We start from the raw sequence: 46,740 nt of genomic DNA, 5'->3' as shown, positions 1-46,740 counted from the left end.
CATCTACTCAATCACGAGCGAATGACAGAAAATGGCTATTCCACACGGAAATCCGAATAGCCGATCATCCAGCCAAGCCAAGTCTTCTAGGCAAGTTCGTGGCACGGCAATCGGCTTGAGCGTCGCCTCAGACGGCGGGCTCGGCCGGTCACTTTTGGCAACCGGGATGACAGGATGCTCATGGGGAAAGTCAGCGTTCCGTCAGCATCGAGTCCCCGGCGACCACTAGCGCGCATGCCTATCCGGCTCGCAAACCGGGACCGATGTGTGCGGTATCGCGTAGCGCACTTCCCAATAGGCTCAATTTCAACTGAAAGCAGCTATCTGGATCGTGTAATCCATAAAAGTTCGCGAGGTGCAAGGGTAGATCATCACATCGAATAGTAGAAAGGACTGTGCCACGATGGCGAACCAATCATTCGAAGTTACCGAGTCTGTGAGCCAACTCATTGACACATGGGAAAACATTGTCCTCGACTATGGAGCGGGCGACATATCTGACCGCAATTCGCTCGCGTTCCGGTGGGCAGACAGCAAATTCGCGTTCTTCAACTGTATCACACTGGTAGAGCAGCTCTCGAACGACGACGAGCTGAGCAAATGTTTCAGCACCGCCGCCCGCTATATGCAGGCAAGATCGGAACAAGGGTTCCTGTGGCTTTTCGAAGAGATGCTAGACGCCAAACTACGAAGCCGAATTCACGACGCAGCGAACGCCTCCGGACTGGACATCGCACTTACCGGCTACGGAATGGCTCTGAACGAAATCCCTTCGACCGAACCGAGCCACCCCGAGTTGACCTTTGCTCGTGTCAGTAGCGAGGAAGAACTCCTTCATTACGCCGATATCAATTCGCTTGCCTACGGTATGCCAATCGAGTCTGGACGAGATGGGTTCCGTGATTCGGATTTGTGGCGCAATGGAGCTTTTGCATACCTCGGCATGTGTGATGGTGAACCTGTCTCAGCAGCCGCGACCATCAACACAAACGGTCGCCTGTTTTTGGCCCTGGTAGCTACAAAACCCCAAATGCAGCGTAGAGGGTTCGGAGAAGCAACTGTACGCAAGGCGCTTTTCGAGGGTTCGAAAGCAACTGGCATAAAGCGGTCGGTTCTACACGCAACAGAGGCAGGTCGTCCTGTTTACGAGCGCATCGGTTATCACCAGACATCAACTATCCGATTCATGACGTTGAAATCATGATCTGACGGACACGTCTCAAGGTCCACATGACAACGAATCTGGCGGTCGTGGAAGCGCGCCGCCAGATTCTGTTTCGATTTATACCCGCCTGTTGGCGGAGCCGCGCTCTCCGAGATCTGTTCACGCCCTACTCGCGTCGGACGAGTGGGATCGCAACCTATATTGCAAGCATGTTGGCCCCCGCTCCGCCCGCTCATTTGCTTTTGCGCAGCAGCCTTTCGACCCAGGCCTGTCTAGCAGCGATACATGCTCGTGCGATGGCCGTTTCGGGCGCGATGTCGTAAAAGCCGTGAAATGCGCCACTCCATACGTGGAGTTCACACTCACCGCCGCCTCTGATGATCCGCGTCGCATAATCGATACACTCGTCACGGAAAACCTCGCATTGCCCCACGTCAATATAGGTTGGCGGTAGATTGGCCAGCTGTTGCGCTCGGGTTGGCGCGACATACTGCGAAACACGATCGCTCCCGTAATCACTGCCGAGAAGAGCCCGCCACCCTGTGCGGTTGCTCGTGCTATCCCACACCCCCACGCCGTCCAATGACATGGCCGACAGGCTCGAATTGGTGTCGTCGATCATCGGACATTGCAGAAGTTGTCCGAGCAGCGTCACTCCTCGAAGATCTCGCGCCATCAGTGCCACTCCGGCAGCCAACCCCCCACCCGCGCTGCCGCCGAATATGATTATTCGTTTGGGATCGATGTTTAGACTGACCGCGTTCGCGACCAGCCACATTAGCCCCGCGTAGCAATCGCTTACAGGAATCTCTCCCTGATACTCGGGCGCGAGCCTGTACTCGGGAGTGACGCAGACCACACCCAATTTCTCAACCCAATCTAACAGGACGCCGGCTCCTGCGAAGCGACTGCCCATAACCATCCCGCCGCCATGCAGGAAATAAATACAAGGGGATGGATGCGGTTTATCGCCGTTTGAAAGCACCGAGATGCACATGCGCGAGCCATCCTGCAACTGCGCGAAATGGTCATTGCATGAAACTTGCCTGTCACCAATGAACACGTCACGCGAGATATTCGAAAGACCCCGAAAATGGGGCAAGTCCTTCAAAGTCATTCCGAGCGGAACGTATCCTTTGAGACTCGGCAGTACAGCTTGTAGTTCGGGATCAAACTGAACGACGTTGGGCATTTTTGGCTTGCTCCATAAAAAGCACGATGTCGTGCTATTATATTGAAATCCAAATAAACGCAAATGCTTAAAGAATACGCTTTTTAAACGCACCACAGTCGCTTGGACTGCAACTGCCAGGCCGGAACGCCTGATCGGCTCTTGGCGCTCAGAGAGCCACCAACAGCCACGAGCGCACGAGACCGGTGTACTTATCGCGTCGAGGCGGTGATGATGGGATGCTACTATGGCGTCGCCATGCTGAGAGGACGTATGCCGCTGCTCGCCGGTCAGTACGACAGCTCTAATATGCGAACACTTCGACGAACACATTCCAGCGCTCGTCGAACAACGCCAAAGAGTCGATGTCCTGGCTCGGAGCGAGCCGGACCCGATTGTTCGCGCCCTCTAACAGATCGATCAATATCTGCAAGGGCGTAGAGGAATCAGAACCACGCAGATATCCGCCGGTCTGCGCGCTGTACACAGCATCTGCGAGCGGCTGGAGAGCGGAAGCCGACCAGAGGGCCAACTGCTCTCGCACTCCGGCGGAAAGCGCCGCCTCCGCCATGATAGACAAATATAATCCGGCGTACTGTCGCGCCGATCCGATCTCGAAGTACGTCCTCGCCTTTTCACGTAGAGCTGCGAGCGGATCAGCTTCTCCCTCACCCGCGGTTGTCAATCGTCGTCTAAAGGCCTCGGTATCCCGAGCGATGACGGCATCCAACAGCGCCTTTTTGTTAGGGTAACGACGGTATATGGTATGCTTCGATACCGCTAGGATGTCCGCGATCTCGTCAATGGTTGCCTTTGCGATGCCGAGGCGCGCGAAAGCATCACGCGCACCGTCCAGCACAATCTGATCGATTGTTTCTGCCTGCTTTTTTGGAGGTCTTCCAACCGCAGTACGATACTTTGTCGTTTTCACTATTATTGTACACCCACCTCGTCATCGTCTGCCCCAACCGCATCCGTAGACACTCTTGGATACAAAGAGACATGAACGTGCCTCAATAATGGATCGCGCGCACCTTACCAAGCCCTCGGCGCTCGGCAATTGTTTGACTATTTCGAGGAACGCGTGCTCTATCGCAGAGACAAAAGCTTACAAAATTCTACATTTTTCTGCTTCATCCATCTGATATCGTTCGAATATCCTCCATGCCAATGAGTTGTCCAGAATTCTTTGGCCAGCTCGTTTATCTCGCTTGAAGGATCGAATATGGATAAGCTCACGACCTCATTCGGCGCACCTGTCGCCGACGACAATAACACAATCACAACTGGCCCCCGCGGCCCGGCTCTTCTCCAGGACGTCTGGCTTCTTGAAAAGCTCGCGCACTTCGACCGCGAAGTCATTCCCGAACGCCGAATGCACGCAAAGGGAGCCGGTGCCTTCGGTTCATTTACTGTAACCAACGATATCTCGAAATTCACTCGTGCCAAGATCTTTTCGGCGGTCGGCAAGAAGACGGATTTGCTGGTCAGATTCTCCACTGTCGCCGGAGAGAGAGGAGCCGCCGACGCGGAACGTGATATTCGCGGGTTCGCCATAAAATTCTATACCGACGAAGGAAATTGGGACCTAGTCGGCAACAATACACCCGTGTTCTTCATCCGCGATCCACTCAAGTTTCCAGATCTGAACCATGCCGTAAAGCGCGACCCCCGGACCGGGATGCGCAGCGCCGAGAATAATTGGGACTACTGGACAAATCTGCCGGAAGCTCTGCATCAGGTAACGATCGTGATGAGCGATCGCGGGATCCCCAAGACGTGGCGGCACATGCATGGCTTCGGGAGCCACACGTACAGCTTTATCAACAATGCCAATGAGCGGTTCTGGGTGAAGTTCCATTTCCGGACCCAGCAGGGCATTGAGACACTCACCGATGAAGAAGCTACAGCGTTGATCGGCACCGATCGCGAAAGCAGCCAGCGCGACCTTTTTGTAAACATTGAGAATGGCAACTATCCACGCTGGACATTGTCTGTCCAGATAATGCCCGAGAAGGACGCCAACACCTATCATTTGAACCCATTTGACATAACGAAGGTATGGCCGAAGCGGGATTACCCGCTCATTGAAGTTGGGGTCATGGAACTCAATCGAAACCCCGAGAATTTCTTCGCGGAGATTGAGCAGGCAGCGTTCGCACCAAGCTCGATAGTTCCCGGCATCGGCTTTTCTCCAGACCGCTTGTTGCAGGGACGCCTGTTTTCATACGGCGACACGCAGCGGTACCGTCTAGGCGTCAATCATTCACAGATTCCGGTCAACGCACCGAAATGCCCGTTCCATAGCTACCACCGCGACGGTGCGATGCGTGTTGATGGCAATGGCGGGCGGAGACTCTCCTACGAACCCAATAGCTACGGGGAATGGGCCTCCCAGCCGGACTTTTCCGAGCCGCCGCTGCAGATTGAAGGGGCAATGGCTAGATGGAACCACCGGACTGACGACGACTACTACTCACAACCAGGTGACCTATTCCGGTTGATGTCGGCAGCACAGCAAAACGTGTTGTTCGAAAACACTGCGCGTGCGATCTACGGCGCGTCGGAGGCGACTATCCAACGCCACATCAAGAACTGCACCAGAGCAGACCCCGCGTATGGTGCCGGCGTGGCAAGCGCGATCGAACAGGTGCACCGGGCCAAAGACGACAAGACCGCTACACCGCGGTAGAGACCTCGGGCGAATTTCCTGCGCAACGGCGTTGCGCAGGAAAGGATCGCCGCCTTTCAAATTTTCATAGGGAAACCTGTTTTCAAAGCCAGCCGCATCGTTGAAAGTAAATCCAGATTGTCTGGTTAGCGTCAGAGTCGGCAGAACAATGCCTCGGTAGCTTATGCCTGCCGAGGCGGACGACCGCGGCTATTGCTCTCGGCCGATCGTGACATGCGGTCGTTCGTCCGCCTTGGCTCGCGTCAGCGACCGGGACTGATGGCCCGGCCGATGGTGACATCGGCCAAGCGGGGCGCTGGAGTTTGGAGCTTCTTAAAGGATCCTAGCCAAAGGGCGTTCCACACGAAAAAACGAGTAGCCCGATAGCCCGTCGCCGGCGATGTCTTCACGACTGACCGGTTGCATTCTCGAGCCAACTGAAATCCGCATCATCGGCGTCGGTCGATCGCGATACGTCTTCCCAGGCCGCCGCTAAGTCCGCGCGTTTCTGTTCGGCGGCCTTAAGTACAAACATTACATCCGATCCTAGAAGTAGATGAGCAGGGAGGGCATCGTGGGTGGGCAGAGAGACAATCGCCTTCGCCACCTTTTCAACGTCGCCCATTTCGTTGCCAGTGATTTGTTTGAGGGCCAGCAGAAACGCACCAGCTGCTTGGGTGTAGTCGGGCGTTGGCTCAGGGATATCGGAGAGGGCAACGTTTCCGAAGTTCGTTCTCATACTTCCCGGTTCTACCGAAATTACTTTGACACCGAATGGCGCGACTTCCTGAGCGAGCGCCTCAGTAAAATTTCCTACCGCCGCCTTCGCGGCGCAGTAGGCGGTCTGGCTGGGCATCCCCATCCGCCCGCCACCGGACGACACGTTGATTATCGTCCCATCTCTTTGCGAGCGCATTTCGGGGAGGACCACCCGAATGAGGTTTGCGACGCTTGTGAAATTTGTTTCTACGACGCGATCAAATTGTTCGGCACTCAGCTGTTCGAAGGCAGCAGTCTTCGTGTATCCAGCGTTGTTAATCAGAACATCGATTTTACCGAAGCGATCAAGGGCCGACCGAACCGCAGAGGCTATATTGGATCTATCCGTTACATCGAGGGGGACAAGATCGAGTGCGTTTCCGAAAGTCGCACGTAGCGCCTCAAGCGAAGAGATATCTCTGGCGGTCGCGACAGCATTGTCGCCTTGTCTCAGTACAGTCTCGACCAAAGCCCTTCCGAGCCCACCACTGCTCCCGGTTATAAACCACGTCTTCGTCACAATCTTCTTCATACTTGAGGCAGCCCAACGTCCGATGATGAAGCGGGCGCTCCGCAGGAACGCCCGCCTACTGGCTCAAGGAATAAGAAGGAGCTTTCCGGTTGTCTTTCGGCTTCCCATGTCGGCATGTGCCCGAGCGGCATCGGACAATGGGTACTCTGCGCCGACCTGCACCTTAATCTTTCCAGAGGTAACCCACTCGAAGAGCTGGCGAGAATGGAGTCGCAGCAACTCAGGCGAATATACGTGGTCGAAGAAGACTGCATAGCCAAGTTTGATGCTCTTAGGCAGAGACATGATGTCAAGTGGACCCGGGCCGCCCAAGACAGGCCCATACCAGCAGAACGTTCCGCCCCGTCGCAAAGAATCGAGGGACCCTTGGAATGTCGTTGGACCAGACCCGTCGAAGACCACGTGCACGCCTTTGCCTTCCGAAAGTCGCACCGCCTCTTCCGAGAAATTCCCTTCCGTGTCGACAATCACGTGGTCGGCACCAGCTTCCTTGGCAGCCGCGACTTTATCCTGAGACGAGACACGACCAATCGCGTGGCCTCCGCGCATTTTGACGATCTGGGTCAAAATCTGGCCGACACCGCCCGCGGCAGCGTGGATCAGAGCGTAGTCGCCTGGCTGAACAGGATAGAAGTCCGTTCCAAAGTGACTAGCGGTCAGCCCTTGCATCATGAGTGAGGCCGCTGTGCGATCATCGATTTCGTCAGGAACAGCTACAAGGGAATCCGCAGGCAGAACTACGTACTCTGCGTAGCTTCCCGGACCGTACACCCAAGCAACACGGTCACCCTCGGAAAACTCCTTTACTCCCTCCCCTACCGCAGCAACCTTGCCGGCACCTTCGACGCCAAGCGTTTTCGGGTTGGGCATCTCCGACCATGCCAAACCCTGCCGGACGCCGATATCCATGAAGTTGACGCCAGCAGCGGATATCTTTACGAGCACCATTCCAGGCCCCGGCTGTTCGATCGGTCGGTTAACATACTCAAGAGCCTCGGGTCCGCCGACTTCATTCATTACAACTGCTTTCACGTTAGTCTCCTTTAGACTTTATTTGAACGATCATTCCAGAATTGCCCAAAAAAATTAGATCAACGCCTTTATCGTAAGCCGGCCTAGTGCTCGGAGTTCTGCGTCACTCGCACCGCCGCGAGCAGCAACTCGGATCGAAGCAATGCTAGCAAGGATGAAGCCGGCAATCAGCGCAGGCTCCTCCTCAGCGAAGGATTCACTTTCTTCTTTGGCTTGTGCGATTTTTGCTTCGATTTGACTATGCAAGATCCGGCCATTTCGCTGGTGCATCTTGTTGAGTTGGGTGTTTGACTCTCCAAACTCGCAAATCGAACTGACCCCAAGGCATGGCTTTCGCGCCTCGTTGACAACGCGTTCAATAAGCGCGCGAATCCCATCGATAGCCTTGTTGCCTCGGCGCAACGCGGTCAAATGAGCAATCAGCTCGCCATCCGCGTAACGCTGAAGCGCCTCACAATATAGCTTCCACTTGTCGCCAAAGGTGTCATAGAGACTTTGGCGACCAATTTTCATTGCGCCAGTCAGCATTGAAGTGGAGGTTCCAGAATAGCCGTTTTGGCCGAAGACGCTGATAGCGACTTCCAGAACGTGCTCCCTATCGAATTCCTTCACTCTTGCCATAGAGGTGAAATAGGGCATCTGGATCGATCAGTCAAGAACGGCTTTGGATATTTTGTTATCCGGCCTCTTTCCTGTCGGCGACTTTCTTGAAACCTCCGACTCTTTAGCTCTGTCGACAGATTGCGACGTCCGCCGAGGCACTGCTATTCAATGTCCATCGGATGTACGCCCTTGGGGGGAGCGATGGGCTTGGACAATGACCGTTCAGGCTTCACGTCAACGAGTGGAGTGCCGTCGATGCAGTCCAAGCCACGTACCACGATCTTGTTGTCGGAAACACTCACGACTGTCACAATCGAGGTCCCGATTGGATTTGGTCTGAGCGGCGACCGTATGGAAAATGCGCCGTGCACTTCACCGTTGTTTGCCGGACTTTGCAAAACGATATCGCGACGAGATTCGTGCAACCAGTACAAAATCTCCAGCGAGGAATAGTTCTCAATCCCGGCTAGAGCCTTCGCCCACGGCTCGAAGACCTCAATAGTGCATTGCGGACCGCTCCTGTCGCCCTCTCGAGGAGTGTCTTCGCGGCGCTGCCACGGAGTATGAATTTTTCCGATAAAGTGCAACTCCGCGTCTCCGCTAGGAGGGAGGGGGACGGCGACTTCATTTTGGCGTGTAGCTTCCCGCACCATTTTGGATTCCTTTGAAAGCTGATGGATTTAACTTTGATTGTCCGGAACGCCGCGCCTCCAGCGACGGCGTTCCGGACTACCCTGGCGCAACCGAAGTGCGCCTCAATATCGAAACTCGGCCTCTGCGTCGCCGGGTTGCATGGTATATTTCAAAAGATCCTGCTGAAGGATATCGGCCGCCCGTTCACCTACCACGACGCACGGAGCCATCGTGTTTCCGGTTGGGATGCGGGGGAAAATTGAGCCGTCCGCGACTGTCAGATTGTCGATCCCGTAGACTTTCAATCGGCTGTCCACGACAGACATTTCGTCGCGACCCATCTTGGCAGTGCAGGTCTGGTGCCAGAAAGGAACGCCACTGAGCTTTACGAACTCGTCCAGGTCACCGGCGTATTTTCGTCCCGGAAGTACCTGCCGCTCATTCAGATTTCGTAGGGACGGTTGGTCACCAATCTCTCTGCAAAGCTCGACAATCTGTTTTGCCAATCGAATGTCATCAGCATGGCTGAGTGTATTCAATCGAAGCAAAACATTCGAGGATGGGTCGGCCTGCCGTAGCTTGACCTGTCCCCTGCTCTTGGGACGAGCGAGGCCCGCTACAAGTGACCAAGCGTTTTGCGAAATTTCGTTTGTCTGCGCGAGTTCCGGGCTGCAAATCGGAAATTCACCCTGACACATGATGACGTCAGGCGACGCGCCTTCGGAACCGAGGCTGGCGTAAAGTGTCGCCTCGCTTCCATTACCCCGAGCAGGCATATCGGACTTGAGCTGAAAGACGCTGGGAAAGCAGATGTGGTCTTGAAGGTTTTCGCCAACGCCCGGCAGATGACTGACAACATCGATCCCCAGTCGCCGTAGCTCATCGCTGTTTCCTATGCCCGACTGAAGCAGTATTCGAGGCGTGTTGATCGCCCCATTGCAAAGCACCACGTGCTGGGATGCTCGGAACCGCTGCAATTTGCCTTCCACGAGAACATCGACCCCAATGGCTCGGCCATTGTGCACCACTACACGGTGAACGTCGGCCCTCGTAAGAAGCGTGAGGTTCTCGCGGTTTTGCACCGGACGAAGATACGAGTCGTAGATTGTCATTCTCGACTTGCCGTCGGCGCGAACATCTGAAATCGCGGCACCATTTCGTTCTCGCATCATCAATCCGTTCGGATTAGCGAATGTCGGAATGCCCACGCAACTTGCGGCCTCCACAAGTGCAGGTGCCACCGGGTGCGGATCATCTGGCTGAAACACCTTTACGGGTCCACTGTTTCCACGCTCAGTGTCGGCCTTCCCCCTGTAGTCTTCTATCCGCTGATAGACCTTGAGAATGCTTTCATAGTTCCATGATGGATCACCGGACTCCTCGGCGTAATGGTCCCAGTCATCCTTATGTCCTCTGGCCCAAATCATTGCATTGATGCTGGAGCTGCCGCCCACAACCCGCCCCATGGACATCAGAAGGCTTCGGCCACCGAGACCAGGCTCTCCTTCGGCGTGAAACTTCCAATCGTGGTCACCTGCGAGGTTCTCCGGCCATCTTACCGCTTCGGTGATTGTGGACGTGTACTCCGCCCCCCCGCTTTCGAGGAGTAGGACGTTGATGTCGCGGTTTTCCGTCAAGCGGCGGGCAATGACCGATCCAGACGTTCCCGCCCCGCAAATGATCACATCGAATTCGGTCGAGCGCGCTATCGACGCAGCGTTCATCTTCCTGCTCCTGATTTTATAGCCGTTACTTGTTCTGCCCGAATGAAAAAATCGCGGGCCGTAAGTGTTATCTGCGCTCACTGTGACGTGTCGGTTTCTCGTGCCGCGTGTTCGACTACATTTGAAAGGCACAAACCGAACATTCTCGATTGCGTCGCCGCCCCTGGTCTTAGGCCAGCGTCCATGATGCCAATCGATTTGAGTGTGATCGAACCGCCCACCACAACGCCGCGTCTCCCAGAGGCACTCGAAGCGTTGGATTTTGATCTTCGACAAGCGCCATCAAAGTATCAATCGTCGACCGAGGATCCCCAATAGGCTCCCCTTTCAACGATATCGCAAGGCGGGCACGGGCTTGGCTGTACGCGTCGCTCGGCTGCGAATGCCTCATTGAGGCATTGGATGCAAAATCCGTGGCATATATACCGGGCTCCATTATCGATACCTTGATCCCCAAGTCCTTGACCTCATGATGGAGCGATTCGAACATCCCTTCGATTGCCCATTTCGACGAATTGTAGACTCCAAGCGTGGGCTGCCCGATAAGGCCACCTATGCTCGACACCGCAATTATGTGGCCGCTCGACTGAGCACGCATCAGGGGAAGCACGGATTGCGTCACCCACAATGCTCCGAAGACATTTGTATCGAAAAGCTCCCTCGCTTCGGCCTCGTCTACCTCCTCCAATGCACCGGTGAGGCAATAGCCCGCGTTATTAACGAGGACATCAATCCGGCCAAAGCGTTGGCGTGCCTGCTCCACCGCAGCTATTGCGTCCGATCGGAGACTGACGTTCAGCTTTACGATCAGCATCTGATCGCCGAAACGATTCTTGAGATCAGCGACACTATGCGGGTCCCGCACGGCGGTGACGACGTTGTCGCCGCGTTCCAACGCGGCCTCTGCCCACACGCGCCCAAAGCCGCGCGACGCACCTGTAATAAACCACACTTTCTGGGATCTCATCTTAGTCCTCCTAGCGACACTGCGAGAGCTAACATCGAGAATTGGTCTCTTCAATTTTGATCGGGTTACAGCTGAAACCAGTCGGTTGCTGTGCAAAGGCTCGGGACACAGCTCAAACGAGCGCGGCCTTCACACCGCACCGTCAAAGGCAAATTGCTTCTGAAATCTAAAATTCGGCGTCTGAAACATCCCGCCGACTCGGCACCCTTAACCTTGTTCTCGTGGAACGGCTCTGCCGTGTATCGAAAAAGGAGCGTTGCTATGCAGGACATGAGTGGAAAAGTGGTACTGGTAACAGGCGCTGGACGCGGGCAAGGGAGAAGTCACGCTATCCGCTTTGCCGAAGCGGGCGCGTCGATAATCGCCTTTGATATCTGCCGCCGCATCGAGGGCATAGACTATGACATGGCTTCGAGCGAGGACCTCGAAGAAACCGCAGAACTAGTAAGGGCGGCAGGCGCGGCTATTCAGACAGCGCACGTAGATATACGCCGCTTCGACGCAATGGCCTCTGCTTTAGACAAGTCTGTCGCAAAGCTAGGAGGCTTGGACGTTGTTGTCGCTAACGCCGGCGTCCTTTCAATGGAACGCGCGTCCGAAATCACGCAAAGCACATGGGACACGATAATCGATGTCAATCTCACGGGCACACAGAAGACCATACGAGCCTCTCTTCCCCATTTAGTTCGACGCGGTGGCGGTTCGATCGTTGCCATAGCTTCTGTTGCGGGACTAACAGGTTTGCCTTTCCTGGACGCCTACGTTGCCTCTAAGCACGGCATTGTCGGGCTGGTCCGCACGTTGGCTATAGAGCTTGCGGAACTAAACATCAGAGTAAATGCAGTGTGTCCAACCGGGGTCGCAGATACCGGGATGCAGCTAGGTCTTCGCGAAGATATTCTTGCGGCAGCAGGCGAAAAGCTACAATTCACGTACAAGAACGCATTCAAGAACGATCTTATCGACAAAGCGGATGTGAGCGCGGCCGTATTGTACCTCGCATCGAATGCGGCGCGGTCTATTACGGGCACCGCTCTAGCCGTTGACGCGGGCCTGCTGGCCCTCTGACACCGAAAGAGTGACCTCCCGGTTTAATGCGCGACATCGAGCACGCGAACGCGCCGCTCGATAAATCATGTGGCAACGGCCTGCTTCATGGCCGAGATACGAGGTAAACATGACCAGATCACAGCCGTCTCCCTCACACGCCGACAAACACCCACTCGTTGATGCCGCCTCTCGCTTAAGCAAGGATCTGCTAGAGTTGGGTCCGGAACTCGACATTTTAAGGCGACTTCCCGAACCCACACTCACGGCACTGAGGTCCGAGGGGCTCTTGCAAGCTCTGTTGCCCAAGAGTTTGGGTGGATATCAATGCGACTTAGAGACATTTTTCGACATCGTCCTTGCGATTGGGAAAACCGACGGCTCGGTGGCGTGGACCTATACGGTACTGTGCTGCGCGAGCTGGATGGTCTCCGCATTTTTCACGGACGACGTAGCTGATGAGGTTTTCAATAGTGGCAATCCGCTTTGTTGCGCTGTCATGGCACCAATCAGCATTGACGCCACGAAAGTGGACGGCGGCATCCTGATCAAAAACGCCAGATGGACATTCAACAGCGGAATTCACCATGCCGGCTGGGACGTAGTGGGTATCGCCACAACCAGCGCAGAATCTTCGGCAAGGGAAATGCATATAGCGCTTATTCCGACCGAAGATCTGGAGATCATAGACGACTGGCATACGGTGGGTCTCCGAGCTACCGGAAGCTGTTCGGTGGTTGCGAGCAACGTGTTCGTACCGGACAAAAGGATAGCGGCACACTCGAAAATTCTAACAGCAGATTATCCGGAGTCCTCGTTCACCGCTCCGCTGTACTCCCTTCCGGTCGTTCCTACCGTTATGATACAGATGGTGCTACCGTCTATTGCGATCGCTCGCGGAGCCGTCGAGGCGTTCCACGATCTCTCGGCCAGCCGCGGTATTCCGTCGACACTCTACAGGAGACAGAATGAGGCTGCCGTCACGCACATGCAGCTCGCCGAAGCTTCTGCCAAAATCGATGCCGCAGAAACGATTATTAGAACGGCGATGAGAGAGTTGGGACAAGCCGCAAGAGCGGGCGACGCAACCCCCACCTTACAGCGCGCTCGAATGTGGCGCGACGTAGGATTTGTCGCGAAGCTTGCCTGGGAAGCCACCGATCTCCTCGCTAGCGCGTCGGGCGGAAGCTTCGTACGCGAAACTCATCGTATGAACCGCTATTGGCGAGATGCTAAAGTGGCAACTTCTCATGCTGCGTTGTGCACGGCAACGACGTTCGAGACATACGGACGTCTGTGGTACGGCCTAACGTCCAACAGCCCTCTTTTTCCGAGTGATTGACGATCCTGTTTATGCCAAGCGAATTTGGCGTGCTGTAGCTTAGCCTGTTCCTATATTGCAGGAGAGTTGATTTGAATGCGGTGCTGCCGACAAAAGCGGCACCGCGCGATAGCAAAAAGGAGCTAAACCGCAGGACCCTGCTCATCCAAAAGCACAGCTGCTGCAGCGAGAGCAGACGCATCGCCTTTGAGATTGAGGTAACCTATGATCGAATTCAAACTCGGGTCACAGAGAGACGCCGGCATCAGTACGCCGGTCGAATTCATTTCGTCGCGGTCGACGTTGCCGTCGCCGTCATGATCCATTCGCTCGTTCATATCGACCGTCGGCTTGCCTTGGTCATCCATTTTTAGGCCGGGCATAAGCACTTCGTTGAACGATTTAAACTCATCGGAGTCGAGTTTGTTGTCCCCGTTGCGGTCGCATTTTGTGAATGCGTTGTTGAGCATTTGTGACAATGGGGTGGAATCTACCTTAGTGGTCATACGTCATCCTATCAACGTGCCATGATTTCACTGAATGCGAAGTTGCCATTGTATTCTTGAGCAAAGCTTGCGGTGCGGTGTGTGCGTTCGTCTCTGAAACGCAGACGTGCATCTTTCGCATAAAGGCTCGCCGTCTCGAATGCCAAGGGCCCGCGGAGCGTCAGCTTGTTGCGGACTGCGGCAAACCAAGCAAGTGAAATCGGAGCGTAACGCGAGAAGTTCGCAATATCGTGTTCAACGGAGACGCTGGTGAAAGCGCTGCAACGACGGCACCGCTATCTAATCTCCCGACCGCAAGCAAAATGAACGGGCATCATTGCAGACACGCATAATCACTCGACAACAATGCCGTCGCGCTATGCTGTGACTGCTCCGAAATCAGGATCGGCCACCCCGCAGATACTGCACTTGCCAACTTGATGACGGAATGCCCCGCAAGTTTGCGCACCCGAAAAACCGAGGATCAAGATGAAACAGACCGGCACCCCTCCATCCCTCCTTGCGAACGGAACTCCAAGCCCTACAGCGCAATGGGTGGCGACATTACGCGCGGTGCACGGTATACTCGACGAGCCAACTTTGCTCACCGATCCGCTTTCGTTGAGGTTACTTGGGCCTGAGGAAGAGCGAGCGGTACGCGATAATCCGTTTCAGTACAACGATCCGTTTACACGCTTCCTGAGAGCGAAGGTCGTCGTCCGGACGAAGTTGGCCTTGGACAGTCACATCCGAGCAATAGCTGCCGGGATAGAGCAGCACGTGCTATTGGGCGCGGGCCTGGATACCTTCGCCTATGGGCAGGCATTTTCGGTAGAAAAGTTGCGTATCTTCGAAGTAGACCACCCAGCCACGCAAGACTGGAAGAAGCAACGGCTTTCCCACGCCGGGATCCAGGTCCCAGAAAATGTGACATTTCTTCCTTGCGATTTCGAGACCGAAGAGCTTCCGCGCGTCTTGGCGGCGGCAGGCTTCGACAAAGGCAAGCGAACCTGTATTTCATGGTTGGGCGTCACACCCTACCTCTCAAACGATTCAATATCCTCGGTTCTCAACTTCGTCGCTAATCTCCCGCGCGGCAGTTCAATTACGTTCGATTTCCACACCTCGGCGACTAATCCGCTGGAGCGGGCGCTTCTCGAGATTGGCGCGGACCGCGTCGGTGCCAGGGGAGAATATTTTAAGTCGAGCTTCGACTCTGATGCGTTGCTCGCAACCCTTCAGCACGCAGGCTTTAGTGCGGTCGAGTTGTGGGACCCGCCGAAATTGAACTCCATGTATCTCGCAAACCGGAGAGACGGGCTTTGTACAATTGCGAGCATCGCAAGCGCTTCGGTTTAACGATCGCACGTTACGGACGGACTATTACCGAGAGTAATGGCCGTGCCATCGCAGCGAAGGTAGTTTCTGAGGCGGCGATCTCGAGACATTGTGCGGAATGAGTGATCCCAGGCATATCAGCATGAACTGCCCCCACTTTCGACCGGACACTCAGCATAAGCAGGAAGGCTCAAGCACAGGCTTGAGGATATGTGTGGACGCCTCCGGGTGCGCAAGAAGAATCTTTGTTTGACGGCGTCGAAGTTTGGTGCGGACATGTGTTCGGCTTCTTTTGCGGCGAAGCACCGCCGCCAGCCAGTATGGATTACGCAAGCTCGATCCACTTCAGGCTTACGTGCTGTCAGCACTTATCCTCAATCTGGTTCTCCGAGCCCCGTTCAAACTCTTCGGCCATGCAATCCTTAGACCTTCATTGCTGCGCGGGAATTCGTCAGGCTGGCTGCATGTAAGACCCTCCGTGCTTTAGAATTGCCCAGGCGACGCGAGCCATCTTGTTCGCTAGCGCTACGATCGCGAGCATCGGTGGCTTTCTGTGGAGGATGCTGGCAAGCCAAGCGCTTGGCTTGATCTTCCCACGCCTTACCCAAGAAACGACGGCACTGGCCCCCATGATCAGCAGACGTCTGAGCGTCCGTTCGCCCATCTTGGATATTCGTCCAACCGCTGCTTTCCTCCGGTGGATCGCTCGAGCGGGGTTAAGCCAACCCATGCCGCGAAGTCACGTCCCTTCCGGAAAGTCGCCGGATCGGGAGCCAGGGCCGCGATTGCTGCCGCTGTCACAGGTCCGATCCCTGGCACAGAAGTCAATCGACGCGCATCAAGGTCGTCACGCGCCCGCTTTTGGATTTCCCTGTCGAACTCTGTTAGCTGGGCTTCACACGATGAGAGATGCTGCCATAGTGAACGCAGGATGCCTTGAGCTGCGGGCGGCAGATTATCATCACTCTCGATAACCTCCTGCATCTTTGCAGAAGCGGCGGCACCCTGAGGGAAGATGTAACCAAATTCCGCCAAATGGCTTCGTATCGCATTCAGAAGCTGGGTCTTCTGGCGTACCACCAGATCTCGTGCGCGAAAGACAATACTCGCGGCCTGCGATGCCTCACTCTTCACATGAACGAAGCGCATGTCCGGCCGCTGCGCCGCCTCCGCGATGGCCTCGGCGTCAGCAGCATCGTTCTTCTGCCTCTTCACAAACGGCTTGACGTAATCCGGAGGTATCAGAAGCACTTCATGCCCCAACTCTTGCAGCTGCCGCCCCCAATAATGCGCGGTGCCGCAAGCCTCCATCGCTACCCGGCAGTGGGGAAGTGACATCAGCAGCGTGATGAGTTGTGCTCGCCGGACCTGTCGGCGGAAAACGACATGTCCGTCTGCAGCTACGGCATGCAGTTGGAAAACATGCTTGGCGACATCCAAGCCGATGAGAACGATCTGGGTCATTGGGTCAACCTCCTGGTGCTGGACATCCTCGATACTGCCACAAGGTGGCGAAGGAGGCGTCCACTCCATCAGGCTTATGTCTAACGAGTGTCGACATGTTGATCTGATGATCGGTGACGTCCGGCGTCGACGCTGGACAACGGAACGCAAACTGCAGATCATCGAGGAAAGCTATGCCGCCGGGGAGAGCGTTTCCTCTGCGGCGCGGCGACATGGAGTTGCGCCAAATCTTCTGTATCGCTGGCGTCGGCTCCTGAGCGAGGGAGGTGCGGTGGCTGTGGATTCCGATGAACCCGTGATCGGCACTTCCGAAGTGAAGAAGCTGGAAGATCGCGTGCGCGAGCTTGAGCGCATCCTCGGGCGTAAGACGTTGGAGAACGAGATTCTCCGCGAAGCTCTTTCCAAAGCCCACTCAAAAAAACCGATATCGCGGCCGATCTTGTTGCCGAAGGACGGTTCCCGATGAAGACCGTGGCGGACGTCCTGGGCGTATCACGTTCCAATCTCGCCGAGCGTCTCAAAGGTAAGTCCAAGCCGCGTGGGCCCTATCTCAAAGCGGACGACGCAGAGCTGCTGCCTGCTATTCGTAGGCTCGTGGATGCTCGGCCGACCTACGGCTATCGGCGGATCGCTGCCCTTCTCAACAGGCAGCGGCGAGCCGCCGATCTGCCACCTGTCAATCGCAAGCGGGTTCACCGCATCATGGCCAATCATGCCATGATCCTTGAGAAACATACGGCGGTGCGGATAGGCCGTGTCCACGACGGCAAGGTTATGGTGATGCGGTCTAACCTTCGCTGGTGCTCGGACGGCCTTGAGTTCACCTGCTGGAATGGCGAGGTGGTCCGTCTCGCGTTCATCATCGATGCTTTCGACCCGGAAATCATCTCATGGGCAGCTGTCGCCAATGCCGGAATATCCGGCTCCGACATCAGAGACATGATGTTGGAGGCTGTCGAGAAGCGCTTCGGCACAACCCGCGCCCCGCATGCCATCGAACATCTGTCTGATAACGGCAGTGCATACACCGCGAGGGAGACCAGGCTGTTTGCCCAAGCCCTCAACCTGATCCCATGCTTCACGCCCGTTGCCAGCCCTCAGTCCAACGGCATGTCGGAGGCTTTCGTCAAAACCCTGAAGCGGGACTATATACGCATCTCACCCATTCCGGACGCCGAAACAGCTCTCCGGAAGATCGACGGATGGATCGAAGACTATAATGAAAGCCATCCACACTCAGCGCTGAAAATGGCCTCCCCAAGGGCGTTCATCAAAGCATTGTCTCAATAGCTGATCTGTCCGGCGAAATGGGGGGCACTCCACAGCATCTGTCGCGTCTCCGTGGTTAGGCGGCGTGACTGAGATCAATAGCAAAGTTGAAACAGGGGCGTGGCTTGGATTCGCCTTGCAACCATTTAACGAGCGCCTGCCATATCGTCGGAGACCGGATTGGCGCTTTGAAATGCTGACGCTGACGCAAAGAAGCGGCACCGATCCGGACCTCGTTCCAGCCATGCGAATATTGCGATCGTAACCTTTTTCGTCGAGTCTTGCATTCGGGATCGAATTTGGACAGGCCAAGATCATCGCCTCTCGCGAATGAAAGGTGAGTAACATGGATCCCATTGAGGTACTGCTCAATAAGGTTACCTGCAATCCGAACGATGTCGCGTACTATTTCGAGGAAGACCATTGGTCCTATCTGAGATTGATGAGCGACGTGGACGCGGCCGCAAACTTCTTGGCGGCGATGGGCGTTCGAAGCGGAGATCGGGTAGCTTTACATCTTCCCAACTCTCCTCAGCTTATTTCAGGCTTGCTCGGTTGCTTTCGTATCGGAGCGATAGCACTGCCCCTCAACAACAGGTTCAAAGCGCGAGAAGTGTCAGTTGTGCTGGAGCGCGCGCGACCAAGCTACTATATCGGAAGTTCGGCATTCGAATTCGAGATCGCCAAAATCAGCACCGACATTCTGCCTCTCGACCGGCGGCTGTTGCTCGACCGCCTGGACGGTACCTATGAGTGGCCGGGAGCGCCTACGGCTGAATACGGTTCGCCTGCTTCGTTGTTATATCCCGATTGCCCCGCTTTGCTTCTTCCGACATCAGGGACTACCGGAGATCCAAAGATCGTAATCCACACGGCATCGACCCTTTCGGCGATCATCGCTCGATACGAAGGTCTTGGCTTGCTTTCGGACGACGTGATGTTGAACGCAAGTCCGATGGTTCATGCTGGTGGTCTTTTCAATTTTCTTGCAAGCCTTGCTCGCTCAGGTCCGATGGTAATGATCCGAAATTTCGAGCCACACAGTTTTCTCGATGCTTTGGAAGCACAGCGGTGCACTTGGTTCAAGGGGCTCCCCTTTATGTTCGACCAGTTGATTACTGCACAAGCGGATAGGCCGCGGGATACATCGTCATTGCGTTGCGCAGTCAGTTCAGGCGATGTATGCACCACGCGGACACAGCGAGAATTTGAAAGCGCATTCGGATGCCGAATGTTTACGGCATGGGCGTCTACAGAGGCCGCAACAAGCCTGAGTATCAGCTTTGCAAAAAGGTCCTCGTTCGTAATTCCCGACACCAGTTGCGTTTTTCTTGACAACGGGTCGGAGTCACCGACGCCCGGCGACGAGGGAGAATTGGTCGTCAGCGGACCAAACGTGTCGCCTGGCTATTGGCTGCATCCGGGAGAAGTCCTCGAAAATAGAGACGGTCAGTTTCACACCGGCGATCTGATGCGGCGGCTACCGTCCGGCGAGCTCGAGTTCGTCGGACGCAAAAAGAACCTGATCATACGCGGAGGCTCCAACATCTCGCCGGTGGAAGTCGAGAACGCATTGAAGCTGAGCCCCGTTGTTAAGGATGCGGCGGTCTTCGGTATCCCGGACGCTATGCTTGGCGAGAAGGTCGGAGCCTTGATCGAGCTTTCTACAGCAAGCAAGGGGACACTCGAAGACGCCCTCGCCTGCACTCGCGCCAACTTAAGTGAATATAAAGTCCCTGAGATCTGCCTGACTGTGAGCGCTTTGCCACGAGGTGCAAATGGCAAGATCGATCGGGCGGCGCTGCTCCCGCTGTACCAAAGTGGCGCGCTAGCTCGTGCGTTGGCGAGCTAAGCTATACGCAGCCAATCACTGTGGCCGCCGCAACTTAAGTTTCGGCTGCCACAGGCCGATTATGTCGTGACAAGCTCCATTCTCGGCAACGGCGATGCAAAGAATCTAATTTGTGTCGCTCTGTATTTTGCACCGAGCCGCATACAGTAAGTTACCGTTCCTTTCCAATTCGGACATAAGCCAGATACGATTCCGTCTTTAGATCAGCGTGTCTTACGGCCCCGCCAGGGGCGAGGCACGGAAGCTGCGCTCGGAACGGGCAAAGTTTCTTCCCATTGATATGCGTTATAGGAAGCGAATTGACATGAAAAATTACCCTCTGATCCTTTCGCTCGCAGCAGCAGGCCTCGTTGCGACGACGTCTGCCCACGCGACAGAAATCAAAAACATCGTGGTAGTCCATGGCGCGCTCGCCGACGGCTCCGGATGGAAGGACGCCACCGAAATTCTGGAAAAGCGAGGCTTCAATGTAACGATTGTTCAGGAGCCAATCACGTCCCTGGCCGACGACGTTGCAGCGACCAAGAGAGTACTTGACCTGCAGGATGGGCCCGTGCTGCTGGTTGGCCACAGCTATGGAGGAATGGTCATCACTGAAGCCGGTCGGGATGAAAAAGTCGCTGGACTGGTTTATGTCGCCGCGTTTGAGCCGGACGAGGGCGAGAGCTTGATCAAGGCTGCGAGCGCGGTGCCCGCGGGTAAGATGAATATCCGTGAAACGAAGGACGGCAAATATCTCTACCTGGATCCATCGGCATTTGCCGCGGATTTCGCTGCCGACCTTCCGAAGGAAAAGTCTTCGTTCCTTGCGAAGTCCCAGGTTTTCGCCTCCAAGGAGGCCTTTTCGGAGGCCGTCGGGGTGCCGGCCTGGAAGACGAAGAAGAGTTGGTCGATCGTGGCAACAGAGGACCATTCCATCAATCCGGAACTGGAGCGAATGATGGCAAAGCGGGCCGGCAGTGATGTTACCGAGATCAAGTCGAGTCACGCGGTGTTTATGTCTCAGCCCAAGAAGGTGGCAGATGTCATCGAGAGCGCCGCAAAAGCACTCAGCAAATGACCGGCGGGAGTCGCTACGAGCTTGATTGAGCGGCATAGCCATTCACTTGGCATTGCGACACGAGCTATTGCAGGTTTGTGAACACAATATCCCGCGGCCGCCGTCATTTTTGACGGCGGCCAAGCTGTAACAGAAGCTAGTCGACGCCCCCTTGCAATCGTCGATCGACGGCATCGTTTTGGCAGTGACGGATGCGGCACATGCCAGTGTATGACGTGACCGCAACAATATTGTGTTACAATTATCGCCCATTTTGGACACAGTGCCGATACTTCGCGCTGTGAAACTCCCTCCAGATAAGGGAGTTCAGTATGACTAAGACTATCGCGCAGTACAGTTCAACTCCGGCGTTGGGCATCGCCAAAAGGCCAAGCAGTCCTCAACTGCGTTTGGGGCGCAAATGGTACCTCGATTGGAAACCCTTCGCCAAGCCGTTGGCGTTGGCCGCCTGCGCAGCCTTGGGAATCTGCAGCACATCCGTTGCAGGTCCCTTGGACGACCAGCGTTCCTCCGACGTTGGCTTGCCGACGACATCAATTCAAATCGAAGGCCCCAAACCAAGCATCGACGGCGCAACGAATTGGTTGAACTCCGGGGCACTTTCGATGTCGAAACTGAAGGGCAAGGTCGTTCTAGTCGATTTCTGGACCTATTCCTGCATCAACTGCATCAGAACACTCCCCTACATCCGAGCGTGGTCAGACAAGTACAAAGCCGCCGGTTTGGTGGTAATCGGCGTTCACTCGCCAGAGTTCGCATTCGAGAAGAAGGTGTCTAACGTAGCTACCGCTCTCGAGCGCTTTGACATCAAATATCCGGTCGCAGTCGACAGCGACTTCAATATCTGGCGCTCGTTCGAGAATAAGTACTGGCCAGCTGTCTACTTGTTGGACGCTGATGGGCGTGTCAGGTACCACCAATTCGGCGAAGGCGCGTACGAGGAGACTGAAGCCGCAATTCAAAATCTGCTCAAGGTAGACGGTGCGTCTGATCTTGATGAGCGTAAGCCCGCACCTGAAGCCGTAGCGGAGGAAGTGCGAGCAGACTTCTCGAATGTTCGTTCGGCTGAAACATACTTGGGGTACCGCGAGGCGAAGAACTTCATTTCCGCTGGCGGCCTCCGTCCCAATCACCGCCAGAGCTACTCTGCCCCCGCTCCGGAGTTAAACGAATGGGGGCTCACAGGTGAATGGACAGTCGGGTCAGAGTCAGCTGTATCGAGCGCCGCCAACGCCGAAATTGCTGTAAGATTCAGTGCCCGAGATCTGCATCTCGTGGCGGGGCCACAGTCGGCTTCAACGCCGATCCGCTTCCAGGTTCTTATCGACGGCAATCCTCCGGGAGCGGATCACGGGGCGGACATCGACGAAATGGGTTTTGGCTCAATAAAACAGACGCGGCTCTACAATCTTGTTCGCCAACGTAACGTAACCGACGAGCGCACCGTCACAATTCGCTTTTTGAGCGCCGGTGCTAAGGCTTACGTCTTCACTTTCGGCTAAAGAAGCGGCTTTTTACGGCCAAAACGACGTGGGCCACGCGGTAGACGCGCACAATACCTCAACTTGAAGACATCTACTGTCGTTTTGGCCGGAATCCGATCAAAATATTCGGGTAGGCTTACCGATTGCGCCTGTAGTCAGTTGATCACGAGAGGTCTGTCTATGCCTATGGCCGCGTCAGCGCATGGCCTTTCTGGCATTGCCGCTGCCACTTTCCCGACCGGGGTCAGACTTGCTGCCATCCGGCCTGCCGGTAGCGAGCCGCGCCCCGCGACACTGAGATACTGGATACGATCATGCGCCTTACGGATTGCCAAAACTTCCACGACTTCCGCCGCCTCGAGATCGTCGATGCCGTCGGCGACAAGATCGACGTGATGATCGATGGCGGCGTGTAGCGTGGCACGCATGTAATGAAGGCGCTGTCGCTCGGTGCCAAGGCGGTTGGCCTCGGCCGCTACTATCTATTTCCGCTCGCCGGCGCGGGTCAGGCAGGTGTCGAGCGCGCGCCGACGCTGATGCATGCGGAACTCGAGCGCGGTATGAAGCTGATGGGTTGCTCGTCCGTCGATCAGCTCACCCGGGCGAACGTCCGCTTCCGCTAAACGGACCGGGTATTCGTCTCAAAACGGTTTCAGGCGTCCATATCCAGCTCGCCCCACCCTTATCGGCGTGCTTAAAGTGGCGGCTATTAGGCTTTCAATATGGCATACCGCGTGTCCTGCAGCCAGTAGACGTCTTCTCTGCGCCCGCCGAGCGGTATGCAAAACTCCCTGACGGCCCCCAGCACCAATACACTGCGGTACATATATGCGCTATTGCGGACATATCCGAGATACGTCGCACCCTCAGTTTGGCCCCATCGCTGGCAGATGCCACGGCCAACCCGCAGAGGAACCGCGACCATGACGCTTCTCATCATTGCCTATCTCGGAGGCGCGCTGACGATCCTCAGCCCGTGTATCCTGCCCATCCTCCCCTTCGTCTTCGCCCGCGCCGGACAGCCGTTCCTCAGGAGCACGTTGCCGATGCTGGCAGGCATGGCGGCAACCTTTGCGCTGGTGGCTACATTGGCGGCCGTCGGCGGTAGCTGGGCCATCAATGCCAATGAATATGGCCGCCTTGCAGCGCTCCTCCTGCTTGCACTCTTCGGCATCAGCCTGCTGTTTTCCCGCGTCGCCAGCGGGCTGTCACACCCACTCGTCGTTTTCGGCAACAGGCTGCTAAATGCCTCAGGCAACGGGCGCGCTTCGCCGTCTGCTGCGAGCGCTCTTCTGCTCGGCATTGCCACGGGCCTGCTCTGGGCACCCTGCGCCGGTCCGATCCTCGGCCTGGTGCTGACAGGCGCGGCACTTCAGGGCGCTAATCTGCAGACGACCTTCCTGTTGCTTGCCTATGCGGCCGGTGCCGCGACGTCGCTGGCAACCGCATTGCTCGTCGGCGGCCGGGTATTTGCTGCGATGAAACGGTCGCTCGGCGTCAGCGAGCGGCTGCGCCAGGCGCTCGGAGTGGCCGTGCTCGCCGGCGTAACCGTGATTGCTCTTGGCCTTGATACCAGCCTGCTCTCCCGCTTCTCCTATGCCAGCACCACCTCGCTCGAACAGGCTGTGCTTGACCGACTGCACGTCAAGCCCGGCGATGGCGAGTTGGCCCGCAACCGTGCTATGATCGATACGGTCTCCGACACCAAGCCGCCGTTCAAGAGCGATCTTCCGGTCGAAGGCCTGGCACCGTCTCTCGACGGCGCGGTCGAGTGGCTGAATTCGCCGCCGCTGACGGCGGAGGCTTTGCGCGGCAAGGTCGTGCTCGTCGACTTCTGGACTTATTCCTGCATCAACTGCATTCGCACCACACCTTACGTCCGGGCCTGGGCCGAGAAATATGCAGACAAGGGTCTCGTGGTCATCGGCGTCCATACGCCGGAATTCGCCTTCGAGAAGAACGTCGACAATATCCGCAAGGCAGTCTCGGATTTCGGCATCAAGTATCCCGTGGCCGTCGACAACGATTACAGCATCTGGCGCGCCTTCCAGAACAACTACTGGCCTGCCCACTATCTGATCGATGCCAGTGGCAAGATCCGATACAACACCTTCGGCGAAGGCAATTACCGCCAGACCGAAGAGGCGATCCAGAGTTTGCTACGTGAGGCCGGCAGCCAAATCGATTCAGGTTCCTCCGTCAAACCGGACGCCACAGGGGCAGAAGCGAAGCCGGACCTGCAGCACATCCGCTCTGGGGAAACATATATCGGCTACCAGCAGGCATCGAACTTCGCGTCCCCCGGCGGCTTCGCGTCGGATACCTCTCGTGTTTACAGTACAAGCTCGCTGGATTTAAATGAATGGGGCCTTTCGGGTCGCTGGACCGTGGGTCCCGAAGCCGCCAGCCTAGATGCCGCTGGCGGTGGCATCGCCTACCATTTTAGTGCCCGTGACCTCCATCTTGTCCTCGGACCCACAGCAGACGGGAAGCCTGTTCGTTTCCAGGTCACCATTGATGGTAAGCCGCCGGGTAAAGATCACGGCACAGATACCGACGAGAACGGCAAAGGCACGGTAACTACTACAAAGCTCTACCAACTGGTCCGCCAGTCTGGCGACGTCAAAGCCCGGAGGTTCGAAATCCGCTTTCTCGATGCCGGTGTCGAAGCCTATGCCTTCACCTTCGGGTGAAGGCCGCCGAGTTGCTTGACGCGTTAGGATATCTGCCGTGCTCGCTTGTGATCTGGGAGGCGTTTAACAGAACGGGCATTGTATCGTGATGTACGAAAACGGTCTCGGGTCGACGTTTGTTACAATTCTCCCGGAGCTGGACATATCCGAGACACTTCTGGACGATAGCAAAGCAGCCACCCAAGTGGTTATCGTGGCGGAGATTTCCAACCGTTCTGCCCCAGAAGAGAGTGATGAGCTCGCCAGCCAGTGTTGCAGGAAGGAACATAAGATGCGCGCTATTATCGGAATTTTCGGGATGGCTCTCGGTGTTGCCGCAGTCGGGATGTCAATAACGGAAGTCGAAGGACAGGCCAGCAATGTGTCTCCCATATTCGGCGTCAGTCTTCCGGAAGGATACCGTGATTGGAAGTTGATCACCGTTGCGCATGAAGCCGGAAAAAACAACGACATCCGTGCCGTTCTCGGAAACGAGATCGCGGTGAAGGCATTTCGAGAGGGCATCCGTCCCTTTCCGGACGGCGCGGTTATCGCCCGTTTGGCATATGTGTTCAAATCATCGCCTGAAAACGACGCGGTATTTCCAGCGCCGCAATCATTTGTGGCAGGCGACCCCACCAATGTGCAGGTAAGCGTCAAGGACTCGAAGAAGTACGCCGCAACCGGCGGATGGGGCTACGGGCAATTCGAAGGCGGAATCGCAAATCAAAGCGATAAGGTCGTACAGTCTTGCTTCGCATGCCACACGAAGCTGGATCGGTCGAAGGACTTCGTCTTCAGTCACTACTCTCAGTGACAGCTCCGGGGTCGTGCGCACAGGTCCGAAATCGCTTTTTTTTCGAACGATTCGGCCAAGGTTAGAGTCGCACCAAACGCTTCAGGTTGCGCTGTCGAAGCACGCCGCTGACCAAATCCAGTGGGTCTAGGTCTCGAACCGCTCTCATCGAGCGCTAACGAGTCGTGAGGCAACGCACAGCTACAAAGCGATACAAATCACGGATTTACTGAAACATTCCCGATACTTGAAGTCATCAACATTGCACCCGTCAGCCATGCCGCAAAAGCGGCGACAAGGAGAAGGTCAAGACAATGAATTCGATTGAAAAAGTCCTTTACACAGGCAAGACACACACCACAGGTGGACGCCAGGGGAAGGCTCAGAGCGACGATGGGGCGCTGGACATCCAGCTGTCTCCGCCGGGCAGTGGGCGCGAAGGCACAAATCCTGAACAGCTTTTCGCCGCAGGATGGTCCGCCTGTTTTCTTGGCGCGCTCGGGATTGCTGCCTCCAAACGTAAGGTCGCGCTGCCGGCCGACACTGCGGTTGATGCCGAGGTAGATCTGGGAACCACTGACGGCGCTTTCTTCCTGCAGGCAAGACTTAACGTGACTGTTCCCGGGGTTGAGGCAGAATTGGCGCGTGTCTTGGTCGAGGAGGCACATGCGACCTGCCCCTATTCCAAAGCGACCCGCGGCAATATCAACGTCACATTAAACGTAGTCTAACCCCTAGAGTCAACGGAGCGAGCCTGTTTGCTCGCTCCCGAAGGAGTTCATATGAAATCTGTAGTCATTTTGTTTCTCGTTGCAACAGTCGTGGCCGCTCCATGCGTCTATGACTACGCATCGACGGAGCCATCCGCTCTTTTCGGTCTGCTTTCGGCAACAGAATCGATTGTCGAATAGCCGTCGGAAAGATTGCAATCTTCTTGGAGGAAAACATGAAACTATATTTGAATGAAATGTCCTCCGCGAGCTCCCGCGTGAGGATTGCACTCGCGCTGAAGGGGATCAGTGTCGAAACTCAGTCCATCGGGATATTTGGATCCGAGGCAGAGAGCCGACAGGCGGCCTATCGGGAAATCAATCCTCAGGGCTTGGTTCCGGCTCTCGATACCGGCACGTTGCTCATCACACAGTCGCTGGCAATTGTGGAATACCTGAACGAGCTCACGCCGGAACCAGACTTGCTTCCGAGCGATATCGCCAGACGGGGATTGGCGCGTTCGATCGCGATGATCATCGCATCGGAGATCCACGCACTTGTACCTCCGCGAGTCGCGCTGCATTTGAAATCGACCTTCGATGCCACGCCTGAAGCTTTGAAGCAGTGGACCATGCACTGGGTCAGTGAAGGTTTCACCGCGATCGAGGGAATTCTTCAGGCAAGTCGCAGTGGATATCTGGCACTTGGTGACGCCCCTACGATTGCGGATGTATTTCTGTTTCCGCAGGCAGTCGGGGCCAGACGTCTCGGCATCGAGCTGTCGCGTTGGCCTACCATCGCCGAAGTTTTCGAAAGGCTTGAAGCGATACCGTCGTTCGCGAGCAACGCGCCTGCCCCGCGCAACTAATCGACCCTGCTTATACCAACTGTGGCCGACTCGTCGGATCCCGCACACATGCGAGGGCGATCTTAATCATGAAGTCGAGGTGGTAATGTTTGTGATATCCATAATGGACGAAGGCTCGGAACGAAATTTTCTCGCGACAGCCCTGAAGCTCACCGAGGAATTCGTACTCGTCACCATCTGCGGGAAGGCCCGTTGCTTCCATACACGCGATATTATCGACATCATAGCTGTCGAACCGCAGCCAACGGCTGTTCCAGAGGCCGGCGGGCTAACGCATAATTACATGACACTGCACTAAAATCGCGTCCTTGTCCCTCCGCCGAGTGCTCACGTTTGCATTCCAGTCGGTCTACCGTCGCTTCCTTGACATTCGAAACCGGCAGCGCCACCGCACCTTGATCGCTCCGTGCATCGCTGTCTCTTTCACATCCTCACACGGCACGCCTGTGTCCGGCAGCATAGTTGTGGTCGACGCATGTGTTGGTAGGCAGCCTGCCAACCAGGGCAACAAGGCGGGTCTAAGGCTCGCCGCACCCGCCATTTCCTCAGGACTTTAAGCAGACCCACCGCCAGGAAGCGCTGTCAAATAGACGCGCTCATATTCCGGCTCTTCGGGATTCGGGTTGGAACACCTCAGGGAACGGCCGCTGGGGCGCTGGCAGGCCGCTACGCGCTACACGCGGACCATCAACGGATGGTTCGCATTTCAAATGAAACACTGTCGGATGTATTTCAAACGATAGCGCAACGCTACGACACTTCAGTGGGCTGCATCTCATCAGAAGGGTCATCCGATTGCAGTCGCTCTCAATCCTTGCACCAACCAGATATCCTCACCAATTCAATTCACCCCGCTCGTCGGTACATAAGATAAACCGGCGGTCTTTTGTCCCGTTCAATTACCTACATCCTCGTCTAGATGGCTTGACGTTCTTCAATCCATTGCCACTGGCACGCTTCGACCTCGTTCACGCATTCAACCGGATTCCGGTTGGATCCCTTCCCTACGTGATTGGGTTCGAGTCCCACCTCCCTCGAGTCTTCGGCTTGGAGAACAGCGGGTATCATAGGTTGCTCCGGGCCTCATTGACTAGCGAGCGGTGCGTGGGGATTGTAGCGATATCAGAGCACGCAAAGCGTATATTCCTCGCCACCAACAAGGAAACGCCTGAATATGACACTCTGGCGCAAAAACTACACGTCCGTTATCCCAACATGCCCATTGCCGTCCGAGAAGACGTGCATCGACCGGCGGCGAACAAGCTGACCCGCGTCGTATTCGTCGGGAACCATTTTGGACGCAAGGGCGGGTGTGTCGCGGTGCGATTGGCAGAACTCGCCATCAAGAACGGCACGCCTCTCGCAGTGGATATAGTATCGACTTTGGAGACAGGCCCCGCCTCCTGGACCGATCCCCTTTCAACCGACTACTTCGACGAATACACTCGACTTCTCAGGTTGCCAAACGTGCGCCACTTCAGCGGCCTATCAAACCATACAGTACTCAGCCTGTTAAATCGGGCACATTTCGTTTTGTTGCCAACCTTCTCAGACACCTTTGGATATAGCGCGATAGAGGCGATGGCGAACTATGTGCCGGTGATCGCAACCAATCAGGGCGCATTACCGGAGTTCATTCGCGACGGGGAAAACGGCATCCTACTTGATCTTGCGACTACGAAGTTCGGTGAGTGGATACATATAAATGCGGATCGAAGCTCTGCACGATTCGCTGTCACCCACCGGGACGAGGTCAACCGTCTGGCCGAGATGGCCGCCAAGAGGATATGGGACACCCTGTCCGATCAAGCCAATTACCTGAGAATGAGGCAGTCGGCATACGACACTGCGTGTCGCATGTTCTCTTCTGAAGACGCAACCCGCTACTGGGACACGTTCTACTGGAATGTGTCCTCCAAGAGATCAATTTGATACGGGACGCTATCCAGGACAGCGCGCTCACCTTTCTTTTAGAAAGTCGAGCGTTCGTCCTCGGCATCGAGGCCGGTTGGCGATAGCGAGATTTGATTGTAGTCAGCGATCTTGAACGAGGCCGCACCCGCCATGAAGTAGAGCAGGAACGATCCGATCTGGTAGGGGAAAATTACATCCACTTCAACGAAGGATCGCACGAACAGCATCAAAACAACGCCTGACGCTACAAGTGGATCTCTGTAAAACGGATTTACCAGCGATCGCCTAAGATGTGTTGTCAGCGTAACGAGAAACAGACCTGCCAGCAAAAGTAGACCGACTACCCCATTCTCAACCAAACACTCGACATAAGTGTTGTGAAAGTGGAAGCCGTTTCGAGATCCGATTCCGAACTCACTCCATAACCTCTCCGCTTCTGAGAGGCCCTGCACCCAGTATGCTTGATAACCTACCCCAAGAAGAGGATGCCGAAGCGCCTCCTCTATGCCTTGCTGCCAGAGATAGGTCCTTCCCGTCAAAGTGATGTCCTTGCCGAACAAGGCCAGTATGGGTGCAGCGGCATCGCCTGCCCCGACCGCCAAAAACAGCATCATCGCGGTAAGAGCAAAGATGCATAATATTGACAGCCGCGCAGTCGGCGAAAAGCGCAGAAATAGCTGCCAAAGAATGCTCCAAGCGATCACCAACGTAGCGGTCAGCATCGCGGTCGCAGAATCGGAAATGCTCAAGCAATAGATCGCGAGCGCGGCAGTGAAAATGGAGAGAAGCGCGAAGAGCGCACCTGGGCGATAGAATGCCAACATCACGTAAGAGAAATATAGGCCTATTGACGCGTAAAGACCTACTTGGTTTTTGGAAGAAAAGGCACCTACGAAACTTCCCGTGCCGGTGAATGGGTCATAATCGTAACCGTTGGTACTTAACGAGTACGAGAGGAGCAGCGCGCTCCCCACAACAATTCCCCTGCTTAACGTCGAAAAACTGACCACACGCATAGCGATCAGGGCACACATTATTTGGCTAAGATATTGCACCGCTGAACGTGCAGAAACGCCTGGCGCGTCAGACCAGAAGACGCTTAGCGCGCAAAGTCCTGCAAACGCATAAATCCAGACCAGACGCGAGTAACTACCAAGTACCCGTCGGTAGGAGATGGCCACAAGACTCAGCCAAACCCAATAGAACATTAGAATCGAAGCCGGTCCTATTAAGCTCGAATACGCGAAGACCACCAGTGAACATGCAACTGCGATCACACCGTAAATTCGGTTAGAATCAGGACAAACAAGGAAGTCTTTCCGAATCTTCACATCGCCCCCTTCGGTTCGCGGGTGTGTCGCGATCACGGACTTCAGGGTGGTAGGTGCTCTATGTTTCGGTGGATTGAATGCCGATGAACAAATGGCTACATTTGCAATTGTTCGGATGCCACAGAGCCTGACTCACTTGAACACCCATAGCTCTTTGGGCCCAGCAAACGCCCACTGGTGGCCGAGGCCTTCGACATGCTCAAGGTCGGCGGGACCCGGCCAATGGTGCGGCAACGGGTTCAAACTGATACCCATGCGGCAACAAGCGATCTAGCAACACCCGCGCGGACGCTAAACAACCCAAATTGGCTTCTTTTTAAATTGGGCATCGCGCGATACGCATGTCGTTGATTTGTTGCTGGGAAATAAGCTGTATGAAGACCATACGCCGTGCACTGGCCACCGTCGATGAATGGGGCCGCTTTCCTCTATCAGATTTGGACGACATGAACGTTGTTCTCCCCGGCCTGCAGCAAGCCTGGGAGTTAGACTTCGTGACTGAGGACAGCAGCGGCTTTGATTGCGGGATGTCATTTACTCTCACGAAATCGGGGCGGGAGTATCTCTGTGGACGTCAGCCATCCGCAGCGAGGAACAGAACTGACAAACTGGGGCAGGCCTTAAAAGCTTGGCTGGCTTTTAAGCTCCGATAGTCGGCTCGGTGTATCATCCTGACAGCGTGATCGTCGGTCGCCGTAGCACAACACTGCGATACATCTCCGCACCATTTTGAACACACTACGGATACTTGGCGGGCGTAAATAAGTTTCCGGATCGACCACTGACAACCACATCGGTCCGGGCGCTATGCGAGCCAGCAGTACGGAAGGTGCGAAGATGACTGTGAAGACCACAATGTTGATGGGGGTTGCCGTATTCGCAATGATAGCCGGGGCTAAGGCAGTCCTGCCGGAAACATTTGGCCCGGTCCCATTCTATTCCGACATTTCGGCAAGCAAACAGATCTCGCGATCGCCGCTGGAACCGGGCACCGTAGTAGTCCCGGTGTCGGTCCCGGGGATCGGGTCGTTGCCGGCGCTTGGAAGGCTGCCCTCATTTGATGGTGCCACGGGTTGGCTGAACTCCTCTCCCATCACTCCCAACGCGCTCAAGGGAAAGGTCGTTCTGGTGAACTTTTGGACGTTCGCTTGCGGCGATTGCGTCGGTGCGTTGCCGACAATTGGCGGTTGGGCAAAGACCTACGAAAAGGACGGTTTGGTTGTCGTCGGTGTCCATTCACCTGAGTTCGCCTTCGAGAAGAAGGAGTCCGGCCTCGAACGCGCGGTCGCCAGCTACGACGTTGAGTATCCGGTCGCCATCGACAATAATTTTTCGATCTGGAAGGCTTTCGAAAACGTCTACTGGCCGGAGCAGTACTTAGTCGATGCGAACGGCGTCGTCCGATACCATCATTTCGGCGCGGGAGACTACAACACAACGCAGGCCGCTATCGAAGCGCTGCTGAAGTCGAAAGACAGTCACCAGGTTCCTTCGGGTTCATCTTCCACGGGCAGTGCCGCGGCGTTAAAAGACGGGTGATTGTTGAGCACACTTGTCAGCCAAGAGATCGCCTACCATCCGCCAGTTGCCCGGGAACCATGCGCTAACGCTCCCAGGTCCACTACTTCCCGAAACGGCATTTGAACGTGTATACGGCTCCGTTATTACGGCAACGAAACACGCGGTTTCATCCGAATACGACGGCTTTAGATCCCATGAGGAGTGAACAGCGGCCGCCGCTCTGGCAGAGTGAGGTTGCATCAAAACACTCGCTCAGGAGGAGCAGTTTATGGAACCTGCATCCATTCATCCGACCGCTGTCCGCATTGATCTTGGCGCAATTTTTGTATCATTGGAACTGAGCCGATCGACCTGGTTGATCACTTCGTTGTCGCCGGGCAGTGGCGAGAAGATGTCGAAGCACGTAGTGGCCGGTGGCAATATAGCCGAGCTACTGGATCGATTTGAGCAGCTACAACAAAAGGCGCGGTTGAGAACAGGGAAGTTATTTCCCATCGTGACGATCCAAGAGGCAGGATTGGACGGCTTCTGGATACACCGCGTGCTGGAGAGTTACGGCATCGAGAGTTACGTCGTCGACGCAGCTTCGATCGCGACTTCCCGTCGACGTCGGCGTGCCAAGACCGACAAGATCGATGGAGAGGCTCTGACGCGCACATTGCTTGCGTTCAAGCGCGGCGAGCCTCGCGTCTGTGCGATGGTCAGAGCGCCAGATCCGAAGGACGAAGATCGGCGTCGGATTTGCAGGGAACGTAAAGTTTTGATTGCTGAGCGGGTCAGGCATGTCAATCGCGTGAAGGGGCTACTCTTCGCTCAAGGCGTCAGCGGCTATCAACCGCTCCGTAAGGATCGCCGTCAGCGGCTAGAGGAACTCCAGACCGGAGATGGGCGCGAGTTACCGAAACACCTGAAGGCTCAAATCAATCGCGAACTCGACCGTCTCGAGTTGCTGCTAGAGCAGATCGCTGCAGTGGAGAGCGAGCGTAATGCTCTCCTATCGATGGACGAGCAGCCAGCGGTTGAGGCAACCTCGCCCGCAGCGATGCTGCTGTCCTTGAAGGGCGTTGGCGCTGAATTTGCCGCCGTTCTTTGGACCGAAGCCCTGTCCCGGCATTTTGATAATCGGCGGCAGATTGCCGCCTATGCAGGTTTGACACCAACCCCATGGATGAGCGGGACCATCGACCACGAACAGGGTGTCTCAAAGGCAGGAAACCCTCGGCTGCGCACCACGATGATCCAACTGTCTTGGTTGTGGCTACGCAATCAGCCAGCATCAGCGCTTAGCCGTTGGTTTGTGGATCGGGTTCAGTCGAATGGTGGACGCTTAAAGAAAGCCGCGATAGTGGCCCTGGCGCGCAAACTCCTTATCGCGCTGTGGAAGTTTGTCACTGCGGGTGTTGTCATCGATGGGGCTGTCATGAAGACCGCCTGACGACCCAAAAGATTGCCGAATACACAAATCTTCCAGGACTGATCACTCCAGGCGGATCCAGGTGAGCGAACCGCCTCAAAGTCGGGCTTTAAATGCCGCGCTTTAGATTGGTCCCGTTCTCCTGAGCCTTGCCGCTACGCAAGCGGGATAATGGTGCTGCCGGGCAAAACGGCGACCGTATGTGAGTTTGAACCGGTAACGGCAACGTGCCGCGTCATGCAAGGTGGCTCAGACCATGGGTTCGATACAAAATCGAAGGGGCAAGCTATGAAACTATGATTGAACTTGACGGCGAAATCCTCATGTGAGCCTTGGGGACGCCCTGGAAATGGTGGCGCGATCCGGACCGATCTGGCTCCGCACAGCTTGTAAGTACTAATGTCGGCCTACGATATCCTGGTTTTGATGCGTACCAAGCGGGAACCACGTGGATGAGTATTGCCGCCCCCCCCAATTTGGCTGTTGCGAGTCCGCAAGAAATAATGCGGGTCTCTTTTACCCGCAAGCGCAACGCACCGCTGGGGGCAGCACAACCAAACATCGCCCACCTGCGTAATGGAACCGAAACATGAAATCAAAGCTTGAAATGCTCAGGAGTATCAAGAGCGCGGATGGGATCTTGGCCGCGTTGGACCAGAGCGGTGGCTCAACGCGTAACGCTCTGCGCAACTATGGCATACGGGACGACGAATATCAGGACGATGAGCAGATGCATCAACTGATGCACGAGATGCGTCTCCGAATAATGAAATCCAGCACATTCACGAGTCAACGTGTAATCGGAGCGATCCTGTTCGAGAGAACGATGAACAGCGAGGAGAACGGAAAGAGCTTGCCGGCGTTTCTTTGGGAGGATCGCGGCATCGTTCCGTTTCTCAAAATCGACGATGGCCTAGAGGCGCAAGCCGGCGGCATTCAATTACTAAAGCCGATTTCGGACTTGCGCGAGAGGCTCGGCCATGCGGCTAGCAGAGGCATCTTCGGAACGAAAATGCGCTCATTTATCGCCGAAGCAAATCCTGAAGGGATCAGAGCCGTCGTGAACCAGCAATTCGAATTGGCCCGTGAGATTCTCGCTGGAGGCCTGATACCGATTGTCGAACCGGAGGTGTCGATCAATGCTACGGCAAAGATCGATGCAGAGCTCATTCTGCGTGAGGAGATCAGTCGCCATCTCGATACCCTTCCCGACAACCAAGCCGTTGTTTTGAAGCTGACGATACCCGGTATCCCGAACTTCTACGGCTCACTCGCGTCGCATAGATCGGTTCTCCGCGTAGCAGCGCTTTCGGGTGGCTATAGACGACCCGATGCGTGCCATAGACTTTGGCTCAACAGCAACATGATCGCCAGCTTCTCGCGCGCGTTGATTGAAGATTTGCGGTTGGAAATGAGAGACGAAGAGTTCGACGCCAAGCTTCGCTCAGCGATCGACCAGATATTCAATGCCAGCGTTGAAAAACAGTAGCTGCATTTGCGACGCGCCGCTATTAGTGCAGGGCGATGATCGAAGCGCGTAAGTGCTGCAATCGCTGCTAGATCGATTCAGACCTGCTTTCCAATTTTTCGACGGATAGCAACAGTGACTGTAACATAAATGGGCTGGTACCTCATGTCCAAAATTGACCTGTTCGGTAAGCTGGAGTTGGATCCTAACTCCCTACTAATTGAGACGTTGGATGCCTTCCATACTGGTCTGGCCACGGGATCGGACTACCAAGAGTCGGCGTTGCGGGTAGGCGTTGAGACTGCTAAATGGAGTGCCGAGCAGAATCCAGACATTGCAGAGCGATACTGCAAAGAACCTGATTGGGCCCCGGGTGATTTGGCCGCGATGATGGTCATGCAGTGCGCGATCGCCTCCATCTCAAGTGGAGAATTTATGTCGGCACGCGGAGTACTCACCCAACAGGGCGAGGCGTTCAGGTTCGTCGCGGACGACTGTCTTCGCAGGTTAGTCCAGAGCGGGAGAATTACAGAGGAGATTGCAGACATCGAGCGGCGCGAGTTGGATGCCGAAATCGGAGACACGGAATCCAAAGGTTGAATCGAGGCGTCATATTCGTCAAATGATCGCCCTGCTTATTTGTCGCATTAGCCGTTACGCGCACGAGACTGCTCGCCATTGCCCGAAACCGATCGTATTTCACTGACGAAACTTGGGACCGGAATTCCACAGCAAGATTGATCGTGGCGGCAGAGCGACGATTTCCTAGCCCGCATTCAGGAAGGTGGTCCTAAGGATCACCGCCATCGCAAACCTGGTCGCCGTGTTGAGCGGCTGACAGGCGTCCGCGTCACCGCGGTTCCTATGTCGCCGCAGGGACCGAACAATTACCTTTGATACCCCCAATTATGAGGGTAAAAGACCTTCGAACCATTCACGGTTGCATAACGGTCTCAGAGTATTGTTGCACCGCTCAAGGAGTGCGAACGATGATCCGACTGCCGAAGTTTTCCAAGCATGCAGAGAGTGCAGAAATCCTGTCAGATGTCGGAGCGAGGCCACAAAACTCGGCCGCTCGACCAGATCTTGATTCCGGCTCGCTACTTGAGCGATACGAGCGCCTGGAAGCCCTCATCAATCACGTACCCGACTACATTTTCGTGAAGGACCTCGACGGGCGCTTCCTTTACGCAAACAGAGCGATCGTCGAACACAACGGATTCGAGGCTGTACATCAGATCATTGGCTTGACGGAGGCCGACATCCATCCAGCAGAGGCGGCAAATGCGATCGCGGAGGTCGAGCGGAGAGTGATCGAAAGCGGAAAGCCCGATTTGGGCATTGAGGAAAAGCGGATCCGAGGAGACGGATGGCTCACGATGTCGCGGGTGCCGCTCCGCGATCGTGCTGGGAACATCGTCGGAATAGTTGGAGCGTCTCGCGACATCACCGCCCGGAAGCGATCCGAACTTTTGATGCAAGCACAGGCGGCTCTTCTCCGTGACATCGCCCAAGGGATGAAACTGAGGAAACTGCTCAAGTCCGCACTGGCGCTTCTGGATAACCTTTTCCCCAATCGGAAGATCGCGCTGGAGCTGGCCGGGAGCAGCAGGGCGATGTCATGCGACACCCACATGATTCCGATCCCTTCGCGGCGGCGTGCCGACTTGCACGGCACGCTCCGTATAGAAGCACAGGCCCAAGACGATCTGGGCATAATGGAATTCTTCTCCGGTATCGGACAGACGCTGGGCATCGCGATCGACCGCGACGAGGATGCACAGCGAATTGCCTACCTCGCCGAGCGCGACCCACTGACCGGCCTGTTGAACAGGGACGCGCTGGACAAGCGGCTTGCCAAGGTGCTCAAGTGGGCAAAGTCTGAGGGTAAGACGCTTGCCGTGGCGTTTGTCGATCTCGACCATTTTAAGCTGGTGAACGACAGCCTGGGCCACGGCGCGGGCGATCAGTTGTTGAAGGTGATCGCCCAGCGCCTTACCACGGTTGTGGGCAGGGAAAGTCTGGTATCGAGGATCGGAGGAGACGAATTCATTGTCGTAATCACCGAAAACGAGCGCGATAAAATCGATACCGTCCAAGCGCTCAAGGCCGCTGTCTCACAGCCGTTATCACTTATGTCCACGGACTTGCATGTGACTTGTAGCATCGGGGTCGCGAGCTATCCGATGCACGGGGTCGACGCGGGCGAGCTTTTCGCTAACGCTGATATGGCGCTCTATCGAGCAAAAGAGCGCGGTCGCGACGCCGCGCAGATCTTCAACCCGGCCATCGCGCAAGAGGCGCGTTACAAATTGAAGCTGGTCGAAGACATGCGCGTCGCACTTGAGCGAGACGAGTTCTTGCTGCATTACCAACCTCAACTCTGCGTGTCCTCCGGCAAAATTGTGGGCGTGGAAGCCTTGGTGAGGTGGAAGCATCCAAAAAGAGGGATGATATTTCCCGGCGAATTCATCTCTGTGGCGGAAGAAACGGGCCTCATCCAAGGTATTGGTGAAAGTGTTCTCTCAAAGGCATGCAAACAAGCCAAGATCTGGCAAGACGCGGGTATCGGCCCGCTGACCGTAGCTGTGAACATGTCGGCAAGGCAATTCCGAGATGCCGCCGTAGTGGACACGGTTGCCGCAACGCTGGCAAGGGCCGACCTGGACCCACGATGGCTTGAGATCGAGATCACGGAAAGCATGATCATGCAGGACGCGGAGAGCGCGATCGCAAAAATGCTGGGGCTGACAAAGCTTGGAGTGTCACTGGCAATCGATGATTTCGGGACCGGCTTTTCTAGTCTGAGCGCGCTCAAGAAATTTCCGCTGAGCCGCATCAAGATCGACAAGTCATTCGTGCAGGATATTCCGGCCGATGCGGACGACATGGCGATAGTCACCGCGATTGTCGGGCTAGCCAAAACCCTGGGCCTTGAAATCGTCGCGGAAGGGGTTGAGACCGAAGGTCAGGCTGAATTCTTGAAATCGGTCGGCTGCGATACCTTTCAAGGCTACCTGTTTGCTCGCCCGGGAAGCCCGGAAGCCGTGGAAGATCTGATGCGAGGACAATCGCTATCTTCCGCTTGGGCCGCTTAGGTACCTGAGAAATCTCTGTCGCCGACCAAGTCTTGGTTGCGCGAGCGAGAGATCGCAAGATGGTTCGCGCGCTCCCGGGTGACACCAGCGCTGACGTTGCGTACCGAGGAGCACCAGGGGAACCTCGGTAATTTGCGTCCATCTCTACCGCGACCTTGCGGCGCATTTCATCGTACGACCAGAAGCACGACGGGAGACGTCGCCTGCAGCACCTGAGTAGCTGAAAGCCATCCTGTTGAGACAAGCTCACAGAGCTAACAACGCGGTGCAAGCCAGATACAATTTGTTACAAATCTCAGTGACTTACGTCTGAGGTCTAATTTCCCACATTCAGAGGATTTGCACGAAAAAAAGTTCGAAAGCGCAGCTTCACTGACAAATGGGTTTCTCCCAGGGAAACGCATCCACCGGTAAGACTTTCATAAGAAACCGGTGACATTGCTCCCGAGAACCAGGGGATTGAGATTGCAATTAAAACAAGCGACGTTCGGCGCAGGGTGCTTCTGGGGTGCGGAGGAATACTTTCGCGCAATCAGCGGAGTCGTCGATACTAGAGTGGGTCATGCCACGGGAACGGACGGATCGACATCGCCAGCGAGGATTGAAGTCGTTCAAATCGATTTCGATCCAGAAGCTGTCAGCTATCGAACGCTAATCGAGCTGTTCTGGAAAAGCCACGATCCAACGTCACTCGATCGGCAGGGTAGCGAGAGCGGCGAAGGGGTAAGGTCGGCGATCTTCGTGCACGATGATCACCAGGCGTTTGAAGCTGCCAAACACAAAGCGGAATTTGACTCCAGTTCGGACAAGCCGTCTGCCACTCAGATAATACGGTTTACCTTGCTCGAGCTCGCGGATGAGAAGCACCAGCGGTACGTTGAAAAGGGCGGGTGGCACACCTGCTCCATCCCGTCCGCCCTCACAACTAACGAATGAAAACGAGACGATTCATGAAAATTCTATTGCTGTCCACCGCCCTTGCGTTCTCAGCCGGAATGGCAGGCAACGCTTACTCGAAGAGCCTTGTCTATTGTTCCGAGGCAAGCCCTGAAGGATTCGACCCCGCCAGATATACGTCCGGCTCCACGTTTGATGCATCTTCCAAGGCAGTCTATAACCGCCTGGTGGAATATAAACGAGGCACTACCGATATCGTCCCTGCGCTCGCTGAGCGGTGGGAGATTTCGGACGACGGTAAGATATATACTTTCCACCTCCGCCCAGGCGTTAAGTTTCATAGCAACGAGAAATTCAGCCCGAGCCGCGATTTCAATGCGGATGACGTGGTATTCAGCTTTGAACGCCAGACGGGCAAAACGGAGTACTCGTCCTATGCCGCGGGAGCTAGCTGGTCGTACTTCAACGACGTGGGGTTGGCGAAGTCGCTCACGTCCGTAGAAAAGATTGACAACCTTACAGTTCGTTTCGTCCTGGACAAACCCAGCGCCCCTTTCCTCGGCCTGCTTGCTTTGGACTTCGCTTCTATTCTCTCCAAGGAATATGCCGACAAGCTGTCTGCATCCGGTTTGGTCGAAGAACTCAATCAAAATCCGATCGGCACCGGTCCCTTCGAGTTCAAGGCATATCAACAAGACGCAGCGATCCGTTACCAGGCCTTTGCAGAATACTGGCGTGGTAAGCAGCCGATCGACGACTTGGTCTTCGCCATAACTACGGACGCCTCGACGCGCATACAAAAGCTTAAAGCAGGCGAATGCCAGGTCGCCGTCTATCCAACGCCGGCAGATATCCCTGCCCTAAAGGCTGACCAATCGCTCCGCGTCCTGCAGCGGCCCGGCTTAAATGTTGGATATTTGGCTTTCAACACGTCTCAAAAGCCATTCGATGACGTCAAGGTTCGCCGTGCCATCACGCAAGCAGTTAACAAGCAGGCGATTATTGATGCAGTCTATCAAGGCAGTGGTGTTGCCGCCGAAAGCGTACTGCCACCAGATATGACTGGCTTTAATAAAGGCCTGAAGAGCATCGCGTACGATCCCGATGCAGCCCGGAAGGCATTGTCAGACCTTGGGCTTTCAGGAAGGAAGGTAACGCTTTGGGCTATGCCAGTTTCACGACCGTACAATCCTAACGGTCGCAGGACCGCCGAATTACTCCAGGCTGACTTGGCAAAGGTCGGCCTGATCGCCGAAGTCGTATCTTTCGAGTGGGGCGAATACCTCAAGCGTTCAAGTGATCCGAGCCACGATGGCGCCGTTCTGGCCGGCTGGACGGCGGACAACGGTGACGCGGACAGCTTCCTGACCCCGCTTCTTAGCTGCGGGTCTATCGGTGGCAACAACAAAGCGGCTTGGTGCAACAAGGAGTTCGACGCTCTTCTGGAAAAGGCCCGTGCCGAGGGAAATGCCGTCACCCGCAGCTCACTCTACGAAGAAGCCCAACAGATCGCCGCTGACGAGAGCCCCTGGATCCCGCTTGCCAACGGGCTGATTACCGTCGCTACATCGCCCAAGGTCACTGGATACCAGATCGAACCGTCAGATGCTCACCGCTTTGACGGTGTAGACATCGCGGAATAGCGGTTAGAGGTAGACGCGCATCGCCCGCACCGGCTGGCGATGCTAGCGCGGATGCCTATCGTTTCGACAACGATGAGGCGGAAAGGCGGATGCAGTAGTTCGGATTTTCGATGCGGCAGCCTTACGCTACACGATCCCACATTCAAATCCGAATCGACGGATATCGCATTGCAATGTAGCGCTCAGCCTCAGCATTCCTCGCAGGCGACGCAACAATTTGCCGTAGTCGTGCTTCTGGCCACTCGATGCTTCTGTCAAAGTCCTCCAGACCAGCCTCCAGTTCGGCTGCTCTGGACGGCACGAGTTTGATCAGGTGCTCAACCATCTTCCGCTGGGTGTATACAAAGCCGAACATTTCGCCTAGCTGCCGGGGAGCCCAAGGGGCCGAAGTAATAGTCCGAAGGATAGGAGGTTGCCGGTTGATCACCGGCGCATACAGGTAGCTGCCAAAGGCATAGCAGCGTTGCGATGATCAGCGTAAGCGGCGTTTTCTTCGCACGTTGACCAGGCGCTGTTAGATGTTCCGGGAGCCGCCGCCAACAAGGCGGCAATAAGAGTTATGACTTTGTCGTCAAATACTGATCTCTTTAGATGATGGACATCCCTGACCTCCCCCGCGACATTCGTTTCCGTCCGTTGATGGCGTCCGACCATGAGTTTTCTTACATGGTAAAGGTTGATGCTATGGGCCCACACATCAAGCGGCGTTGGGCGTGGGACGAGCAATTCCAGCGGGCATTCCATCAAGAGTAGCTACGTTCCAAGCCCTTCTCGCTGATCCTAGTAGGCGAAGACGCCGTAGGCACCGTCTCGCTAGAGCGACATCCGGGTCACATACAGTTTGGTGAATTTTATATACTTTCGGCGTATCGAGGGCGCGGGCTTGGGTCGCGCGTGTTGCGCCACTGCCTTTCGATTGCTGACCGTGAACATCTACCGGTGCATCTTGAACACTTGCTGTGGAACCCGGTTGGTTCTCTCTACCGCCGTTACGGCTTCATAGAAACATCGACTACAAGTATCCATTCTATATTGAAGCGACCATTTGGTGCGGCCGAATAAACGAGCCGATGACAGCAACAGAGCGGAAGCATGCGTCCCAGCGCCAAAAGTGGCCATTGCGAACAGGCCTGGCCCAATTACAATGGGCCCGACGCGGGATAGTCCGCCCACTTCACTAGAGCGCATACTCATAAGGACTTAATTGAAAGACCGCTATTTCTATAGGAAAATCATCAACATCGACGTCCTTTAGCTCACCCCGATGAAAATCGGTCTCGCCACCGCCGTCGCAATGACTGTCCTGTCGCTCAACCGTTGTTTGTCTTGAGCGCTTTGGCGTCTAACCGACTACCTGCCTAACGCTGAGCAGCGGCAAGATCGAAAGGGCGGAGGCTTCGATCAGAAACACCTCAATAACAATCATTCGCCTGGTTGCTTGCAATAGCTTGTTCGACTTTAGCATCGCCCGCCGACTGGATGCCTAAGATGCACGCGCCGCACGCACTACACCCCGAACGTTTTAAGACGCTGGTCGGCCGATCGCTCCGACGAGAATTCGCGCTGGAATTTACGTTGATATCAACGCCCCCATCCGAGAGTACCGACACTCTCGCTGAAATCCTCAAAGCACAGTCGAGAGTGGCCATCGGATACCTAGCTCTATCAAATGCCCCCGACGCTTCAGAAGAGCTTCCTGCGCTAAGCATGGACGAGGAGATGCGGCCGATCCTGCTCGATGCAATGACTGCTCTTATCCAGTCGATGGACCGCCTCGCGCGTAGCGCTTCCTGGCCTCGTGGTCACGCAAGCTCGCGGTTAGAAAGGTAAGCTGGAGCCCGGCCCTGAAGTCACTGAGGGAAGCAGCGATCTTCGGGCTTTCCAAACTAAAATCTTTATAGCTTAAGATTTTAGCTTCCCAGGAGACACATTCTTGTCACTCGATCCGCTACTGGCACCTCCAGCAAAAATGGAGACACGTGAAATGTCAGTGAAGGCCGTTACCCCGATCAATGTCCGCTCTACCAGAGGCTATAACGGGCTGATAACCGGAATTTTCCATGGATCTGACGACGAGGCACGCGGACGACGTCCAATTGAAGATGGACGCCCGGAAACCGAAATCTACCGCTTCGTGGGTCACTTGGACATTGAGGGCAGGAAGGTCGAAAAGGTCTGGAACCACCGGGGTGACGAGAAGGTGGATCCAGTTTTCGATCTTCTAATGACGCATGGCGACACCGCGGAGCAGCTCGCCATGCTGAAGCGGAAGTCCAACGAGATGCTCGGGAGAACCTGAGAGGACGGCTCTGCGCTGTCACGAGAAACGTGACAGCGCGAGGGCACGCCGTCCTTCATACGCGTAACTTCATCTTTAACATAAAGATTAGCATGACGATCTATGCCATTGGAGATATTCACGGCCGAGCTGATCTTCTTGCCCCTTTGATCGACACAATCGATCAAGAGGCATTGGCCCAGAATTCGGCGCCCACGATCATCTTCCTTGGCGACATTGTAGATCGCGGGCCAAATAGCTGTGAAGCAATGGATCTCGTTCTGAAGACACTTCACCGCCATCCCAGTTCGGAACTGATCCTGGGCAATCATGATTTTATGTTTCGTGAATTTGCGAGGGGAAGGTTGTCCGAGCCTGCAACTTTGAACTGGCTGTTTTCCCTGGGAGGTATGAAGACGATAGAGTCCTACCTCCCACAGAGGCCGTCTACTATCGACGCCATCCTCGATGAACTTGAACGGTTCGAGCCGCACTTCGCCGCATTGGAGAATGCCAAGCCGTTCGTGACCATCAATGGTTACCATTTCGTCCATGCAGGCGTTCGGCCTGGTGTACCGCTCGCCGATCAAAGCGAGAATGATCTGAGATGGATACGTGACGAGTTCTTGAGCTGGGAACTGCCGTTCGAGAAGATGATCGTGCACGGGCACACTCCCGTCGACGGCATCAGGCCCGAACTCCACTCAAATCGGCTCGCCGTGGATACGGCAGCGTATCAGTCAGGGATCCTGTCGGCTGCAATAATCGGCGATGGAGGCCCGTTGGACTATTTTAGCACACGGAAAGACGGAAGGTCATTTAGGGTGGATCGGCACGCCATGGCCGAGTTTGTTCGGTGATACCCACGGTGCCACACTCATCACAAATGACGGATAAATCCACGCCCAAGTTGGTGCATTATTAACCGGGCCGATCAGTCGTTCCTCGTAAATCGCTTCGCGTTTGTGATTTCGGCTATCCGGATTTTCGTGTGGATTCGTGTTCCAGAGAAGCACGCCCACATTGAACAAAACTCCGAACTGCTGCGTTCCGCTTCGGCGATGCTAGGGGTCGGAACAACAGTCCCGGTCGATGACGTCTGCGAAGGCGGACGACCGCATGCCCATCTGACGCGAGCGCCGGGGCATCGCTATCCCACCAGCCTTGCGGCCGGTCGGGATGCGGGCGGCGGTAGCCAATCTTCGCCGCTTTGATTGACCGATGGACGTCCTGCCACGACTTGAGTTCAGCGGGCAGTCTCCCATTCTTCCATAGACGGGAAACGCACCCTTCCTCATAGACCGGAAGGACGTCCTTTGCCTTGGCCAGTCGCGCTATTCCGCGCCTGGCAATTTCACACGCAGCCGCGCACGCATCTGGTGCGTCGAAGGCGATATTGCCGATGGTCGAGCTATACCCGCTCCAGACCTCGATCACTTGGATCCCGGCGAGCCGTGCTCGACGGGTCAGCATCTGGACGAAGATGGTCCTTGCCCAATAGTTCAAAAGCCGATTCAGCGATCTGTTCCTGCCGCTGGATCGCAGCTTCCCAAGCCCTTTCTCCACGACGATCGTTCCGCATCGGTGCTTGCGAGCCATACCGATGGCGCGATCCGCGACCGCCGCGAGCGTCTCGCGCCCCAGCTCGGGAGATGCATCAACCGGCAGGTCGAGCTTGACCAGCGCGTGTTCGAGTAGCGACGTAGCGGACAGACGAGACGGGTCGCCTATATTTTCGGCAACCGCCATGCCGATCCAGTTAGGGTTGAGGTCTATGCCCAAGTTTCGCCCGGCAAACGCTCGCACCGGCCGCCGGCGCTGAGGGTGATCGGGCAAATCCTGCGGATCGAACGTTATGCTGACGTGCGTATCACCAATGGCGTAACCGACGTTAATCCGGTCCTTCTCTTCGCTCTGGGCGCAGATCTCGGCCAGCTGGCGCATGATAGCGCCGCGATTGCCAGTCATTCGCGGCAGGTGCAGCAAGGCGGTATGAGTGAGAGTTTTACCGGACCGGCCGCCGCTTTCCTTTCGACCGATCTTCACCAGGACCGTCGTTTCGTCGATAAGGTGGACATTCTGGTTGCCGCGCTTCTTCTGGCGATCGCCATAGCTGACAAAGGGGTGCAGGCGCTTGCGTCGCCATCCTGTCGCGAGATCAAGCCTTTCTGGCGACGCTCAAGCTCAGCGCGGCTGCCGAAGACCAGCTTCCCGTCGGAGCGAAGCTTTCGCTTCGCTATGCCAACCCTCGTTGCACACTGCACTGCCCAGCTATCGAGAACGCCATCGCCGATCACCCGGGCTTTTACCTCATTTCGCAGCTCCATTTCCTTGCGCGGCGAGCCGTCGGCCGCGAGCGCGTTCGCATAGGCCAAGCGGATTGCTACCGACTGCAAACGTCGCAACTCATCGAGATAAGCAAGGTCCTCGGTGGAACAAGAAAATGGAACGGAAATTGTTTGCAAGGAAATCGGAGTAACGCGTCATCACGTAAATGAGACATCGAATTTCCTTGCCCTGTCAAACGCCGAATTGAAGAAGGCGCAACAACTCTTGCGTTTGTTGACCGCTAGGTCACCTTCAAAACCATTCCACACAAAAATCCGGATAGCCGATTTATCGTTCTTTGAATTGATGGACCGTCAATTCGAAGGAGACAGCCTACTCCGTTAGCTTCTTCGAGAATCTGATATTGCGCAATCTGACGTGCCGCGCTGAGTAAATATTCCGGTGGTGGCGAAGCCCGTTTAGTTAACCGCGCCACAAGCTCCGCAAAAACTAATTTCGCCTCGCTTACATCGCCGACGTCGATGCAGAACCGCAAAAGAGCGACCCCTACTGATAGCGAGCTAGCAACTGGAGGCTCGTCTGGACCGGCGTCGAATTCACAATCGAAAATAGTTTTAGATAATTTGCCCAAGACGTCGTCCAACAAACTGCGACTCCCTAATCTGCATCGCCGCATCCGTCGGCGCAAGCACCGCACGGTTCTCGCCAGCAAAATTCTCAGTGTAACGGCGCGTGAATCAATATAGCCTGTCGCCAGCCAGACCTTCACGCCAACAGGGACCGGGATCATCGGCGACCCAGCACGACAACGAGAATGCGGCCCAGCGCGTCCGTATCGATATCACTGTCCACGCGGACACGTCGGCCCCGGCCAAGTTCGATCGTGACATCACTGCGCTTCCGACGAGGATTGGATGGAGCAGGCAGTTTCGGTTGGACGGCAGGCACGGTATCGACCACGATCCCCGGCACCAGGGTGGTCGCCTTCTCGATGCTCTTCTCTTCGACCCGGCAAGCTCTTTGCGCCAACGGAAAAATTGGCTGACATGGATACCGGCCGCGCGAGCAATCTCGGAGATTATCACGCTTGGCTCAAAGCGGGCCGCAACGAGGCGCTCTTTGTCGTCCGGTGATCAGCGCCGACGGCGCTCCACAGAGGTGATCACCACAATCGGATGCTTCGTCATATAACTACTCCTAGTGTTACCACTAGCAGGCCGTTGAAAAAGGCGCTGGCACATATGCTGTTGTCGTGATTCACTC

General features: G+C 55.7%; 37 protein-coding genes and 3 pseudogenes. 26 read left to right on the top strand and 14 right to left on the bottom strand.

Annotated features, from left to right (window positions below; all coding sequences use genetic code 11):
* Window positions 1-403: 403 nt before the first annotated feature.
* Window positions 404-1,204: a GNAT family N-acetyltransferase gene (locus tag ACODR6_RS31580; RefSeq protein ID WP_489026482.1), complete on the top strand. Its 801-nt coding sequence runs from the start codon at window positions 404-406 to the stop codon at window positions 1,202-1,204.
* Between the two features lie 193 nt (window positions 1,205-1,397).
* Here ACODR6_RS31580 and ACODR6_RS31575 read toward each other — a convergent pair whose 3' ends face one another.
* Both ACODR6_RS31575 and ACODR6_RS31570 read right to left on the bottom strand, forming a co-directional pair.
* Window positions 1,398-2,357 (bottom strand): alpha/beta hydrolase fold domain-containing protein, encoded by a 960-nt coding sequence (locus ACODR6_RS31575; RefSeq protein WP_489026480.1) that lies wholly within the window; start codon window positions 2,355-2,357, stop codon window positions 1,398-1,400.
* Window positions 2,358-2,640: 283 nt separating this feature from the next.
* Window positions 2,641-3,267, bottom strand: a complete 627-nt coding sequence (locus ACODR6_RS31570) for a TetR/AcrR family transcriptional regulator (RefSeq protein WP_489026478.1) — start codon at window positions 3,265-3,267, stop codon at window positions 2,641-2,643.
* Between the two features lie 294 nt (window positions 3,268-3,561).
* Between ACODR6_RS31570 and ACODR6_RS31565 the strand changes: the two genes are divergently transcribed.
* The gene (locus tag ACODR6_RS31565; RefSeq protein ID WP_489026476.1) at window positions 3,562-5,028 is read left to right on the top strand and encodes a catalase; all 1,467 of its coding nucleotides are present in this window, start codon (window positions 3,562-3,564) and stop codon (window positions 5,026-5,028) included.
* 385 nt (window positions 5,029-5,413) lie between these two features.
* Here ACODR6_RS31565 and ACODR6_RS31560 read toward each other — a convergent pair whose 3' ends face one another.
* The 6 genes from ACODR6_RS31560 to ACODR6_RS31535 all read right to left on the bottom strand — a co-directional run bounded on the left by ACODR6_RS31560 (window position 5,414) and on the right by ACODR6_RS31535 (window position 11,257).
* A complete protein-coding gene (locus tag ACODR6_RS31560) occupies window positions 5,414-6,298 on the bottom strand; it encodes an SDR family NAD(P)-dependent oxidoreductase (RefSeq protein ID WP_489026474.1) in 885 nt (294 codons plus the stop codon).
* Window positions 6,299-6,361: 63 nt separating this feature from the next.
* Complete coding sequence (locus ACODR6_RS31555) at window positions 6,362-7,330, bottom strand: quinone oxidoreductase family protein (protein WP_489026472.1); 969 nt, start codon at window positions 7,328-7,330, stop codon at window positions 6,362-6,364.
* 54 nt (window positions 7,331-7,384) lie between these two features.
* Window positions 7,385-7,969 (bottom strand): TetR/AcrR family transcriptional regulator, encoded by a 585-nt coding sequence (locus ACODR6_RS31550; RefSeq protein ID WP_489026470.1) that lies wholly within the window; start codon window positions 7,967-7,969, stop codon window positions 7,385-7,387.
* 125 nt (window positions 7,970-8,094) lie between these two features.
* Window positions 8,095-8,586, bottom strand: a complete 492-nt coding sequence (gene tsaA, locus ACODR6_RS31545; RefSeq protein WP_489026468.1) for a tRNA (N6-threonylcarbamoyladenosine(37)-N6)-methyltransferase TrmO — start codon at window positions 8,584-8,586, stop codon at window positions 8,095-8,097.
* Between the two features lie 102 nt (window positions 8,587-8,688).
* Window positions 8,689-10,290, bottom strand: a complete 1,602-nt coding sequence (locus tag ACODR6_RS31540; protein WP_489026466.1) for a GMC family oxidoreductase — start codon at window positions 10,288-10,290, stop codon at window positions 8,689-8,691.
* Window positions 10,291-10,459: 169 nt separating this feature from the next.
* Entirely contained in the window at window positions 10,460-11,257 is a 798-nt protein-coding gene (locus ACODR6_RS31535) for an SDR family NAD(P)-dependent oxidoreductase (RefSeq protein WP_489026464.1), read from the bottom strand.
* 261 nt (window positions 11,258-11,518) lie between these two features.
* Between ACODR6_RS31535 and ACODR6_RS31530 the strand changes: the two genes are divergently transcribed.
* Both ACODR6_RS31530 and ACODR6_RS31525 read left to right on the top strand, forming a co-directional pair.
* Window positions 11,519-12,325 carry a mycofactocin-coupled SDR family oxidoreductase gene (locus ACODR6_RS31530; protein ID WP_489026462.1) on the top strand — a complete coding sequence of 269 codons (807 nt, stop codon included), beginning with the start codon at window positions 11,519-11,521 and terminating at the stop codon, window positions 12,323-12,325.
* A 109-nt stretch (window positions 12,326-12,434) separates the two neighbouring features.
* On the top strand, window positions 12,435-13,646 hold the full coding sequence (locus tag ACODR6_RS31525) for an acyl-CoA dehydrogenase family protein (RefSeq protein ID WP_489026461.1): 1,212 nt from the start codon (window positions 12,435-12,437) through the stop codon (window positions 13,644-13,646).
* A gap of 122 nt (window positions 13,647-13,768) precedes the next feature.
* Here the strand turns inward: ACODR6_RS31525 and ACODR6_RS31520 are convergent, their stop codons facing one another.
* On the bottom strand, window positions 13,769-14,131 hold the full coding sequence (locus ACODR6_RS31520) for an EF-hand domain-containing protein (RefSeq protein WP_489026460.1): 363 nt from the start codon (window positions 14,129-14,131) through the stop codon (window positions 13,769-13,771).
* 468 nt (window positions 14,132-14,599) lie between these two features.
* Here ACODR6_RS31520 and ACODR6_RS31515 point away from each other — a divergent pair, with 468 nt between their 5' ends.
* Window positions 14,600-15,469 carry a class I SAM-dependent methyltransferase gene (locus ACODR6_RS31515; RefSeq protein ID WP_489026458.1) on the top strand — a complete coding sequence of 290 codons (870 nt, stop codon included), beginning with the start codon at window positions 14,600-14,602 and terminating at the stop codon, window positions 15,467-15,469.
* A gap of 430 nt (window positions 15,470-15,899) precedes the next feature.
* Here ACODR6_RS31515 and ACODR6_RS31510 read toward each other — a convergent pair.
* Window positions 15,900-16,912: pseudogene (locus ACODR6_RS31510) on the bottom strand (IS110 family RNA-guided transposase).
* Between the two features lie 76 nt (window positions 16,913-16,988).
* Between ACODR6_RS31510 and ACODR6_RS31505 the strand changes: the two are divergent.
* The 10 genes and pseudogenes from ACODR6_RS31505 (at window position 16,989) to ACODR6_RS31460 (ending at window position 29,556) form a co-directional block, all read left to right on the top strand.
* A protein-coding gene (locus ACODR6_RS31505) for an IS3 family transposase (protein WP_489026488.1) occupies window positions 16,989-18,202 on the top strand; the annotation gives its coding sequence in 2 pieces (ribosomal slippage) (window positions 16,989-17,325 and window positions 17,325-18,202; 1,215 coding nt in all).
* Window positions 18,203-18,527: 325 nt separating this feature from the next.
* Window positions 18,528-20,033, top strand: coding sequence for a class I adenylate-forming enzyme family protein (locus ACODR6_RS31500; protein ID WP_489026456.1), 1,506 nt, complete (start codon window positions 18,528-18,530; stop codon window positions 20,031-20,033).
* 304 nt (window positions 20,034-20,337) lie between these two features.
* Window positions 20,338-21,093, top strand: coding sequence for an alpha/beta fold hydrolase (locus ACODR6_RS31495; protein ID WP_489026454.1), 756 nt, complete (start codon window positions 20,338-20,340; stop codon window positions 21,091-21,093).
* A gap of 311 nt (window positions 21,094-21,404) precedes the next feature.
* Window positions 21,405-22,595, top strand: a complete 1,191-nt coding sequence (locus tag ACODR6_RS31490) for a thioredoxin family protein (RefSeq protein ID WP_489026452.1) — start codon at window positions 21,405-21,407, stop codon at window positions 22,593-22,595.
* 341 nt (window positions 22,596-22,936) lie between these two features.
* A pseudogene (locus ACODR6_RS31485) lies at window positions 22,937-23,200 on the top strand (alpha-hydroxy-acid oxidizing protein); the annotation flags it as partial.
* A gap of 300 nt (window positions 23,201-23,500) precedes the next feature.
* Window positions 23,501-25,270 (top strand): cytochrome c biogenesis protein DipZ, encoded by a 1,770-nt coding sequence (locus tag ACODR6_RS31480; protein ID WP_489026450.1) that lies wholly within the window; start codon window positions 23,501-23,503, stop codon window positions 25,268-25,270.
* An 88-nt stretch (window positions 25,271-25,358) separates the two neighbouring features.
* Entirely contained in the window at window positions 25,359-26,066 is a 708-nt protein-coding gene (locus ACODR6_RS31475) for a cytochrome P460 family protein (protein ID WP_489026486.1), read from the top strand.
* A gap of 293 nt (window positions 26,067-26,359) precedes the next feature.
* Window positions 26,360-26,776 carry an organic hydroperoxide resistance protein gene (locus ACODR6_RS31470; RefSeq protein WP_489026448.1) on the top strand — a complete coding sequence of 139 codons (417 nt, stop codon included), beginning with the start codon at window positions 26,360-26,362 and terminating at the stop codon, window positions 26,774-26,776.
* A 215-nt stretch (window positions 26,777-26,991) separates the two neighbouring features.
* Complete coding sequence (gene maiA / locus ACODR6_RS31465) at window positions 26,992-27,624, top strand: maleylacetoacetate isomerase (protein ID WP_489026446.1); 633 nt, start codon at window positions 26,992-26,994, stop codon at window positions 27,622-27,624.
* Window positions 27,625-28,728: 1,104 nt separating this feature from the next.
* Window positions 28,729-29,556 (top strand): glycosyltransferase family 4 protein, encoded by an 828-nt coding sequence (locus ACODR6_RS31460; RefSeq protein WP_489026445.1) that lies wholly within the window; start codon window positions 28,729-28,731, stop codon window positions 29,554-29,556.
* Between the two features lie 38 nt (window positions 29,557-29,594).
* Here the strand turns inward: ACODR6_RS31460 and ACODR6_RS31455 are convergent, their stop codons facing one another.
* A complete protein-coding gene (locus ACODR6_RS31455) occupies window positions 29,595-30,719 on the bottom strand; it encodes an O-antigen ligase family protein (RefSeq protein WP_489026444.1) in 1,125 nt (374 codons plus the stop codon).
* A 987-nt stretch (window positions 30,720-31,706) separates the two neighbouring features.
* Here ACODR6_RS31455 and ACODR6_RS31450 point away from each other — a divergent pair.
* The 10 genes from ACODR6_RS31450 (at window position 31,707) to ACODR6_RS31405 (ending at window position 44,048) form a co-directional block, all read left to right on the top strand.
* Window positions 31,707-32,408, top strand: a complete 702-nt coding sequence (locus ACODR6_RS31450; RefSeq protein ID WP_489026442.1) for a redoxin domain-containing protein — start codon at window positions 31,707-31,709, stop codon at window positions 32,406-32,408.
* Window positions 32,409-32,658: 250 nt separating this feature from the next.
* The gene (locus ACODR6_RS31445) at window positions 32,659-33,825 is read left to right on the top strand and encodes an IS110-like element ISRel9 family transposase (RefSeq protein ID WP_489026440.1); all 1,167 of its coding nucleotides are present in this window, start codon (window positions 32,659-32,661) and stop codon (window positions 33,823-33,825) included.
* Between the two features lie 568 nt (window positions 33,826-34,393).
* Window positions 34,394-35,293: a fructose bisphosphate aldolase gene (locus ACODR6_RS31440; protein ID WP_489026438.1), complete on the top strand. Its 900-nt coding sequence runs from the start codon at window positions 34,394-34,396 to the stop codon at window positions 35,291-35,293.
* A gap of 144 nt (window positions 35,294-35,437) precedes the next feature.
* Entirely contained in the window at window positions 35,438-35,872 is a 435-nt protein-coding gene (locus ACODR6_RS31435) for a hypothetical protein (protein WP_489026436.1), read from the top strand.
* 389 nt (window positions 35,873-36,261) lie between these two features.
* Entirely contained in the window at window positions 36,262-38,370 is a 2,109-nt protein-coding gene (locus ACODR6_RS31430) for a putative bifunctional diguanylate cyclase/phosphodiesterase (protein ID WP_489026434.1), read from the top strand.
* A gap of 465 nt (window positions 38,371-38,835) precedes the next feature.
* The gene (gene msrA, locus ACODR6_RS31425) at window positions 38,836-39,306 is read left to right on the top strand and encodes a peptide-methionine (S)-S-oxide reductase MsrA (protein WP_489026433.1); all 471 of its coding nucleotides are present in this window, start codon (window positions 38,836-38,838) and stop codon (window positions 39,304-39,306) included.
* 14 nt (window positions 39,307-39,320) lie between these two features.
* A complete protein-coding gene (locus ACODR6_RS31420; protein ID WP_489026431.1) occupies window positions 39,321-40,910 on the top strand; it encodes an ABC transporter substrate-binding protein in 1,590 nt (529 codons plus the stop codon).
* A gap of 774 nt (window positions 40,911-41,684) precedes the next feature.
* Complete coding sequence (locus ACODR6_RS31415) at window positions 41,685-41,972, top strand: GNAT family N-acetyltransferase (protein WP_489026484.1); 288 nt, start codon at window positions 41,685-41,687, stop codon at window positions 41,970-41,972.
* A gap of 871 nt (window positions 41,973-42,843) precedes the next feature.
* Complete coding sequence (locus ACODR6_RS31410; RefSeq protein ID WP_489026429.1) at window positions 42,844-43,209, top strand: hypothetical protein; 366 nt, start codon at window positions 42,844-42,846, stop codon at window positions 43,207-43,209.
* 92 nt (window positions 43,210-43,301) lie between these two features.
* Complete coding sequence (locus ACODR6_RS31405; RefSeq protein ID WP_489026427.1) at window positions 43,302-44,048, top strand: metallophosphoesterase; 747 nt, start codon at window positions 43,302-43,304, stop codon at window positions 44,046-44,048.
* Window positions 44,049-44,163: 115 nt separating this feature from the next.
* Here the strand turns inward: ACODR6_RS31405 and ACODR6_RS31400 are convergent, their stop codons facing one another.
* The gene (locus tag ACODR6_RS31400; protein ID WP_489026426.1) at window positions 44,164-45,132 is read right to left on the bottom strand and encodes a hypothetical protein; all 969 of its coding nucleotides are present in this window, start codon (window positions 45,130-45,132) and stop codon (window positions 44,164-44,166) included.
* A 48-nt stretch (window positions 45,133-45,180) separates the two neighbouring features.
* On the opposite strand from ACODR6_RS31400, the gene ACODR6_RS31395 reads away from it, so the two are divergent.
* Entirely contained in the window at window positions 45,181-45,558 is a 378-nt protein-coding gene (locus ACODR6_RS31395; protein WP_489026424.1) for a hypothetical protein, read from the top strand.
* A gap of 199 nt (window positions 45,559-45,757) precedes the next feature.
* Here the strand turns inward: ACODR6_RS31395 and ACODR6_RS31390 are convergent, their stop codons facing one another.
* Both ACODR6_RS31390 and ACODR6_RS31385 read right to left on the bottom strand, forming a co-directional pair.
* Window positions 45,758-46,120, bottom strand: coding sequence for a hypothetical protein (locus ACODR6_RS31390; protein WP_489026422.1), 363 nt, complete (start codon window positions 46,118-46,120; stop codon window positions 45,758-45,760).
* 94 nt (window positions 46,121-46,214) lie between these two features.
* A pseudogene (locus tag ACODR6_RS31385) lies at window positions 46,215-46,598 on the bottom strand (transposase); the annotation flags it as partial.
* Between the last annotated feature and the right edge of the window lie 142 nt (window positions 46,599-46,740).

The sequence above is a fragment of the Rhizobium sp. FG96 genome (assembly GCF_057808655.1).
The sequence above is the reverse complement of the archived record's forward strand: the minus strand, read 5'-3'. Positions and strand labels throughout refer to the sequence as shown.

What these genes read in the sequence shown, in the direction of transcription:
- ACODR6_RS31405 (WP_489026427.1), top strand. Translation starts at nt 43,302, where the DNA reads ATGACGATCTATGCCATTGGAGATATTCACGGCCGAGCTGATCTTCTT.
- ACODR6_RS31530 (WP_489026462.1), top strand. Translation starts at nt 11,519, where the DNA reads ATGCAGGACATGAGTGGAAAAGTGGTACTGGTAACAGGCGCTGGACGC.
- tsaA (WP_489026468.1), bottom strand. Translation starts at nt 8,586, where the DNA reads ATGGTGCGGGAAGCTACACGCCAAAATGAAGTCGCCGTCCCCCTCCCT.
- ACODR6_RS31525 (WP_489026461.1), top strand. Translation starts at nt 12,435, where the DNA reads ATGACCAGATCACAGCCGTCTCCCTCACACGCCGACAAACACCCACTC.
- ACODR6_RS31575 (WP_489026480.1), bottom strand. Translation starts at nt 2,357, where the DNA reads ATGCCCAACGTCGTTCAGTTTGATCCCGAACTACAAGCTGTACTGCCG.
- ACODR6_RS31535 (WP_489026464.1), bottom strand. Translation starts at nt 11,257, where the DNA reads ATGAGATCCCAGAAAGTGTGGTTTATTACAGGTGCGTCGCGCGGCTTT.
- ACODR6_RS31420 (WP_489026431.1), top strand. Translation starts at nt 39,321, where the DNA reads ATGAAAATTCTATTGCTGTCCACCGCCCTTGCGTTCTCAGCCGGAATG.
- ACODR6_RS31490 (WP_489026452.1), top strand. Translation starts at nt 21,405, where the DNA reads ATGACTAAGACTATCGCGCAGTACAGTTCAACTCCGGCGTTGGGCATC.
- ACODR6_RS31580 (WP_489026482.1), top strand. Translation starts at nt 404, where the DNA reads ATGGCGAACCAATCATTCGAAGTTACCGAGTCTGTGAGCCAACTCATT.
- ACODR6_RS31540 (WP_489026466.1), bottom strand. Translation starts at nt 10,290, where the DNA reads ATGAACGCTGCGTCGATAGCGCGCTCGACCGAATTCGATGTGATCATT.
- ACODR6_RS31430 (WP_489026434.1), top strand. Translation starts at nt 36,262, where the DNA reads ATGATCCGACTGCCGAAGTTTTCCAAGCATGCAGAGAGTGCAGAAATC.
- maiA (WP_489026446.1), top strand. Translation starts at nt 26,992, where the DNA reads ATGAAACTATATTTGAATGAAATGTCCTCCGCGAGCTCCCGCGTGAGG.
- ACODR6_RS31440 (WP_489026438.1), top strand. Translation starts at nt 34,394, where the DNA reads ATGAAATCAAAGCTTGAAATGCTCAGGAGTATCAAGAGCGCGGATGGG.
- ACODR6_RS31495 (WP_489026454.1), top strand. Translation starts at nt 20,338, where the DNA reads ATGAAAAATTACCCTCTGATCCTTTCGCTCGCAGCAGCAGGCCTCGTT.
- ACODR6_RS31480 (WP_489026450.1), top strand. Translation starts at nt 23,501, where the DNA reads ATGACGCTTCTCATCATTGCCTATCTCGGAGGCGCGCTGACGATCCTC.
- ACODR6_RS31515 (WP_489026458.1), top strand. Translation starts at nt 14,600, where the DNA reads ATGAAACAGACCGGCACCCCTCCATCCCTCCTTGCGAACGGAACTCCA.
- ACODR6_RS31450 (WP_489026442.1), top strand. Translation starts at nt 31,707, where the DNA reads ATGACTGTGAAGACCACAATGTTGATGGGGGTTGCCGTATTCGCAATG.
- ACODR6_RS31400 (WP_489026426.1), bottom strand. Translation starts at nt 45,132, where the DNA reads ATGCGCCAGCTGGCCGAGATCTGCGCCCAGAGCGAAGAGAAGGACCGG.
- ACODR6_RS31470 (WP_489026448.1), top strand. Translation starts at nt 26,360, where the DNA reads ATGAATTCGATTGAAAAAGTCCTTTACACAGGCAAGACACACACCACA.
- ACODR6_RS31435 (WP_489026436.1), top strand. Translation starts at nt 35,438, where the DNA reads ATGTCCAAAATTGACCTGTTCGGTAAGCTGGAGTTGGATCCTAACTCC.
- ACODR6_RS31520 (WP_489026460.1), bottom strand. Translation starts at nt 14,131, where the DNA reads ATGACCACTAAGGTAGATTCCACCCCATTGTCACAAATGCTCAACAAC.
- ACODR6_RS31475 (WP_489026486.1), top strand. Translation starts at nt 25,359, where the DNA reads ATGTACGAAAACGGTCTCGGGTCGACGTTTGTTACAATTCTCCCGGAG.
- ACODR6_RS31500 (WP_489026456.1), top strand. Translation starts at nt 18,528, where the DNA reads ATGGATCCCATTGAGGTACTGCTCAATAAGGTTACCTGCAATCCGAAC.
- ACODR6_RS31395 (WP_489026424.1), top strand. Translation starts at nt 45,181, where the DNA reads ATGAGTGAGAGTTTTACCGGACCGGCCGCCGCTTTCCTTTCGACCGAT.
- ACODR6_RS31550 (WP_489026470.1), bottom strand. Translation starts at nt 7,969, where the DNA reads ATGCCCTATTTCACCTCTATGGCAAGAGTGAAGGAATTCGATAGGGAG.
- ACODR6_RS31560 (WP_489026474.1), bottom strand. Translation starts at nt 6,298, where the DNA reads ATGAAGAAGATTGTGACGAAGACGTGGTTTATAACCGGGAGCAGTGGT.
- ACODR6_RS31445 (WP_489026440.1), top strand. Translation starts at nt 32,659, where the DNA reads ATGGAACCTGCATCCATTCATCCGACCGCTGTCCGCATTGATCTTGGC.
- ACODR6_RS31565 (WP_489026476.1), top strand. Translation starts at nt 3,562, where the DNA reads ATGGATAAGCTCACGACCTCATTCGGCGCACCTGTCGCCGACGACAAT.